Source organism: Microcoleus sp. T2B6 (assembly GCF_036700475.1).
Classification (GTDB): Bacteria; Cyanobacteriota; Cyanobacteriia; order Cyanobacteriales; family Microcoleaceae; genus Microcoleus.
Genome location: NZ_JAUBOZ010000027.1, coordinates 1 through 57,671, shown reverse-complemented (window position 1 = coordinate 57,671; position 57,671 = coordinate 1). Strand labels below are relative to the sequence as shown.

Sequence of the window (57,671 nt, the reverse complement as noted above, 5' to 3'; positions counted from 1 at the left end):
CCGACAATTCCTTGACCGATTTTTGCTTGTACGTCGGTAGCGGTTGACAATTGTAACTGTTGCTGCTGGGCGGCGCTGACAATTGCAGAGGCGATCGCGTGTTCGGAATGAGCTTCTAGGGCTGCTGCCAATTGCAGAACTTCTGTTTCAGTATATCCGGCTGCTGGTACAATTTGGATAACTTCTGGTTTTCCCGTGGTGAGTGTTCCGGTTTTGTCAAAGGCGATCGCCCTGACTTTACCAATCATCTCTAATTGCGCGCCACTTTTAAACAAAATCCCCTGTCTCGCCCCATTAGCAATTCCCGAAAGCAGCGCCGGCATAATCGAAGCCATCAGCGCGCAGGGGGATGCGACTACTAGGAAAATCAGCGCCCGATAGATTGTCTCTTCCCAATTCCAGCCCAAAACAAAGGGCGGCAAAGTTGCGAGAAGCAAGCCTAAACCGACAATTAATTTGGCATAACCGCGCTCGAATTTTTCCACAAACATTTGAGAAGGCGGCGCTGCTGTTTGCGCTTCTTGGACTAGCCGAATCACTCGCTGAATCAAGCTGCTTTCTGGAGTTTTATGAACTTCGAGTTTCAGCGCGCCGACACCGTTTATTGTACCTGCATAGACTTCATCGCCGCTGGTTTTTTCCACGGGCATCGATTCGCCGGTAATCGAGGCTTGATCGATCGCACTGTAGCCTTCTATAATTATCGCATCTGTGGGGATGATTTCTCCGGGCTTGACTAAAATGTAATCGCCAATTTCCAATTTGTCGATCGCAAATTCCCGTTCCCCGCCGTACATTACCACCCTAGCAGTATCCGCAGTCAAACTCATCAAACTGCGGATGCTGCGTTCAGTCCGCTGCATAGCATAACCTTCAAGCGCGCCGCTAATTGCAAAGATTAAAATCAACACCGCACCGTCAACAATTAAATGATATTCTTGCCGCCATAGCCCTAAACCGGCCGCGCCCAAAGCAGCGACAATCATTAACAAATCTACATCTAATTCGCGTTCTTGAAAAAGGGTTGTTAAGCCTTCGCGGGTACTGGAATAGCCGCCGATAACATAAGCTGCGGGTAAGATTAAGACGGCTACGCCCAGCCAGCCGAATTGCAGGGCTAGCGAACCCAAGATTACTAGAATTCCGCACAGGGCGGCAGTCACAGCATCTGGATGTTCTTCTGCGAGGCGCCAGAGGCGAGAATTGGGGAGGGAATTGGGAGTCATGGGGGAAATTTGATTTGGTAGATGACTCCTTTACCCTAAACCTTGACATTAGTGTCAATGTCAAGAGTGAAACCAAAATAAATCCAGCATCAACTCGCCCCTCGTTGAGTACCAGAGTCCGACAGTCCGACAGGGAATGAATTCCCTGTCTCATAGCGCAAGTCCTCTGAAAGAGGACTGAAGATAGCTGAGAATTGAATTTAATGTTTCAGTCGGTTTTAACCGACTTCTGCTATGAGACGGGGAATTCATTCACTCCTAGGACTGTGGGTGAATGCGTGGGATTTCAATCACTCCTAGGACTGTGGGTGAATCTCAAGGCCCTCGCCTTCAACTTGTCATTCGTTACATCCGACAGTCCGACAGGGAATGAATTCCCTGTCTCATAGCGTAAGTCCTCTGAAAGAGGACTGAAGATAGTTGAGAATTGAATTTAATGTTTCAGTCGGTTTTAACCGACTTCTGCTATGAGACGGGGATTTCAATCCCCGGCGGACTGTGGGTGAATGCGTGGGAATTGATTCACTCCTAGGATTGCGGGTGAATCAGAAAGCCACATATACAATCCCAAAATCCAAAAATCCAATGCAAGAATACCTGACAATCAAACAACTTACAGAAGCGGTAAAAGGCACAATTACCCCTCGGATGGTGCGACATTATCACGCTTTGGGGCTGCTATCTCCGGCGGTACGATCGACCTCTAACTACAGATTGTATACCCGCAGCGATGTGCAAAGGCTGCAAAGAATAGTGGCACTCAAGCAGCAAGGCTTTCAACTGTCTCACATTCGCAAACTGTTAGAAACTGATGCGGATGCTTCGCCTGACGCGCTGATGGCGACTCTGCAACGGCAATATCTGTCGGTTATTCAGCAAATTGTTCGCCTCAGAGAAACGGCTTCGGCGCTGGAAGGATTGCTGGGACGGGATATTTCCTGTCAAGCGGTGCAAGCGGACGCATTGGCGCAATTAAGGCTGTTGCAGGCGGAAAGTGAGGGGGGGTTGGATGAGTTGGAACAACTTTGGGAGGGTTGGGATGCGGGGGCGCACACTCACCCGGAGGATTTTGGGGAGTCGTTGCAGCTTTTGTTGCCGGATTTGGCCGATCGCTCGGAAATTGAGGTAGACTTGCTTTCTAAACTGGTGTTAGCCTGCGGAGATTGTTCGCTGCTGCCGTTTGTGAAGTTGAGCGCAACGGCGATTAAATCGGCGCGGGAAGCTTTGAAAAATCAGTGTCAAATTGTGGCTGATGTGCCGCCTGTTTTTGCGGCTTTGGATGGGACTAGATTGGCGCATTTGGGAACAAGTATTGCAACTTTAATTGATGACCCGCACATCAATGCTGCGGCGGAAGCGGAACAGGAATTCTGGCGGCAGGGTGAGTGGTTTGAAAAGTTGTTGAAACTCGAAAAGGGATGTATATTGGTGATAGGATATGCGCCGTCTGTGCTGATGGCGGTTTGCGATGCGATCGAGTGTGGGCAACTGCAACCGGCTTTGGTAGTTGGAATGCCGATCGGTTTTAGTCATTCTCCGGTGGCGAAACGGCGGTTAGTGCGATCGGGCGTTGCTTATATTACGACGGTTGGAACTTTTGGTGGCGGATTGTTGGCGGCGGTGGCTTTGAATGCTTTGGTTGAGTCTTTGATTGAAAAGCCGAATTGTCACTGTCATTTGAAGTGAAAATTAGTTATTTTGTAATTTCAATCCCTGATAGGGATTTAGTGTTATTGCGGCTTCAATTGAAATGCGCTCCCTTTTTTATTTACTAAACGTTACCTGGATTTCCCAGGTTTGCGTATTGAGGTGTATTGCCTCAATTCTGGCGATCGCCTTAACGATCGCATTGGTCAACCTTTTCACATCCTCCTTGGAGAATATGGACTGGGTTTTTTCCATGTCTATCATGGATCTTGCTTCGGTCAGCAGAGTTTGCTCGATCGCTAAAGCGATCTCAGTATTTGTATCATTAACTGGAATGCTGTTGATAGCCTCTGCAACCAAGTCGGCTACAGAGGCTATCTGCTTGATGGCATCTCCTGGAGAAATAGATTGAGTTTTTTCTGTATCCACCACGGATTGTAATTGTGTCACTAGAGCTTCCTCGATCTCCCGTTTTTTCGCTTTAACCTTTGTGTCAACTAGGTGATCGAGGACTTTTTCGGCAACTTTCGTTGCAGATTTCAGTTGCCCTATAGCTTCCTGCCGGGAAGCTGGTTCGGGAGATTCCCAAATCTCTAATTTTTCGACGGTCGAAACCGTCATCGTGACTTCCGAGTCGTACACCAGGATGGTGGCAGATTCGGACTCCAAAACCACTGGTTTTGGATTTGTGATTTCCGCTGTTGTCAGCGCTTTGACGGCGCTAACGACTGTCGGCAACAAGCAGCGAACTGCTGCTGCACTGACAGCGATGTACTGAAGCCCCACAGGGAGTGCTAAGGTGATCAACTTTGCAGTACCGATCAGCCGGATGGCTGACTCAATGGCATCTGCCATTATTTGAAAGGATGTTCGTGGAGGCACGTCAAAGCTTCCATTGATTTGAATCATTATCTGTTGACCGTTCGTATCTCTTAGTTGCACCATTCCTTTTTTATTGATGTTGATTTTGAGTTTTCCTCCTTTCTCAAGTAAAGGTTTTAACTCCTTTTGAGGAAACGCAATCTCGATCGTCCCTTCAGGGACTAACCCTGGGTAAAACGGAGGTTCGCTGACATCTATCGCCCATATGGCTGCGATGTCACTTGACTGGATTATTATTTTTTCTTGCCCTATTTCGACGCAGATCGAACGATCCGACTCGAATAGGGCTTCTTTGGGAGCTGAGAACTCCACAGACTCACCGTCTTGAAGCGGATGATCCAAGATAAGGGTTTGCATTGCGATCATCCCATCAGGCGCGATCGCGGATAAAGAAAGTACATTTCCACATACCTCGAAATGTACTTTCTTGTCGGCGAACGCGCCAAACTTTTTAATTATTTTCCACTCCTTAGTGGAAAAATAAATACTGTCGGCGATATCGCCGACATTGAAGTCTGGAACTTCAAACTTGTCTGAGACAATAAAAAGTTCATTCTTTGAACCTAGAACTATATTGGTTATAGGGTCAAACATTAGGTTGAGATTTCTGTCTATGTCTTGCTGTATTTCTTCAAGTATTCCTTTACTTGCCTCTCCAATCCACGAGATTTCTCCCGCTTCTACCAAAAACTTCACACGTACTGTTGTAGCACCGAGTTCGATAAAGACCGAAGCCTTTCCGAAACCGTTGTACGACAATATGTGTGAAGTTTTTGGTGAACTTGAGTTGGAAATTAGTTCAAGAATCATTGTGATAGACATAATCTAATCCTTTGTTTTGTTGTTTACTCTATCTCCAAACCTTATTGAAAGTGGAAGAGTTCGCAGAAGCAAATGCTTCCACTTTCGTTTCAATCCCTGATAGGGATTTAGTTTAATCGCGGCTTTAATATCTAGTCCCGATAAGGCGACATCAATATTGTTTCAATCCCTGATAGGGATTTAGTTTAATTGCGGCACTAACGTTCATTCGATCTCGTTCACCGTATGAGTTTCAATCCCTGATAGGGATTTAGTTTAATTGCGGCCTAACTCGATCACCCATTCCAGATTTTCAGTATAGGCGTTTCAATCCCTGATAGGGATTTAGTTTAATTGCGGCGGCAGTGCTACCGCATTTGTCAAGCGATTTACATTGTCTCGTTTCAATCCCTGATAGGGATTTAGTTTAATTGCGGCTTTGAGGGTGGGTGGTGGTGGCAAACGATTTATGTTTCAATCCCTGATAGGGATTTAGTTTAATTGCGCTGAAAGTTGTAGGTTCGTCATGTGCTTTTCAGGATGTTTCAATCCCTGATAGGGATTTAGTTTAATTGCGCCAAGATTGGACGATCGACGCAGAAGAGTTACTAAGGTTTCAATCCCTGATAGGGATTTAGTTTAATTGCGGCCAAACACGCCAACGAGGATATTATCGGCATTATGTTTCAATCCCTGATAGGGATTTAGTTTAATTGCGGCATGGCAATACTATCGGTGGCGGGAGGGCGACCGAAAGTGTTTCAATCCCTGATAGGGATTTAGTTTAATTGCGGCACGATGTAATCGCAAGATACAAAGCCAAATTAATGGTTTCAATCCCTGATAGGGATTTAGTTTAATTGCGGCGCAGTCTGACCGCCGCCGAATAGTCGCAGTTGTAGTTTCAATCCCTGATAGGGATTTAGTTTAATTGCGTCTGTGGAGCCAACTACTAATGATGCGTTTTTTGGTTTCAATCCCTGATAGGGAGTTTGGTTAATTGCGGCCCCATTCCTACTTCCTTTAGGTGGCGCCATTTTAATTGTTTCAATCCCTGATAGGGAGTTTGGTTAATTGCGGCCCAACTTTACGGCAGATTGCTAGGGAAGTAACTTGTTTCAATCCCTGATAGGGAGTTTGGTTAATTGCGGCAGCAATCTAGTTAATTCTTCGCCAGCGGTTCTTGAGTTTCAATCCCTGATAGGGAGTTTGGTTAATTGCGGCAGTCATGGTGATCGCCCAAAAATCCACGAATTAGTTTCAATCCCTGATAGGGAGTTTGGTTAATTGCGGCTCGATTTTTACCAGCCGGGGATTACTTTTTACTACGAGTTTCAATCCCTGATAGGGAGTTTGGTTAATTGCGGCTTTTCAACTTTTTAAGAACTGGGTAATTATTTTGAGTTTCAATCCCTGATAGGGAGTTTGGTTAATTGCGGCTGGCCTGTACTGTAGTAGTCAATCCGGCGTAACCGGTTTCAATCCCTGATAGGGAGTTTGGTTAATTGCGGCTCTCTTTCTCTGGCGTCCTTGATGATAAAAGCTTGTTTCAATCCCTGATAGGGAGTTTGGTTAATTGCGGCCAAAATAATCATGGCACAGAAACCGCCCCAACTTGTTTCAATCCCTGATAGGGAGTTTGGTTAATTGCGGCGGATCGCGTGCTTAGATTGGATCGTAGTGGGAGCTTCATGTTTCAATCCCTGATAGGGAGTTTGGTTAATTGCGGCTCGGCTACATCAATTTGCAGCTCGATCCATGTATTTGCTGCGTTTCAATCCCTGATAGGGAGTTTGGTTAATTGCGGCCTACTACTGTGTCGGGCGATCGCACTCCTTTTTCTGGGTTTCAATCCCTGATAGGGAGTTTGGTTAATTGCGGCACAGATGATTTTTGGATGCGATCGACAATTTCAGGGTTTCAATCCCTGATAGGGAGTTTGGTTAATTGCGGCTAAATGCGATCGACCGCTCAATATCCAAGTGAAGGGTTTCAATCCCTGATAGGGAGTTTGGTTAATTGCGGCTAGGATTAGGGAGGAAAGGAAAAAAGTGGGAAGAAAGGTTTCAATCCCTGATAGGGAGTTTGGTTAATTGCGGCTTTTGATCTTTGAGGATAGATTGCAATATTTTGTCTTGGTTTCAATCCCTGATAGGGAGTTTGGTTAATTGCGGCCATTACCCCGAGGAGATGCCCATAAAACCTGCAACCAGTTTCAATCCCTGATAGGGAGTTTGGTTAATTGCGGCTTAGAATAGCCAAAATTTTTAGCCCGCGAAACATCAAGTTTCAATCCCTGATAGGGAGTTTGGTTAATTGCGGCTGAAGCCTCTTATCGTAAGCCTGGGGCGGGTATGTGTTTCAATCCCTGATAGGGAGTTTGGTTAATTGCGGCCAGAGTATGGAGAGATTAGAGAGCAAATCTATTTCGTTTCAATCCCTGATAGGGAGTTTGGTTAATTGCGGCTTTTGAGCGTTGCAGCCCGGATTCTAGCTAATCGTTTCAATCCCTGATAGGGAGTTTGGTTAATTGCGGCGGCGGACTCGTGCGAATGGCAGTGGGGACGGTACAGAGGTTTCAATCCCTGATAGGGAGTTTGGTTAATTGCGGCTCCTGAGTCCATAGAAAGTTCAGCGCCATCACTGATCAAGCGTTTCAATCCCTGATAGGGAGTTTGGTTAATTGCGGCCGTACCCACCTATAAATGGAGCGGGAATTATGCAGGGTTTCAATCCCTGATAGGGAGTTTGGTTAATTGCGGCCTTGGGTTTTCCTCATCTGGCGATTTCTGGGCTTCCCGTTTCAATCCCTGATAGGGAGTTTGGTTAATTGCGGCTTCCTGCCATATTTGCAGACTGGGCAGATGCCGTTGTTTCAATCCCTGATAGGGAGTTTGGTTAATTGCGGCCGCAGGTGGTAAGCAAATTGGCTGGCTAATTCTTGTTTCAATCCCTGATAGGGAGTTTGGTTAATTGCGGCGTAGAAGCTGCGACGGCACCGGCCCCAGAATTGCAGGCAGGTTTCAATCCCTGATAGGGAGTTTGGTTAATTGCGGCGCACCCGAAACCAAGCGCAATCAATCTTTGGTCGCTGTTTCAATCCCTGATAGGGAGTTTGGTTAATTGCGGCTCAAAGCCAGCGACAGAGGAAACGTACCGCGATCGTTTCAATCCCTGATAGGGAGTTTGGTTAATTGCGGCTGCGTGGCAGTCTGCGAGCTGATATTGAAGGCAGAGTTTCAATCCCTGATAGGGAGTTTGGTTAATTGCGGCTTTAACAAGTAACACTAATGCTAGTAATGCAATTAACTTGGGGTTTCAATCCCTGATAGGGAGTTTGGTTAATTGCGGCACGAAGACGACGAAGACGAGGAAGAGGCTGCTCAATACGTTTCAATCCCTGATAGGGAGTTTGGTTAATTGCGGCCTGGGAAAAAAAGTATGGAGAGTGCGATCGAAGGTTTCAATCCCTGATAGGGAGTTTGGTTAATTGCGGCCTTAACTCTGAGCTTTTGCCGATGTACTTTTTATGTGTTTCAATCCCTGATAGGGAGTTTGGTTAATTGCGGCGCATTTTTCTCAGTTTTTCCGAGAGTAAATTCTCTCGTTTCAATCCCTGATAGGGAGTTTGGTTAATTGCGGCAAGTGTCTAGCAGTTGTCTAGCAGTCACCAGCGTTTCAATCCCTGATAGGGAGTTTGGTTAATTGCGGCAAAAATCAGTAGTGAGGAGAGGAGTAGAGGCTACGTTTCAATCCCTGATAGGGAGTTTGGTTAATTGCGGCTGGCATAACGGCGTTAAGAAATGGGGCAATAAAGGTTTCAATCCCTGATAGGGAGTTTGGTTAATTGCGGCTGCCCGTTCCAGAAGCCTTGCTGTATTTGGTTTTCAACGTTCATTTGCGTCTGCATAAAACAAAAGTACCATTTCAGCCTTCGACTTGTCAATACCCAACTTTTCAGACAGCCCTCAAACCCTTGTCCTGCATAGATTCCAGCGATTGCGTCTACCATTTTATTGCTTGAACTGCCTCAAACCCTTAGAGCATATACATTATAGCCCCAAAAATTAACCCCTCGATTTTTACACCTAGGCATAGACGCATTTTCCACCCAAAAACAGACATCAACCGAATCACCACTTACCCAAAGCCCCCCAAACAGTACCCGAAACCACGCCCCAAATCGCCCCCAAACCAGCCCCCACGATCGCCCCCGCCACAGGCCCCAACTCCACCGGCACCCCAGCGCTAACAGCCGGAAACATCGCAGACACCAGCGCCCCCAACACAGCACCCGCAAAAGTCCCCAAAAAACTGCCCCAAATCGCCCCCAAAGCCCCACCCCTCACCCCCGAAGGCTGAAACGAAATCGGCAGCTTCGGCGCAAACCCGCACAAACCTAACAAACCTCCAGAAACCACACCCCCAACAGAACCCACACCAGCAGCCACGATCGCCACACCCAGCAGCAAACGCGCAAACTCATCCACCGGCCGCATCTGGACACCGTATTGCTGCCAAACCACCAGCCCAGCCCCCAAAAAAACACCAGCCAGAGTCCCCACAAACGAGCCCCAGACCGCCCCCAAATACCCTCCCCGCCGGCCCCACACCCTCCCCGCCGGCAGCGCCAGAGGAGGCCGAAAACTCGCCCAAACACAGCCCCAGACAGTACCAACCCCCGCCCCAGCCAAAATCCTCTCCCCGATTCCCGGAGTGCTATTAATCGCCCCAAACACCGCACCGCCGATCGCCGCCAACAAAAAAGCCCCCCAAGCCGCCCCCACCAAAACTCCCCCCCACTTCCGCCAAATCTGATTCGGCGGCAAAGTAAAAACGCCCCACATCATCCCAAAAAAACAGCCCCAAATCGTACCAACAAAAATCGCCCCCAAAATAGCCCCGCCGCCCTCAGCTATTACCGAATAAATCCCCCCGATCGCCGCCAAACACAAACTCCCCCAAACACCACCCCAAGCAGCATCCTGAACAATGCGCTCAAACTTGCCCACGGGAAGCTGAGGCGCAGGAGTCCGACTCCGAGAAGACATCGGCATCGGTAGCAACGGCACTGCGTACTGGCCGATGGGGCGCGGCAGCCCCGTGGCGGGCTGTTGCCGGCGGACTGCGGGCTCCCTTACGACGGGCGGGGGTTGGGGCTTTTTACGCTTGATTTTCGCGGGCTGCAAGTGCAATCCGTTGCTGACTGCTTGCCGCGAAGGAAACGGATCGCGGCCTTTGAGGAGTTTTGCCCGATCGCACCAAGGGCAGCGACTGAGATGATTTCCGTACTTATGCTGACTGTTTTTGCTGCAAGTTACCAAAGCATCTTCGGCTTCCCGAATCGCATTCACCCAAGTTTTCGCATCCGGGCGCGCCGAAGGATTGCCGTGCCCTTCCTCAAAACAGCGGATAAACATCTGCCGCAGCCGCGGATGCAGCATCTCAAAAGGAGGCGCAGCGGGCATCGGGCGGTAGCGGGCGGGCACGGGGGCACCGCCCCTACTGCATCCGGGGACATGGCCCGATCGAATTCTTGCTTCCAAAGACGGCGGTTCATCGCTACCGAGATAAACTCCCGAAAACGGATGCGTACCTTCCATCAGCAATTGAAAAATTAATACGGCTAAACCGAACAAATCGTGCTCTGGAGATCGATCGATATCGCGGAAAGTCTGCCCCTGCAACTCCGGCGGCGTAAACTCCGGTTTCCCCACGGGACACCGATAAACGTAACCCGTATAAGGATCGCGCACTTGAAACGAATCGGTGTCTACCAGCGTTACCAACGCCGTATCCGTCACGAGAATGTTCGACTCGTTTACGTCGCCGATGACGTAACCCCTGACGTGGAGGGCGTTTACAGCCGAGGCGAGATTTCTGGCGGTACGGTGGAGGTAAAGATAGCTAAATAGCGGTTTTTGTTCGCGCCTGGTTTTGGGAGTGTAGAAAGTGTGTACCGGCATCACTTTGTTGACGCGCGGCATCACAAAACCGACGATTTTTTCTCGCCCGCCGACAGTATGCAGCAAATCGATCGGCCAAGCAATGGAAGCGTGTCCCGGTTCCGCGATCGGCGCATCCGGCGGCATACTGAACATGACTGTGAGTTTGTCGCCGTCTTCGTCTGTCGGTTTGTGGTAGATTTTTGCTACAAGGGACGAGTCTTGGGCGATCGGGTAGATGCGGCCTTCACCCCCGCTGGCGATCGCGGTTTTGGTGTCGATCGCAATCAGTTGTCCGCTAAATTGGCGCTGCAACTGCATAGAATTCGCTTAGGGTATGGGGGCATCAATCGATTTTAGATTTTAGATTTTGGATTTTAGATTAAAGAAAGCTACCCCACTGATAGATCCGTAATTCTATTTTATTGTGGGGAGTAGGGCTTGGGCAGGAGAGCCGGCCCTTGAAAATTCAGCAACAGGCTACGAGGGCCTGTTCCACGATAATTCTATTTTATTGTGGGTTGGGCAGGAGAGCCCGCCCTGGAAAACTCAGCAACAGGCTACGAGGGCCTGTTCCACAATAGTTCAATTTTGCAGTTTTGCTTACAATAGATTGGGATCGATGCCCATTTCTCGGAGTCTTGATTCCAAAGCTTGCGATCGCGATCGTTCTTGTTCCAGCAGCATTTCTGCCTGTTCGGCCCGCGCCTCGGCTTGCTGGATCTGTCGATCGAGTTCCACAAAACTCCTAAACGGTTCTCCAGATGGCCCGAACATTTCGAGTCCTGTTTCTGATAATTGAAACCGCACTCCCAGTCTGGGACTTACCCAACCGTCCATTTGTTCGATCGCTTCTAATTGTGACTCAACCCGCAACCATCCTGTCAGTTCTAATGTTTGCGGGTCGTACAAATAGTATTCTTCCACGCCGTAGCGTTCGTAGAATCTGAATTTTTCAATCATCGGAGTCAGACGATTTCCCGGCGACCAAATTTCAAACGCGACTTGCGGTGCAATATTATCTTCATGCCACTGTTGGTAGGAACCTCGATATCCTTTTGATCTGCCCAAAACTACCATCACATCTGGTGCTTGGCAAAGTTTATTATTTCCTTCCACCGGATACCAAAGCAAGTCACCTGCTACAAAAACATTTGGATCATCGGCAAACAGCAATTCTAAGTTTTCTTTAATCCAAACAATTAATCGAAACTGATCCGTATTGTTTGACATCGGTTCGCCGTTATCGTCGGGGTAGATGATATTTGATTTTTCGGGAGATTGCAGTTGTGTAACCATTGCTGTTTCCCCAATTTTTTTGACAAGTTGATTTTATTTTAGTCGATCGCCTGTTTCCTCTTCCAGTTCGTCAACGGCGGTTTGGATAAAGTTATCCACCAACCAGTCGCGGGTACGCGAGAAATTGCTTCTCAATTCCAGGTACTGACTGCCTAGTTTTGCCTTAAAGTCTTTGGGGAAAATCTCTTTGGCTACTAACATATTTTTCCAGCGAGTTAGCTGGCTGGCGTTGCGTTCGGGAAAGCGGTTGTACAAATAGTCGATCGCGATCGCATCTAGAATATCCGCACCGAGGATTTCCCGCCGTTTCACCTCGTTTTCGGGCCCTACTTGTCGCGGCTGAGTTAGATCCTCATGCTGGCTAACGTTGGGTTCAATCAAGTGCTGAATCAGCCAGTTTCCCCCACGGAAAAAATCGCGATTCAACTCCAAGTAAATCGCGCCAAACAAAGCTTCAAAAGCCTCCAAAAAATTCCTAGTGTGCTCGCTTTTGTCGGCTTCTTTCCCATTCCAGACGCGCCAACCGAGTTCGTTTAATTTCAGATTTTGTGCAAAATCCGCCAGTTTTTTCGGATCTGCTAAACGAGCTTTTAAGGTTGAGATAGCATCGGGATCGAGTTCTGGATATTCGCGGTAGAGGTAATCGGTAACAACAGCACCGAAAATCGCTGCGCCTAAAAGTGACAGCCGTTTGTACTTAACCTCTTGCCAAGCGGGAGACTCCAGGGGGCGATCGGAGTAATAGCTGGTAGAGTAACGGCAATTCAAGGCAATTTCCAGCAGTTTTGTCTGCTGAAAGCTGGAAAGGTCGATCGCTGCTTTGACTGCTTCAATATCTACCTTTTTATTTTTTATTAGCTCTAATTCTTCTTCACATTTTCCCCACTTTTCCAACCACTCCCCGCCAGCATCTTCCACATACAAATCCACAAAATCTACCCCGTAATTCATCCAGTCATCCTGCATTTTTCGGGCTGCTTCCAGTTCTTCCCAGACTTTTTGCAAGTTATTTTCAACGATGCTCGTACCTTGTACAGTCATAGTATTTGATTTTGATGTAATTTGATTTTTTTTTCCACAATTCCACGGCGATTAAATCAAATCTCAATTCAATTTATGCCGAGTTGCTAGTTATTTAACAAGATTGATTGCTGCGGTAAATCTTCCCTGCTTAGCCTTGGTATCAAGCACCTGTTGTCGCCGTCTGGCAGACCCCTCCCGGAACCAGAAAAGGGGAGGAAGAATCTTGCTCCGCCTTCCCTTTTGCGGGAAGCTGTCTGGGGACTAGGCTTTTGCCATTGTCGAGAATTGTGCAATATGTGAGTTAGTCAAATTTTTTTTTTCACGGAGTTTGGAGCAGTCGAACTATTCTCAGCAGCATATCTGCTTGATTTACGGGAACTTGAGGTAACGACCTGCGGGCAAATTATCACTATTATATAATGCAATGTTAACTAACTGGTTCAAGAAATTTGCATCATTTTTATCATAACTTAAGAATAATCCTCTGTCAATCCCCCAAGCTTGAAGAGTTTGTTGCCAATTTTGATATTTTAGTTCAGAAAACTCATCCGAAAGAGTAGTGACTTGAATGCAGAGGGGCTGCTGTTGGCGGTTGCTAACGATGGAATCGGTTGCCATAGAAAGGTCTGCAACATATCGATACAAAACAGTGCCTTGCCGATCGACAATTCGGGCTGCGATCGCACGAATCACGAGATCATCTCCCGGATCGAATTGGCCGGCCTTGAGTTTTTGTTTCCAGATGTAAAATTTGCGATCGTTTTCGCTCAGCCATTTAGGAAATAGATAGCTGTACCAATACCTTTCTCCCGGCGTCATTAACTCAAACGCGGCTTGCTGTTCTCTTTCCGAAGGTAGAGATTGAACTGCCAGCCAAACCTGAGAATCTCGGATAAGCTGCAGTAAAAAAGCCATCACAAATTTTTTAGCCGTTAGCGAACCGGGTTTAATATCTTTCACCCAGCGATTGATTTCATCCAATCTTCTCGCTAAACTCGGATCTATTAGATCTGCGTCGCTAATTAGGGAGTTGAGCTGATCCTTAATCTCTTGTGCTTGCAAATGACGACCTACTGTACAAACTAAAGCAAAATTGTTGACACCTCGATTTTATTATAGAACCGCGCCAAATTTTCACCGCTCGCGAGACAGCGCTAACAATTTTTGTGGGGTAGGTATCCTGACAGCCCTGGACTTGATTTTTCGGAGATGTCTATTGAATAGTTGCTGCCGATTCCCGCAGGCGCAGGTACAATAAAACCAAATAAACATTCATCAACGGCCCGGCTAAAAATCCGAGTAGATTACTTGTAAGCTGATATCCTACGGATTTGGCCGTCGGATCGATTAATAGGGAAATCAATATTATTGGCACAAAAACCAGCAAAACAATCAGAGAAATCGCTCGAAATAGCAACCACCAGCGCCCTTTAGTTAATTTCCAACTGCTGCTAAGACTGTCCACCGCCGAAGAGTTATCAATGACGGTAGCGTACAATGAAAATGTTAAGCGATATGATACATAAAGACCGGGAATTATTAGTGCAATGAAGCCTGCAAACACCACCCCCACAAACAAAATATAAGCCAAAATAAGGTGCAGCAATCTTCTGCTTGCTTGATTGAAAGCCTGACCCACAGTTACTTGATTTCGAGTCAAACTTCGGTAAGTGTAGAAAATCATGGCTCCCGAAAATAAAGGAACTGCCACGAACGAGTAGATAAAGAAAAGAACACCTGCTGAACCGAGATTGCCAAAACTATTGAGCGCGACCAATATAAAATTGGGAAAATTGATTGTCAACAGGGGAGCGTATATAGGTTTCGTAGTAGCAAATGTTTCTCGCAACAAGCTTCTGGCACTAATTCGTGGATTTGTCATAATTTTTTATCCGCTTTTTGTAAGTGGAGTTGAGATCACATCTTGCACCATTCTCAATAAGCCTTTTCTGAACAGGCAAGATGCCTGTTCCACAAGAAAATTTATCTTTTGTGGAACAGGCATCTTGCCTGTTCTTGAGAATGGTGCAATATCTCAAGTTGAACAGACTAGACATTGGTCGAAAAAGTTGCTAACAATAATGTTAAGTCATCATCGGTGCGTTCGGAAACGCGGGGCGATCGCAAAAATGACTCTAACTGCTGTTTTGCATCTTCCTCTTCTTTCCACTCGCCAGAAAACCGAAACAAAGGCGCAAAAAACGGCTTGTGCGGCGTGCCTTCTGGGATTTTGAGAGCTAGCATTTGCAAGCCGTCGGAAAAAACGGCTAAGTGCGGCAGTTTTTCCCGCAGTACCTGAAATTGGGCTGTTTCGATCGCATTCGGCGAAATCAAAAAGATAGTTTCGTTGATGTATTCGCCGCAGGGGGGTACTGTCAGGGCGATCGCATTTCCTGCACTATCACCTGCTACCGCCGCACCGTCGCCGATTTGAGCAACTGCGATTAATTCTGGTGTAGCAACAACCGCAATTAAAGTGCAGGCTAAATCTCTCGCAGCCACTTCCCGCACTGCCGCTTCTGCTTCCACCTGTGCCCGCGCAACTTGCAGTGATGCTGTCAAGAATACCTGCCATTCGTCGTCAGTTTCAGGCAGCCTTTCCTGTTGCTGGGAAATCGTTTCGACAACCGCTTCCACAGCAATTTTTGCCCCAACTTCTGCGAGTGCTGCCGAGCCCGCACCGTCGGCAACCGCTGCCGCTAAAACACCGTTTGGCAAGAGACGCCAGCAGTGGGCATCTTGACAAGGCTGCGCTCTTTTTTCGTGGCTCGTACCTATCACCGATGCCGCTACAACTTGCCAATTAAAGGATGAATTCTGCATTAATAACTCTTTAACTCAAAACTTCGTAAATTCACAACTATGCAAAGTCTGGACGGGTTTATTTATCCCTAATTACAGCACTTTTCTGGGTTCGTAGGTACTAGCCATTGTAGGGACACGACAGTGCCGTGTCCCTACGGCACTCTCACTAATGACCAATGACTAATGACTAATGACTAATGACTAATGACTAATGACCAATGACCAATGACTAATGACTAATGACTAATGACCAATGACCAATGACTAATGACCAATGACTAATGACTAATGACCAATGACTAAACAGTTCCCCATCCGGGTGGCGGCAGTGCTACTTGTTCGTCAATTTTTGAGTGAGAAACTCTCTGCATACTAGCCGACAGCCAGATGAACATCTCTCTAAAGTCTAATCCTTTCAATTTTACAGGCGTGCGATCGACAATTTGCGCGAGACGGGGAATATTAGCACCTTCCACTCCGACTGCAAAAAATGCCACCCGCTTGTTAGTTTCTTCCTCTTTAATCCGCTGTGCTGCTATTTCCACAACATCGTCGGATTCACCTTGAGGTTCACCGTCGGTAATCATAAATACCCACGGGCGGTAGTAGGTAATGCCGTTGTTGCGGTATTCGGATTTGCGGGCGGCAATGGTATCTAATGCTAGCTGAATGCCTGCGCCCATGTGGGTTTGTCCTTGAGCTGTCAGCAGTGGCGTCTCGAACTGGTCGGCGGTAACGAAGTCTTGCACGACTTTGATCTGATTGTCAAACGAAATAATCGCGACTTCGACTCGCTTTTTAGCTAGTTCGTCTTTAATTAGGTCATTCCTAAAAATTTCCAGCCCCTCATTCAAGGCATCTATCGGTGCGCCTTGCATGGAGCCGGAGGTGTCCAGCAGGAGGACGCAGGGACAGCGCGGCTCTGGGTTTTCGGCAAATTCTACGGCTTCGTCTAGTCTCATGGTTCGGGGTTGACCTGGGAGTGGCTCGATTTCTAGGTTTGTTACTTTCTACCCTAGCAACTAGGTGACATATTTAACTCAATCTGCCCGCTGGCGATCGTATTTTACCATTTACGTGAATCGATTTTTGATTTTTGATTGTATATTTTAGACTTGAGAATTGGATGTCTGCGGTCAAAAAAACAAATTTGTTCCTGCCTGTGGTAATATAGACTAATAGTATTACTGCAAAATAAGGATAAATCTTATGATTGCAACAGTCACGCAAAAATTAACCTTTGACCAATTCCTTGTAGAATGTCCAGAAGATGGACTATATGAACTGGTAAATGGAGAAATTGTAGAGATGAATGCCACAAGAAATCATGAGGATGTTGCTGATTTTACGTCTGACTCATTTAAAGATGAAATTAAACGGCTAAGTTTAAATTATGTAGTCAAAAATACCGCCGTTATCAGAACTGTAAGTAAAGCCGGCATCGAACAAGGGCGGAGACCGGATGTCAGCGTAATAGAGCGCGACTTGTGGCGATCGAACCGTTCTGCGTATGCTGCATTGCGGGAACCAATTCAACTGGCAGTGGAAGTAACATCAACTAATTGGGAGGACGATTATATAGACAAATTGGACGAATATCGGCGCCTCGGAATTCCTGAATATTGGATTGTAGATTATTTAGCAATTGGCAGCAGGGAATTTCTGGGAAATCCCAAAGTGCCAACTGTATTTGTTCACCTTTTGGATGCAGATGGCAACTATCAAAGAAGCGCGTTTAAAGGCAGTGAACGAATTGTGTCGCGAACTTTTCCCGAATTAACGCTGACAGCAGAAGAGGTGATGAATGTTTAACTTCGGTTAATCCAGCTAGCCCGACTATTCTCCATAAACAATCACTAAAAATATGAAATCTCTTTCTGATAAAAAACTTTCTAATCAAAAAGCTATTAGTCCTTGGAGTTACAAACCTTGGTGGTGTCAACCTTGGTCGATTCTTTTGACAGGTACTAGCCTGATTAGCGGTAGTTGGTTTTTATTAAAAACTGTTTGGATAACTGTTTTAGTCGCGATTCCTTTATTAGCTTGGATGGGTTTTTTCTTGTTAGTTTGGCCGAGGTTGATGCTGTCTAGCGGAGTTTTGGATTCCGATGCAGATTAGGTTTTGGTGGCGGCACCTTATGTTTACGGTAAGGTGCGCGACCATTGGTGTCAACTTAACGTTAAACCCTCAATCCGGCTCTTGTTGAAACCCGTGCCTCAAAGCGAAAGTCCTCGCTATCAGGACTAATGAGTTCTTCAGTCCTCTTCGAGAGGACTTTCGCTATAAGACAGGGAATTCATTCCCTGGCGGGCTGCCTGGTTAGCGAGAGGACTGTTTCATTCTCTTGTAGGGGCAATCCCCCCGTGGTTGCCCCGATGTCTGAAACCCCGACCCGCTCGTCTATGGGCTGGGCGGGCACGGCAGGGCGGTTTCATTCTCTTGTAGGGGCAATCCCACGCCCGGTTGCCCCGATAGTCTGAAACCCCGACCCGCTCGTCTATGGGCTGGGCGGGCACGGGGAGTAGGGGTCGCACCGCCCCTACAAAACCCTGCTTTTTCTGAGAATGAAACAGTTCTGGGGTCAGCCGGAGGACTGGCGGACTAAAAGCTTCAGTTGACACTAATAGTCCGCGCTGCACACCCTAAACATAGGGTGTTTCGCCCTCTAGGCTTGCGGGTAATAGTCTTGAATTGCTTTTACTTCCATCGGGTAGGATTTGAGCGATCGAATTCCCGCTGCTGTCGCTTTGGCACCGGCTATTGTGGTAATAATCGGGATTTTGTAAGTCAAAGCTGTGCGGCGGATAAAGATGCCGTCGGCGCGGGATTCTTCGCCGGAAGGCGTGGTGATAATTAGTTGAATTTTCTCATTCTTGATCGAATCCAACAAATTCGGCCGCCCTTCGTGCAGTTTCAATTCTAAATCTACCTGTAAACCTTGCTCTTGCAAAACTTTGCGTGTCCCGTGGGTTGCGACTACTCTGAAACCCAATTCTAAGAATTCCTTGACAACGGGTACAACTGCTAGTTTGTCCCGATCGCGCATCGAAACCAGCACAGTTCCAAACAGCGGCATCATTTGTCCAGCACCGAGTTGAGCTTTGGCAAATGCTTTGCCAAAATCGGTGTCAATTCCCATGACTTCGCCGGTCGATCGCATTTCTGGCCCTAACAAAGTATCAGTTCCCGGAAACTTAGCAAAGGGCAATACAGCTTCTTTTACCGAAACATGAGTGGGTATAATCTCTTCAGTAAAACCCAAAGCTTCTAGAGTTTTGCCCGACATGACTCGCGAGGCCATTTTTGCTAAGGGAACTCCGATCGCCTTGGAGACAAAAGGCACTGTTCGAGAAGCGCGCGGGTTAGCTTCCAAAATGAAAACTTCTTCCCCTTGAACGGCAAATTGAATATTCATCAACCCGATCACTTTCAGCGATTTTGCTAATTCTACAGTCCAGCGGCGGATTGTTGCCAAAGCTGCATCAGAAAGCGTTTGGTAAGGGATAGAACAAGCAGAGTCGCCGGAGTGGATTCCCGCTTCCTCGATGTGCTCCATAATACCGCCGATCGTCACATTGCCAGTAAGATCGGCGATCGCATCGACATCCACCTCGATCGCATTCTCCAAGAACTTATCAATTAAAATCGGATGCTCCGGTTCTACTAGCACGGCATAGGTCATGTAACGTTCCAATTCCGTATCGGAATAAACAATTTCCATTGCTCGCCCGCCTAACACGTAACTCGGTCGCACCACTACCGGATAACCGATGCGTTGAGCTACTATTAAAGCATCCTCAAAACTACGGGCTAAACCGTTAGCAGCTTGCTGAATATCCAATTTCCGCAGAATCTTTTCAAATCGCTCCCTGTCTTCAGCAGTATCAATGGAATCCGGCGAAGTTCCCCAGATTTTTGTTTGTACATCGGGGTGATTTTCGAGAGCTTTTTGTAAAGGCAGCGCTAATTTCAGCGGGGTTTGTCCGCCAAACTGAATAATTACTCCCTCTGGATTTTCGGCTTCGATGATGTTGAGAACATCTTCTTTTGTTAGCGGTTCAAAATACAGGCGATCGCTCGTATCGTAATCCGTCGAAACCGTTTCCGGGTTCGAGTTGACCATAATTGTCTCAAAGCCGTCTTCTCCTAGGGAATAGGAAGCGTGACAGCAGCAGTAATCAAACTCAATTCCCTGTCCGATCCGGTTCGGCCCGCCACCTAAAATCATCACTTTTCGTTTGGTAGAAGGCAAAACTTCCGACTCCGGCGCGAGACTGTGGCCCACAGGCGAAACTTTCTTTTCTTCATCGCCCAATTCCCAAATTGCCGCTCCCGCTTCGTAGGTGGAATAATAATACGGTGTAAACGCTTCAAATTCAGCGGCACAGGTATCGACGGTTTTGTAAATCGGAATTACGCCTAACTGTTTGCGGTAAGCGCGGACTTGATCTTCCGATGTTTTGGTGGCGTAAGCAATTTGGCGATCGCTAAAACCCAACTGCTTAACTTCAAACATTGTCTCTTTTGTGAACTGTTCCAACCGGGTTCGTTTCAAGAACTTCTCAGTTTCCAGCAATTCCTGCATTTTATCCAAAAACCAAGGATCGATTGCTGTGAACTCGAAGATATCTTCCACCGACATTCCCATCATCATCGCGTGGCGAACTGTAAAAATGCGATCGGGATTTGGCGTCCGCAATCCGGCGCGAATTTGTTCCAAACTCGGTAACTTTTCCGGTTTGTCGCACCCGAAACCCGCGCGGCCTGTTTCCAATCCCCGCAGGGCTTTTTGGAACGATTCGTTGAAGCTGCGCCCGATCGCCATTACCTCCCCAACTGACTTCATTTGCGTTGTCAGAGTCGGTTCGGAACCGGGGAACTTTTCAAAGGCAAATCGGGGAATCTTCGTCACCACGTAGTCAATTGTCGGCTCAAAAGACGCCGGAGTTTTCTTGGTAATATCGTTGGAAATTTCGTCTAGACTGTAACCTACCGCTAATTTTGCAGCCATTTTGGCAATAGGGAAACCAGTTGCTTTCGAGGCCAAGGCGGAGGAACGGGAAACCCTAGGGTTCATTTCAATAACGATGAAATCTCCGTTGACAGGATTGACGGCAAATTGAATATTGGAACCGCCGGTTTCAACTCCGATTTCGCGAATAATTTTCACCGAAGCATCCCGCAGGCGCTGATATTCTTTGTCTGTGAGAGTTTGCGCCGGGGCGACGGTGATAGAATCGCCGGTGTGGACGCCCATCGGGTCGAGATTCTCGATCGAACAAATAATCACCACATTATCTGCCAAATCCCGCATTACTTCGAGTTCGTACTCTTTCCAACCAATCAAAGATTGTTCGATCAAAATTTGCGATACTGGACTGGCATCAATCCCGCCTTGTGCCATTTCTTCAAATTCTTCTTGATTGTAAGAAATGCCGCCTCCCGTGCCGCCCATTGTAAAAGCAGGACGAATAATTAACGGATAACTGCCGATTTGGTGACCAATTGCTTTGGCTTCGTCGAGAGTGTTGGCAATTCCCGAAGGGCAAACTGCGACCCCAATTCGCGCCATCGCTTCCTTAAATAATAGTCGATCTTCTGCCATTTCAATTGCTGGCAACTTAGCACCAATCAACTCGACGTTGTATTTTTCTAAAACGCCATTTTTAGCGACTGCTACTGCTAAATTTAGCGCAGTTTGACCGCCCATAGTCGGTAAAACTGCTTGAGGTCTTTCTTTAGCGATGATTTGTTCGAGGATGGCTGGCGTTAGAGGTTCGATGTAAATGCGATCGGCAGTTTCCGGATCGGTCATAATCGTTGCCGGGTTGGAATTCACCAACACTACTTCAAAACCTTCTTCTCGCAAAGCTTTGCAAGCTTGTGTTCCTGAATAGTCAAATTCGCACGCTTGACCGATAACAATTGGGCCGGAACCAATAAGAAGAATCTTTTTTAAGTCTTGACGACGGGGCATAGGTTCGTAATTAGTAATTGGACAAGGTGGAGGATTAATTTGATATTTTGCATCAGTCTTAGAAACAGGCTTTCTAAGCTGTTCCCCCCAAAGCTTACTCAAAATAGTGCAAGTTTTGTTGTTAATTTGAAATTGTGCACCATTATCAGCCTTTTGGAAGCAGAACCTCGGAACTCCGGCCCACAGACACCCCCAGCTAACCAGAAATATTGATGAGAAAAGGGTGCAGTCGATCGGTAAATCAAGACTATTTTAAGTGTTGCGGTCAAATCGTGTTCTAAAATACACAATCCCTGTATTCCGCCACATTAATCATTGTAGAGACTTCGGCCAAGGCGTGTCCTGACTGTGGGGAACGGGTAGAATTAACCGGGTTGGATGATGAAATTTCCCGTATCTTGCGGGCCGGGACGCCATCGCCCTCGGAGGATGTGACAATCGTAGATATAGCCATGTAGCCACGGCGATGGAGGACACGGCAATACCTTGTGCAAAGCGTGTCAACTTAAGCCCATCGTCCGCCAGTCCTCCCACCCGCCCGTCAGTCCGCCAGGGAATGAATTCCCTGTCTAATAGCTAAAGTCCTCTCAAGAGGACTAATGAGTTTAAAAGTCTTCTTCTGAGTCCTCATAGCGAGGACTTGAGTTTTGAGGCAGGGGTTTCAACCCCTGTCGGACTGCGGGTTTAACGTGTTTGTTGACACGACGAAAGGCACGGTGTCGTGTCCCTAGCGTATTTCAGCCTATTTTTGGGCTTTGCGCGATCGGCGAATGAGTACGCTTATAACTTGTCCCGGCTGTGCGCCTCGCTGTGGCGGACTCCAATCGCCAACAGCCGCAAATCCCAGTCGGTACAAGGTGTGGATGGTTTCTAACACGGCTGCGCGGGAACCGACAACCGTTATCCGCACGACTTCCTGTTCCGATACTGCTGAGTCGTCATTTGGACGCGCGGATAAGTTATCGTCAGGCACGAATTCCTGTGACATAATATGGTCTCCTGGTTTTTGGTTTTCTAGGAAAACCCAAAAACCCAGCCGCCCCGCACGTTAACACAGAGCAGGGCGGCTACAGAGAATGTTAAAATTCTCAACTAGCCTCCATACTGCCGTAATCAGTTTGGCGGTTAGCTGTCCATTGCTGTTGGTAGCAGCTTTGGGCAGTGCAACTAGATTTTTGAGCGACGCGGGCTGCTTTCTCTTTGAGGAAAGCAGCCTTATTTTCACAGCGTAGCCGCAGATGGGGGCCGCCGTCAATTGATTTTAGATTTTAGATTTTAGATTTTAGATTGAGATTTTCCTGCAACAACTCAATCGATTTTAGATTTTAGATTTTAGATTGAGATTTTCCTGCAACAACTCTCTGGTCTCTCCCACCCTCCCCTTCTCCCCAGGGCTGTTTCATTCTCAAGAAAACGATGATTTTGACTCTTGTAGTGCTACCCCTACTCCCCGTGCCTACCCTCCCCATCCACGATTTGCTCGTGTTTTAGAGATTGGGGCAGCCACGGGGGGCTGCCCCTACAAGAGAATGAAACAGCCCTGCCCGTCTCCCCTTCTCCCCCTCTCCCCCTCTCCCCCTCTCCCGTCTCCCCCTCCCTCAACCCAACCTACTAGATGAGGGAATGCGCCGAGGAAGATGTAAAATATGGAATCGTTCCAAAAGCTTAAAATCAAAAATCAAAAATAAAGATATGCCTAGAACTCAAGTGCGAATATTCCATGCACCTGCTGCTTGAGGGCAACCACATCAATTTGAGATTTGAGATTTGAGATTTTAGATTGTCCTCCAACAACTCTCCCCATCTGCTATGCCTAGAACACCCAGCGAATATTCCGTGCACCTGCTGCTTGAAGGCGGCCACCGCGAAGAAGTGCGTTTCGCAACGCTGCAAGATTTTCAAAAGTGGTACAGCAGTACGCTGGTGCCGAAACAAGATTCAAGAGAATTTCTTAATGTCCCGATTAAAAATATTCAAGGCGAATACATGGTAGTTCGGCCTACCAGCGTTCTCGCAATTCGCGTAGAACCGATATTTACTTCTAGCGTCGAACGATTCGATGAATAAGGAAAATAATCAATTCAGTAGGGAAGATTGGAAATTGAGCAAGATTTTTCGCTATCAGCTATTAGCCATTGCCTGTTGCGTTTTGGCGATCGCTTTTTCGGTGCCCGCCGTTGCAGCCCCGCCCCTGCAACCAATGAGTGTAAATCAATTACAAGCGAGTGGGTTGGAGTCGATCGCCTTTGACGCTCAAATCTGGGGCGAAAATGGCAAACCGGGCGATAAAGAATTGCTGTTAAAGTCGATCGACCACAGCCTCCGCTATCTCAATACATCGGCCGCCGCCACTGCTTACAGCCGCTATCCAGTAGCAGGAGTTACGCGCGATCGAGTCCGCCGTTCCCTCGATCGATTCCGCCAATTAGTTGTCAGTTCCACAACCCCAGCACAACTTCAGGAATCTGTCAAGCGCGAGTTTGTATTTTACAAATCCACGGGCAAAGATGGCAAGGGAACAGTCGCATTTACAGGTTATTTCGAGCCGACTTACGCAGCATCTCGCACGCCGAATTCCGAATACCGTTATCCCCTGTACCGGATGCCGCCAAACATGGCATCTTGGCCGAAACCTCACCCGACAAGATTGCAATTAGAAGGCGCAGATGCTTTGCAGGCAAGTAAAGGATTGCTGCGAGGATTAGAATTAGTTTGGTTGCGGGATCGATTCCAAGCATTTCTCGTGCACGTCCAAGGTTCTGCGAGATTGCAACTAACAGATGGTAGCGAGATGACCGTCGGTTTTGCAGGCAAAACCAGTCACAGTTATACAGGAGTCGGGCGAGAATTAGTTAAAGACGGAAAGTTTACTTTAGAAGAGTTAACTTTGCCGAAACTAAGGGAATATTTTACCAACTTTCCCGCAGATATGAACAAATATTTGCCGAAAAATGAAAGCTTTGTATTCTTCCGGGATAGTAATGGAGCTCCAGCCACAGGAAGCATTGGAGTGCCAGTAACTGCCGAAAGGTCGATCGCCACCGACAAAGCTTTAATGCCACCCGGTGCACTAGCATTAATTAGTACAAAACTCCCTTATCCGAATGCGGCGGGACAACTCGAACAAAATGCCGTGAATCGGTACGTTTTGGATCAGGATACGGGCGGTGCAATTAAAGGGGCGGGGAGAGTTGATGTATTTATGGGAACGGGGGATTTAGCGGGCGATCGGGCCGGTTATATCAACTCAACTGGAGAACTGTATTATCCGCTTTTAAAGTAGATTAATTCTACTTCATCAGGACTTACGCACAGCCTCAATATATAGTGTTTTGTAGGGGCAAAACCCACGCCCGGTTGCCCCCATACCTGGGATGATTGCGTAAGTCCTATTCATGTGATTGTTTGCTGTGCGTCGCAATCCCGGACACAACAGTGCCGTCTCCCTACAGATATCGCGGACAATCTATATGCAATGCTACTTTTGATAATTGCTATAAAATAGAAAATACCCCACCTTCGCAACCTCACAAATGCTCAACAAAATTCTGCAATTCTTCAAACGGCTAATTCAGCGGCTGTTCGGAACCCCAAGCAAACCCTCCCCGCCTTCGGGAAATACCGCCATCCGCCCAACATTAACTGACGCGGAATACGAATCGAAATTCATGGAAATTCTCGAAGGGGTGAATGCCGGCTGGAGTCGAGGAGATGTAGCGGGATTCTTAATCGCAAAACGCCTTAAAGATGGTGAATTGGCTGCTTGGCTGCGACGGTTTGGGAAAAGATTGTTTGAGGAGGGCGGGCACGGGGGCACCGCCCCTACGGATGCGGTGGCATCGCTTCAGGAATTAGCGCAGCGGCTGGTATTGTTAGGTAGAATTGGCAGTGGGGAATTGTCAGAGGTGGCGCGGCAAATTGGGCGGGAGATATTGACACGGTTTCCGCTGCCGGAGGTTGAGGAAGAGGAGACAAAGGGGAGGGTGATTGAGGCGGTGTTTGTTGGGGATGGTTTGGGTTTTTCTGGGGAAGTGAACCGCAGAGGCGCTGAGGCTGCGGAGGCAGAATCGGAAGTTAATGTAGAGGCGAAAGCGTGGTGCGAGAGAGGGAATGAGCAGTATAATTTAGGAAGATTTGAAGAGGCGATCGCATCTTATACCCAGGCAATTGCTCTCCAACCAGATTATCACGATGCTTTGCACAACCGAGAGGTAGCGCAACGTAAGTTAGGCGAAATTAAATAGGCGAACTCGCTTGTCTCCCTAATTTTTGCTAGGTATTGCGATCTGTATGATACTATTGAGAATTAAGCGCAGTTTTCGTCGCTAATTATTATACACTAAAATAGGACTTTTAGGACTTCAGTCCTCACTAAACACTGAATTTGTAAGGTGCCAAGGCGGATAACACAAAATATTTATCCTATTAGGATTAATCGCAAATTCTTCCATCCCAAACCCAAATTGAATGACACAAGTAATCGGCATTGACTTAGGCGGAACCGCAATTAAACTCGGCAGATTTAGCGAAGACGGCATTTGTCACCAATCCTTAACTGTCCCCACCCCTCAACCCGCAACGCCAGAAGCCGTTTTAGCTACAATGACCGATGCTATTTTACAACTTAATCCGGTCGAAAATGGTGTAAGTGCGATCGGCATCGGTACTCCAGGCCCCGCAGACGCCGCCGGCCGCATAGCGAGAGTAGCAATTAACCTCAAAAACTGGCATAACGTCCCCCTAGCTGACTGGTTGGAAGCTAAAACCGGACTGCCGACAATATTAGCAAATGATGCCAACTGTGCCGGATTGGGAGAAGCTTGGTTGGGCGCAGGAAGGCAATTTAAAGACCTAATTTTAATAACTTTAGGTACAGGAGTCGGCGGCGCAGTTATCCTAGACGGCAAACTATTTGTAGGTCATCAAGGCGCGGCCGGAGAACTAGGATTGATTACTATAAATCCCGACGGCCCGGAGTGCAACAGCGGCAATCGCGGTTCTTTAGAACAGTACGTTTCGGTGCAAGCAATTCGCCGAGAAACGGGTTTGGAACCGCTAGAATTAGCAAATCTAGCTAAGTCGGCAGATGCCAAAGCTTTAGAATTCTGGCAAAATTACGGGCGCTATCTGGGTATCGGTTTGGCAAGTCTCATTTATATCTTGACGCCGGAAGCTATTATTATCGGCGGTGGAATTAGTGCAGGTGCAGAATTTTTCTTGCCGAAGGTTCGAGAAGAAATTGAGCAACGTGTACTGCCGAGTTCTCGCGAAGATTTGCAGTTATTGGTTGCTGAATTGGGCAATCAAGCAGGCATGGTAGGGGCAGCCAAATTAGCTTGGCAGCTTGTTCAATAGTTAAAATTTAAAAAAACAGCGCATTTTACTGCGCTTTTTTACTAAAATTAGAGTGCAACCTAAGCACTTTAGCTAAAAAAAAATAGAAGGAAGGTGAGGAGTTACTAAACATAGTCTCCTTCATTGTTCATGCTTCTAAACTAATGACTAATGACTAATGACTAATGACTAATGACTAATGACTCATGACTAATGACTAATGACTAATGACTACTGACTACTGACTACTGACTACTGACTAATGACTTCTTCATGGCAGAGATTGTCCAGTCGTATTTTTAATGTATTCCTGAATTTCTTGATAAGTTTCCGGGTTGCTTTGGCGCAGGATAATAATATTAGTTGCGCTGTCAGGCAGGCAAAAGCTTAGCCGACCGTTCTGTTCGCAAGCAAAAGAGCTAATTCGACTCATATCGATCGCAAATTCTTTGCGGTCATAATTAATTTTAATCCACGAACCTCTAGAATTGCGATCGATGGTTTTTTTTAGGTAATCGAGAACTTGCTTGTAAGCCTCAGAATTGCCTTGGGGATTGAGGATAATCGGCTGACTGCTATTAGGCAGCCAAAAGGTGATACGCTTGTTATCCAGTTCGCTAGAAAAAGCACTTATAGTGTCAAGGTCAATTATGTATGTACTTTTCTCATAAGTAATTTTGCTCCAATAAGCCACAAAGCCTCCTCAAACCGGTGTTTCCTGGTATTTTAGGATAATTTGACAACTCATACCATTTTAGATTTTAGATTTTAGATTTTAGATTGGGCATGACTGATGACTATCGGGGTTTGGAAGTTGCCTACAGTTGCATTTTTTTTTTGAAACTGGTATCACCCTTGAAATCCGTAAAAAGTTAAGTAAAAATATCAGCATTTTTACCCAATACGGTTCAGTTAAAACTATTTATTCCTCGGAGATCCCCCTAAATCCCCCTTAAGAAGGGGAGTAGGGGTTGACTTTGAGTAAGTTCTTGTCCCCCCCTTTTTAAGGGGGGTTAGGGGGGATCGAGCTTAACTGAACCGTATTGCATTTTTACCTTCTGCCTTCTGCCTTCTCCCTTGTGGTACTAGCCCCCCAGCCCTAGCATAGGGGTTGGGGGGGAGGTTTTTCACTCGTTGAGAATGCTGCCCGATATCTAGTCCGGTAAGTGCGACCCCTATCAAATCCTATTGGTCTGTTGGGTGGGTTTTGTAATGTCGATTGTCTGGGCGATTTGAATATTGTCTACTCGGAACCGCCCCTACAGACATCTAATATATCAGAACTAATCGATCGCACATGATATGAGATCAGTTTGCGACAACTTTCCCAGCCACCAAGTCGCGACCCTCATCTTCTAAAACATCCTGCTTTCCCTGGATGCTAGCGGCCTGGATAAACCCTTGAAACAATGGGTGGGGGGCGCTAGGTCGAGATTGGAATTCGGGGTGAAATTGGCAGGCTATGAAAAAGGGATGGTTGGGAAATTCGATCATTTCTACCAATCGGCCGTCTGGAGATGTACCGGAGACTGCATAACCTGATTCTAAGAAAAGATTGCGGTAGGCGTTGTTAAATTCGTACCGATGGCGGTGCCGCTCGTAAATCACTTCTTTCTGATAAAGTTTGAAAGCTAGCGTGTCTGGGTTGACACGGCACGGATACAAACCCAGTCGCATTGTACCGCCCAAATCGACTACATCTTGCTGTTCTGGCAATAAATTAATTACCGGATTTGCTGTATCTGGGTTAAATTCAGCGCTGTTGGCATCCTGTAGTTGGGCGATGTTGCGCGCCCATTCAATCACAGCACACTGCATCCCCAAACACAATCCCAAAAATGGAATTTTGTGGTGTTTAGCATATTCGATCGCCGCTATTTTGCCGTCAACTCCCCGAACCCCAAAACCTCCCGGTACAACAATGCCGTTGATACCTTTGAGATAATTATCGAGGTTTCCCGATTCTAAATCTTCTGAGTTAATCCAGTGTAAATTCAGGTCGCAGCCGATCGCAATTGCCGCGTGCCGCAAAGCTTCGACCACCGAAAGATAAGCATCGTTCAACCGCACGTATTTGCCAACTAAAGCAATATCAATTTTGTGATTGGGACTGTAAAGCCTGTTGACTAAAGTTTGCCACTGATGCAAATCTGGCTGGCGATGTTCGAGTTGCAGCAAATTGAGGGTTTGTTGGGCCAAACCTTCCTGTTCCATCATCAGCGGCACTTCGTAGATACTTTTAGCATCTTGAGCGGTGATGACACATTCTTCGGGGACGTTGCAGAATTCCGACAATTTCTGTTTCATGCCCAAAGACAGCGGGCGATCGCACCGACAGACTAAAATATCTGGTTGAATGCCGATCGATCGCAATTCCTTCACCGAATGCTGAGTCGGTTTAGTTTTCATCTCCCCAGCCGAAGGAATCCAAGGTATCAGCGTGACGTGCATATACACAACATTTTGCCGGCCGACATCCTTGCGAAACTGGCGAATTGCCTCCAAAAACGGCAAAGATTCAATATCTCCCACCGTTCCGCCAATTTCCGTAATCACCACATCGGGATTAGTATTTTTTGCTACCCGGTGAATTCGCTCTTTAATCTCGTTAGTGATGTGCGGAATCACCTGCACCGTGCTCCCCTGATACTCACCGCGGCGTTCTTTGTTGATCACCGCTTGATAAATGGAACCCGTGGTGACGCTATTGAGGCGAGACATGGAAGTATCGGTAAAACGCTCGTAGTGCCCCAAATCCAGGTCAGTTTCCGCACCGTCTTGCGTGACAAAGACTTCTCCGTGCTGAAACGGGCTCAGAGTGCCGGGGTCAACGTTAATATAGGGGTCTAGCTTCAAAATCGAGACAGAATAGTCCCGCGACTTTAATAGGCGGCCCAAGGAAGCACCGACAATTCCCTTGCCGATGCTGGAAACCACGCCGCCAGTCACAAACACAAATTTGCTCATAGGATTTTCGACTTTAGATGCTTCAATGTCAGGTCAGACTCAAATGTGACATAGGTAATCCATAAGGGCAACCACGGGGGATTGCCCCTACACCCATTTGACCAAATTATTGACGATTGTTATGTGCTTGCAACCAAGCTGTCAAATCTGACAAGGTGGCAAAGTCTAATACAGCCTCTCCTAAACTCTCTAATTCCTCAACGGATAACTGACTTATACAGGCTTGGATCTCCGGCGACAGTGCGCCTACACTACGTTCCAACTGGCGAGTAATTAATCGCAAATTCCCTTGTTTGATACCTTGCTCGATACCTTGTTCGATACCTTGCTCGATACCTTCTGCAAGGGCTATTTTGGTAGCTAGACTAATGGAGCCACGCTGGTCTTGAATGAAGATTTCTCGCTTCTCTAAATCATCTAGTTCCTGAGCATTTAGATTCGCTCTATTGGCAATTTTAAAAGCCTGTTTCAGTTCCTGTACATTTTCCAATTCTTCTGGAACAGACTGTAAAGCTTGAGCTGTTTTCATGAAGTATATCCACTTATCGGTCAAGGTTTCTAATTCATCTAGTCCCTTGTTGAATTTTGGTAACTCCACAAATACCAGCTCAAATTGATCCGCTAGATAATCTACTAAAAATGTCTTTTCTTTGAAGATGAAGTGCGAAATCACTGTGTCCATATTCTCAAACATTTTAAAATCTGTAATTGTCAGAGCAATCACAGGGTTTAAATTGCTGTAGCCACTTCCTGTGCTTAGCTGCATTGAATAAGTTTTAGTTGCATTATACAAAACCCGCTGCTGAAAGTATTCTACATTCAAAACCTGCATTTCAATAATCACAGTTTTGTCACCAGTAATCTTGGCTTTAACATCCAAGTAAGTATCTTTGATGCCTTTAATGTTTGGAGCTAAATAGGGGTCGATAATTTCTAAATCTTCGATAACGGGCTGTGCTTCGTAGAGGAGAGCATTTAAGAAACTAATCAAAATGTCTTTACTGTCATCCGAGCCGAATATTTTTTTAAAGGCAAAGTCGGTTTTGGGGTTGATAAAATTCATGGTAATTACAATTTATTAGGGTTTCAGGGGTTTCGGTTAGAGCTATTTAACTGTCGTCTAACTTAATTATACAATCTTGCAGGTTGGGCTCGATCGCCCGTTGGTGAAGCCCTCGAAGAGGATCGACCAAACCTGCTCGTTTGTGCAGCCCGTTTCTTCATTTTTCCCAAAAAGCTAACTCAGGAACGTTTTGCAAAGGGTAAAGTCATGGTAAACAAAGCACCTCAAGTCTGCTAAAAACAACAGCTATGAAGTTTGTCTGCGTTCTATCCCCTCAACGGTTGCTTTCTGCTGGTATCGCATTGATCGCGGCGATCCTCTTCGAGGGCTTCGCTAACGAGTGCGGCGCGTGGCTCGCTCCCAATGGGGCGCGGGCCAAGGCTCTTGGGGAAAATTATTCGTCTGTGTCGCCGAAAATCCTCGCTAGTAACGATGTTAATTGCAATGGCGGACGATCGCCACAAAATCGGTGTCCTGTCGGCGGTTTGTTCGTCAAAACTCCCAATACGACCTCAGAACAAGTCTTTCCTCTCAAGCAGACGGAAGTTAAAGCCAAAATAGCTGGCAATATCTCCCGCGTCGAAGTTGTTCAGAAGTTTGAAAATCCTTTTCCCGAATCTATAGAAGCTGTTTATGTATTTCCTTTGCCCGATGAAGCGGCGGTGGATGATATGGAAATTAAAATAGGCTCACGAATTATTAAAGCTGATATCAAACGCCGCGAGGAAGCTTTGGAAATGTACGAACAAGCCAGAAAGCAAGGCCGGAGTGCAGGTTTGTTGGAACAAGAACGCGATAATATTTTTACTCAGTCTCTGGCTAATATCAAACCGGGAGAAAAAATTGAAGTTACGATTCGCTACACCGAAAGTCTCAAGTTTGTCGGCGGCGATTACGAATTTGTGTTTCCAATGGTGGTAGGGCCGCGCTATATTTCGAGAAATTCGACCCCCCCCAACCCCCCCTTGCTAAGGGGGGGCGATCGTTCTGGTGCCGATCGCATTAACCCGCCTGTCTTGCCTCCGGGAACGCGATCGGGTCACAATATTGCTGTTTCGGTAGAAATAGATGCCGGAGTTGCGATCGGCGATGTCCGCTCTACTTCCCATCAAATTACAACTGACCGCAGGGGAAATATTGTGCAAGTACAATTAGCCAATTCTGACACAATTCCCAATAAAGATTTAATTTTGCGCTATCGAGTGGCGGGCGAAAATACGCGCTCAACTGTCTTGACTCAATCCGACCAGCGGGGCGGTCATTTTGCTACTTATTTGATTCCGGCATTAAACTACCAAACTAATGAAATTGTACCTAAAGATGTCGTGTTTCTGATGGATACTTCCGGTTCTCAAAAGGGCGAACCACTAGCAAAATCTAAGGAGTTGATGCGCCGCTTCATCCAAGGACTGAATCCCAACGATACTTTTACTATTATTGATTTTGCCAACACTACGCAAGCGCTTTCAACTACTCCTTTAGCGAATACGGCAGAAAATCGACAAAGCGCAATTAATTATATCGAAAAGTTGCAGGCTAACGGAGGAAGTGAACTGCTTAACGGGATTCAAGCAGTGATGAATTTTCCGGCGGCGGCTACGGGAAGGCTGCGGAGTATTGTATTAATTACGGATGGTTACATTGGTAATGAAAATGAAGTGCTGGCTCTGGTTCAGCAGAGTCTGAAACCGGGAAATCGACTTTATAGTTTTGGTGTTGGCGGTTCGGTGAATCGGTTTTTGCTCAACCGTTTGGCGGAAGTGGGAAGAGGCACGTCTCAAGTAATTCGTCAAGATGAACCGTCAGCAGAAGCAGCAGAAAAGTTTTTTAGTCAAATTAATCGTCCGGTATTGACTAATATTCAAATTAGTTGGGAAGGAATGGGGGAAAAACCGGAGATTTATCCGATCGCACCGCCAGACTTGTTTGCGAGTGGGCCGCTGGTTTTGTTTGGCAAAAAGACCGATCGAGCCGCCGGCCAACTTCGCATCCGCGGCACTCTTGCGGGCGGCAAAGCTTACGAGCAAGTTTTACCGGTTAATTTTGCTCAATCCGGCGGGCGGCAGCGGGAGTCTACTTCAGTCGCAGCAACCGCTACGGATTTTGGCAATCCGGCGGTAGCTCAACTTTGGGGGCGATCGCGCATTAAAGATTTAATGAATCAAATGTTTGGTGGCGAGACTAAATCTCTAGTGGAATCTGTGACTAATACTGCTCTGACTTATCGCTTGCTGTCGGAATACACGGCTTTTGTGGCTGTGAGCGAAGAAGTGCGAGTCGAAGCAGATGGAACTCGTCGTCGAGTGCAAGTGCCTGTAGAATTGCCGCAGGGTGTCAACTATGAGGGTATTTTCCAGTCGGAGGGGGCAGAGCCAACTAGAGGCGGCACTCGCAGCGTTACCTCGAATCGCAACTCGGCACCGGTGAGTCCAGCTCCTGCTATGGCGCCGCCGCGAGGTTACGGTGAGTTGCAACCATCGCAGCCAAAGGCTTCTCGCCTGCAAGTAGTTAGCGTCGAAGGGTTGGATGCAGGGGCGATCGCGGATTTGACTCAATACCTGCAATCTGTTAATCTCCCGGCGGGGGTTAGCGGTGAAACGGTATGGAAGTTATTGGTACAAGACGGCCGCGTTGCCCGATTGGCTATCGACACTAAAACCTCGACGCTGCAAGCAACAGACGCCGTAGAGGATCTCAAGAGGGCCTTGAGTTCCTGGCAACCTCCCGCAGGATTCAAGGGCACGCTGCGCCTGAAGTTGCGAATAATATCATTTCCGGTTACACCGGAATGATGTTGACGGTTGACGGTTCACTGTTGACAGTGAACAGTCAACAGTGAACAGTGAACTGGAATTTACTATTCCGATGCTAACGGATTTGATATAACGGTCGATCGTTAAGCAATGACTATCTATGTCAAGAAACATTAATTTTTAATTCAAAAATACCGAAAGCGGGATCGCTACCCCGTGGAAGATATAAAATCTTTATTAAGAGATTGCCTTTAAACAGAAAGTGATGTTATTGGGATTTATACCGTTTGAGGCAAACGCTGGAACAGTCTAATTTCTGAAACAGTCTAATTTCTGAAACAACCTTAAGATTAGAGATTTCTCGATCGAAACCCCCCCAATCATAGAAGGTATCACGCCCTATGGAAGTTAGCGAACTGCTCAACAATTACGAAAAAGGAGAAAGAGACTTTACTGGAGCCGACCTCAGCGGGAAAGACCTCAGCGGAGCAATCTTAATCGGAGTCAACCTTTCGCGAGCTAATCTTTCCGGGGCCAACCTCAGTAGAGCGTTTCTCACCAAAGCAACACTCAAAGGTGCACTGCTGCACAGAACTAATCTGAGTTTTGCCAAAATGGGTGAAACCCAACTCTCAGGTGCAGATTTGACAAAAGCCAATCTCAGCGGTGCTTTTTTGGTAAAAGCAAAAATGCCGAGAGCAAAGTTAAGCGGCGCAACTTTAACTGGCGCCAACCTGCGGGGTGCTGTGTTGTGGAATGCGAATTTGTGCAGCGCCGACTTGCAATTAGTTAACTTGCTGGGCGCGAATCTGACTGCTGCTAATTTTAAGTGGGCAAACCTTTACGGTGCAAGGCTCAATAGTGCAAAACTTTTTGGAGCTCAATTAACAGGAGTCAGTTTGCGGCGAGCGCAGTTGGCAGGGGTGAATCTCTGCGGTGCAGATTTAAGCGGCGTTAACGTGAGCGAAGCTAAACTAATGGGAGCTAATTTGGAAGGCTCGAATTTGGCGGGGGCGAATTTCAGCGCGGCTCAGTTGCGGGGGGTGAAGTTGGCGGGTGCAAACTTAACCGGGGCTAAGTTGAGGGGAAGTTGTTTGAGAGGGGCAAATCTGAATTGGGCAAAGCTGTGTCAAGCAGATTTGATGGCGGCAGATTTGAGCGAGGCGACGTTAATAGGAGCTAATTTAGATAATGCTTTGTTGGCTGGAGCTATTTTGCCGGAATCTACTAGGCGCTATTTTTCTTTAGCTGGGGCGGGCAGAGTCAATTCTTGGGAAGTTACGGAAATTAAAAATGGGTAATGGGGAATGGGGAATTGGTAATTGGGAATATCAAATCTGGTAACTACGCAATTATAGGTGAGTGTCAGCGTCCCGCTCGCACTGCTTTAAAATCAATCGACGCTCTCGCGCACAAAGAAACCGGGTTTTTTTACCGAGATTTAGGGTTTAAACTTACATCTTGCACATTTCTCAAGAACAGGCAAGATGCCTGTTCCACAAAGAGTGAATTTTCTTGTGGGGTGGGCATCCTGCCCGCCCATAAAAGGCTTATTGAGAATAGTGCAATATCTCAGTTTAAACCAAGTATTTTGGTTGAAAAACCCGGTTTCTCGGCATCGGTGCGTAAGTCCTATAATTATTAAACGTGGCAGATATCCGCGCCGGAGGTAGCCTGGGCCGTTTCCCTACAAGTGACTAAGCTCAAGGTTTTCTGTTGAAAATGATATCTTGCACCATTGTCAGCAACAGGCAAGATGCCTGTTCCACAAAATATAAATTTTCTTGTGGAACAGGCATCTTGCCTGTTCATAAAAAGCTAATTGAGAATGGTGCAACATATGAGTTGAAATCAATTCTTTAATCTAAAATCTAAAATCGTTATGACAATTAATTTTGGGGTGGTGCTGGTAACTGCTGCATCGGAGGCGGAGGCGGAGAATCTCGCGAAATCTCTAGTTGAACACAAGCTGGCTGCTTGTGTGAGTTTGTCGCCAATTCGCTCTATTTATACTTGGCAAGGCGAGATTCATGCCGAGTCAGAATGGCAGTTGCTGATTAAAACTGATTTGGCTAAATTTGAGGCTTTAAAAACAAAAGTTCAGGAACTCCATTCCTATGAAGTTCCCGAAATTATTGCTATTCCTATTATCGCTGGCAGCGATGCTTATCTCAATTGGCTGGGACAATCTTTAAGTTTGTAGTCAAGACTTTAGTCCTAAATTATCCAATGAAGAGGGAGTGAAGTCCCTACTAGAAATGGTCAGACACCTAGGAATTATGACTCGTAGGGCCGATGACGCCGATTTTGTGGCGAAAACTTAGTTCGCCGCCGAACCAGCCTGTAATGCCCAGCAAGGCTGCCACGACGATCGATATTGCTAAACCTGTATATACGATCGGCTCAGCCGGATTTCCTTGTCGCAACACCAGGTTAATCAGGGTAAGTACCATAACCGCCACATTGCCGCCCATGTGCAACCAACCGGCACTGCGATCGCGCACTCTTTTAACTTTGAAAAAATCTAAAAAGCCTGTGATTGCGGCCAAAATCCCCGCAGCAAAACCGACACCCATCAGCCAAACCGAAGCTCTCGCCCAAAACGGATCGCTTGTCAGCCAATAACCGATGTCCGTGCCCGCTGCTCCTACTAAAAAGGCTACCGGAAAGATGACGATGATGGGGTGGATGGGATGGCCTGCAATTGAAAGCGTACTCGTAATGCCGGCGTCGCGGTACTCTGCGTCGTCACTTTCGAGAATCGGCGGAAGATTGGGATAGGGCGTACTATTTCTGGGATTTGTTTCCATGATTTCTCTGATAACTTTTGTACAACAAAGCCGTTTTTATTGGATTGAACTTAATCCCAAACCCGCTCACCATTTTCGTCAACGCGGGCCTGCCGAATTACGTCGGAAATTTCGTCGGCGTCTTTGACGTGGTGCAAAGCTTTCTTTTCCCCATCCGGTTCTTCTACGATCACATAAGTTGGAACTGTAACAACATCTCCCGTGATGTCGGGTACGTGGTCTACCGCCAGTTGCTGGGCTTTTTCTTCGATGGTTTGCGGTTTGTCGGAAATGCGATCGCCCGGATTGACCGTGCGCTCCATATCTTTGCCTGGTTTGTCGATACTCATAAAAACCTCTCTGGTATTTCTAATTTTTTGCTGACTCTAATTCCTACTATTGAACGAAAAATATCTCTACCTAAACATCTCCCGACGGGTGGAAGTTTCAGTTAGGGCGATCGCAGGCAGCCTCTTCCTGTAGGTAGAGGTTTTTCGAGTGGTGCCGAAAAAACGTAAGCTAAAATCTAAGCATGATATTTTCATTCCCTTTGAGTTGCCCATGAAAAGTTACGATTGGATTGTTGTCGGCGGTGGCATTACGGGTGCGGCACTGAGTTACGAACTGGCAAAAAAAGGTTTTGCTGTGCTGCTTTTGGAACGAGATGCTACCATGCAAAATGCTACTCGTTTTAGTTATGGCGGCTTGGCTTATTGGTCGGGAACGACTGATTTAACTCGGCAATTGTGTCGGGAAGGTATCGAACGCCACCGCAATTTATCAGCGGAATTAGCTGGTGATACTGAGTTTCGCGAGTTGGATTTGTTGCTGACAATTGATGCGGGTTCCGATGCCGAAAAAGTGGCGGCTAATTACGCGCAATTTGCGATCGTTCCGCAGCTTTTGAGTGTTGCAGAATCGGGCGATTTGGAACCTTTGCTGAATAAAAGTGCGATCGCCGGAGCTCTGACTGTGCGTCACGGTCACATTTCGCCGACTTCCACAAATAAAGCTTATTGTCAAGGGTTTATAAGGTTGGGAGGCACTATAGAATTTGCTGAAGTAATTGGGTTTATAGAAGAGGGAAATCGGATTTCGGGAGTCAAGACGGTACAGGAAAGTTATGCCTGCGAAAATACGGTTATTTGTGCTGGAGGTTGGAGTCGGAGTTTACTGAAAGCCGCGGGTGTTTCTGTGGGAGTTTATTTTACTCGCACCGAGATTTTGGAAACTGCACCTGTGGATTTGAAACTCAGGACTTTGGTGATGCCTGCGGTATTAAAACGTTTTGAATTGGAAGCAAAATCGAGTAGAAATGAGGTAGATTTTCTTTGGGATGAACCTGGTAAAGAGTTGCTGTCGCCGATTTTAGATTCGGGTGCAATTCAGTTTAATGATGGGAGTTTGCGGATCGGGCAATTGTCTCGCACTTTGAGCGATTTGAATGCTAAAGTCGATCGCGAAACCAGCGAAACGGCAATTCGTACAGGAATCGGCAAGGTTTTGCCTGATTTGGCAGGTTTATCGGCAACTTGGCACGAGTGTAGTGTGGCATTCAGCGCTGATAATTTGCCTGTAGTGGGGCCGATTGCCGATCGCCCTGGATTGCACGTTTTTTCGGGTCTCAGCAATCCTTTGACTATTGTACCTGCTTTGGCTGAGCGATTTGCTAATGTGGCGGGGGGAGAAGAAGATAGGGCGATCGAGCTTTTGTCTCCCGATCGATTTGCTTAAAAATGATATCATGTCCGGCCTGATTGAGACTTGTATGAATTTTGTAGGGGCGGGTTCACTAACAATAATTGCCTGTAATCTACAATCTCATAAACCCGCCCCCCCGATACTTTTATCTCCTCTCCGTTGAATTGTCCGCGATGAAATTCTGTCGCGTGGTGGGGGCGGGTTTATGTAGATTGTTAGTCTGGATGATAGATTGTTGGTGAAACCCGCCCCTACAAGTATTGTGCTTATTTTACCGGACATGACTAATGACTACTGACGACTGACTACGGACTACTGACTACTAACTAACAAAGGCAGCGTGACAATAAATGTAGTACCTTTGCCGATCGCACTTTCCACACTTATTGTACCGCCGTGCAGGTCAACTATGTGTTTGACAATGCAGAGTCCCAAACCCGATCCTTTAATCTTGCCTACATTAGCACCCCGTTCAAACTGCTGAAATAGTTTTCCTTGATATTCCGCTGTCATCCCAATTCCCTCATCTCGAACGCACAAAATTATTTGCTGGTTTTCGCAGCTTAATTCTAAACTGACATTGCCGCCGTTTGGAGAATATTTAATGGCGTTTGAAAGCAAATTAGTCAGGAGGTGGTGCAGTAGTTTTGCATCGAGATTGGCGTGCAGCGGATTTGTTTGGCTGCGGAAAGTTACGAGGTGTTTTTCGGTGACTATCGGTTGCAGTTCTTCTAAAATAGAATTGCATAAATCCGTCGCATTAATCTGATTTAAATTTAATGAGATTTTGCCTGATTCTGCTTTGCTAAGCATTAAAAAATCTTCCAGCAACCCACTCATATTACTGACGGCTTTTTTAATGCGAGCGACATTTTTATTGGTAGTTCCGGGGGTTGTATGCAAGTCGCTATCTTCTAGCATTTCAGCCGATAACTGTATAGTAGTTAAAGGAGTGTTTAAATCGTGGTAAGCCATTGAGATAAAGCGCGATCTATTTTCGCTTTTTTCTGCTGCTAACGCCATTATTTTTTTCAGATTAACTGCTTCTTGATGTTTGCTCAGTGCTATCTTGATAGTGGCGTGCATTTCTCTTTCTTTAAAAGGTTTGAGCAGGTAGCCGTAAGAACCAGTATTTTCGGCTCGCTGCAAAGTTTCGTCGTCGGCATAGGCAGTTGTATAGATAATTGGTATATCTAATTCTTGATTAATTATTGCTGCTGTTTCTATGCCGTCAATGTCGCCCTTGATAACTATATCCATTAAAATTAAATCGGGTCTTAGTTCGCGGGCGCGCTGGATGGCATCCGATCCTGAAGAAACGATATCGGCGATTTGATATCCCAATTTTTCTAATTTAGGGGATAAGTTTTTAGCAATTAACAGTTCGTCTTCGACAATCAAAATATTAATTTCTTGTTCTGTCAAACTCATATCATTACAATCTTTGAAAGTAGTTTAACTCGTTGAATTTCAAGTGAAAAGATGTACCAAATTCTCTGGAGATTTCGATGGTTCCTTCTAACTGCTCGGTTAAAGTGCAGACAACTTGAAAGCCCATCGACTGAGTTTTCCGAAAATCTAAGTTTTCAGGAAAGCCAATGCCGTTGTCCTTAACTAAGAGGTTGATTTCTCGATCGCCCGTTTGATAGCATTCTACACTAACTGTACCAGTTCTGCCATCAGGAAAGGCGTGTTTCAGGGTATTTGAAACCAATTCATTGGCAATTAAACCGCAGGGAGTAGCGGTTTCAAGATTTAAGGAAATTGGCTCAGCTAATACCTGCAACTGAATTCGGTTGTTGCTAATATTGTAAGAGTGAAACAAGTTACTTACCAAATCTTCTAGATATTCGCCAAAATTAATTTGCGCTAGGTTAGTCGAACGGTACAGTTTTTCGTGAATCAGAGCCATAGAATAAAGGCGATTCTGACTTTCTTCAAACATTTTGCTTACTTGCGGGTCGGCAACTGTGTTCGATTGCAATTCTAACAGACTGGCAACTACGCAGAGGTTGTTTTTGACGCGGTGGTGAATTTCTTTGAGCAAAATTTCTTTTTCTTTGAGGGAGTTTTTCAAATTTGCTTCTGCTTGTTTGCGATCGCTCAGTTCAGCTTGCAGTTGCTGGTAAAGTAGAGATTGCTGAATGGCGATCGCCAATTGATTCACCAACTGCTGAAATAAATTAATTTCCCATTCTTTCCAATCACGAGGGCGATCGCATTGGTGGGCAATTAGCAATCCCCAAAGTTGGCTGTGCTGAAGAATCGGCACTACTAACTTTGCCCTAACTTGAATCTCTTTCATAAACTGGGCCACACAAGGTTTCAGGGACGGCTCATCTAGTTCGGAGATCGCACAAATTCGCCCTCGTAAATAAAGCTGATAACTTTCAGCCGGAAAAGCCTCTTGGTCAAAACATCTATCCACAAGTTGGCTGCATCCTTCTGCCACGGCTTCAGCAATTACTCGCCCGCCGCTTTTGGGTAAAATTTGATAAATCAAAACTCGATCGGCTAATAATACTTGCTGGAGTTCGGCAACGGTAGTGTTGAGAATTTCCTCTAATTGCAAAGACTGGCGCACACGACGGGCGATCGCCTCCACAAGCCGTTCTTGCTCGAACTGCTGCCCCCTAGCGAGTTCGGCGTATTTAGAATTGCTGATATCAGCGGCATAACCAATAATTTCGATCGGAATACCCCTGCTGTTAACCAATAGTTTTAGTTCCGTCCTTAGCCAGCGGTAAATTCCGTCTTGGTGTAGAAAACGGTACTCGCAAATGCAATTGTTTTCCTCGGACAAATCGGAAAAATTTAATAGAAATTGTGGCCGATCTTCCGGGTGAATTCGGATCGACCAAAATTTAGAATCAGCTAACACTTCTTGCGGCTCGTAGCCAACGATTGTCTGAACGTTGTCGCTGATGTAAGTAGTACAAAATTCCCCGGTCGGTGCGGCGGTAAAAATTACCGCCGGATTAGAACCCAATAAAAATTGCAGGCGTTCTTTTAACTGCTGAAATTCGATTTCTGCCCGCTTACGATAACTGATATCTTCGATCGCCCCCATGCTGTAGAGAGGAATGCCCTCGCGATCGCGGATCAGCGTCACCGTCAAGTTTGCCCACATCAGCTCGCCATTCTTCTTAATCAAGCGTTTTTCCCTTTGGAAGCGAGAAATATTGCCACACATTAACTGCTTGACTTCCTCTACATCTGCTTGTAAATCTTCTGGATGCGTGAGTTCACTAAAAGTCATGCTAGCCAACTCCGAATCGCTGTAGCCCAACATCTGGCGGTGAGCTTCATTCACTTTGATGGTGCGGTAGTCGCGCACGCTTGCCAAACCAAGCGCGATGGGAGCATCGTCAAATAAGTTGCGAAACTTTTCCTCGCTCTTTTGCAGTGCAGCTTCTGCGTGTTTGCGAGCGGTAATGTCTCTGGCGACCCACATCACCCGATCGATCTCCAGTGGCGAAATACTGGCATCAAACCAAAACAACTTGCAGCCAATTTCCATCCTGTATTCAATTCTGTGGGTTTCCCCAGATGCCAATGTTTGGCGAATGTGGCCGAGGGCAAAATTAGCTTCCGCTTCTGGGAAGATTTCGGCGAGGGTTTTGCCGATCACTTCAGGAGCCGGTTTGTACAGCAGTTCGGGAGCCGTGGGGGCGATTTTGAGGTAGCGGCCGCTTGCGTCGAAAACCAGCACGATATCCGTCATGGCATTAAACAGCGCTACCAGTTCGGCTTCGGATTTTTGGAGTTTTTCTTCGGTCAATTTGCGATCGGTAATGTCGGTGTCAGTGCCAGTCAGGCGCAAGGCCTTGCCAGAAGCCGATCGGATCGCGCTGCCGCGGGCAAGTATCCAGCAGATGCTGCCGTCTTTACGCACCATCCGGTGTTCTACTTCATAAATTTCTGTCAAACCCTCTAGATAAGCATTTACTGCGTCGGCGACTGCAACTCGATCGTCGGGATGAACGTGAGATGCCCAATTTTCCATGCGGTTGGGAATCTCTGCGTCCTGATAGCCCAACAAAGCTTTCAAAGAGGGAGCAATGTAGATTTCATCGGTTTCCAAATTCCAGTCCCAAACCCCCACTTTGCCGGCCGATACTGCCATTTCGTACCATTGTGTCCGCTGCTGCACTCTCCGTTCTAACTCTGCATTGAGCTGCTGCAAAGCGATTTCTGCTTGTTTGCGATCCGTGACATCCCGGCCTGCTGCTTGATACTCGACGATTTGTCCGCTGTCGTTGAATATAGCCCGATCGATCCACTGCTGCCAGCGAATTTCCCCGCTCGGCAAAATTACTCGGTGTTCGCAGGTAAAAATAGGGTTTTCGGGAGACACAGAAGTATATTGCTGTTGAAAAATTTCTCGGTCTGCTTCTGGCAGCAGCGACATGAAGCATTTGCCGAGTAAGTCGAACTGCTGCAGGCCGAAATAACGGCAGTAAGCTTGATTGACAAAAGTTATTTTACCGTTGGGGAGGTAGCGGCAAATCAGTTCGGTTTGGTCTTCCACAATCGCCAGGTAGCGCGCCTCGCTCTGCCGCATGGCATTTTCGGCATTTTTGCGATCGCTGACTCGTTTTTCTAGTTCACAATTTCCGTCTAACAGTTCGCATTGTTCCTGGAGTTTTGCCGCTTCTTGGTGCAGTGCCTCCATCCAGCTATACATTGCTGGGCGAATCCTTTTTTCACTGATTAAACCTACTGGCTGACCCCGTTCATCTACAATTGGCAAACAATCGATCGAGTATTGACAAAATAGCTTGTATGCGGTAGTAATATCCCTAAATTCTGATTCTTGTAAGACAATTAAATTCCGCGTCATTGCGTCGGCAACTTTCATGCCTTGCCATCCGTATTCGGCCGCGGCTAAGTTCAGCACATCTTCCGGGCTTAGCAGTCCCACTAGCTGATTTTCATCGACAACTAAGAGGCAACTAATCGGTGCTTTTACAGTTTCGTTTGAGTCGGGAAGTGCAGGTGAATTAGGCAGTGGGCAAGGGTTGCTCGCCCGACGCATCAGGGCGATCGCATCACCGAGGCAAGTTGAGGGCGCAACCGTGGCAGGATGCCGATCGACAGCTTCGTCGGGCGATCGTAAATTGGCCGACAAATTAGCAAGTTCCATTAGTCTTGGTCAAAAAGTATTGCTAATTAACTTTAGCAACACTTGTAGTCATCAGCCAGATGACTGATGACTGATGACCGGCCTTATATTTTGCCAATGAGCAGATAAGTTTTCATGGCCCCTTTGCCTTTAACTTGAATAGTTCCCCGCTCCTGAAATACATATTTGTGTTCTAATAACTTATAAGTAGTTTCGCTGACTTGAATCCGCCAAGGCAAACCGTGAGATTCCATGCGGGAAGCAATATTTACTGTGTCGCCCCACAAATCGTAAATAAACTTTTTGATGCCAATTACTCCGGCAACAACCGGGCCGCTGTGAATGCCGATGCGGATGCTAAAATATTTATTATGGCTAGCATTAAATCTGGCTATTTCTGCTTGCATATCTAGTGCCATTTGGGCGATCGCCTCTGCGTGGTCTGGCCTGGGTTCAGGCAGTCCTCCTACTGCCATGTATGCGTCGCCGATGGTCTTGATTTTCTCTAGGCCGTGCCGTTCGCACAAAAGGTCGAATCCTGAGAAAATCTTATTGAGGAGCTCCACGAGGTCGATCGGATTCATGACTGCAGACAAAGCAGTAAACCCCACAATGTCGGCGAACAAAACAGTCACTTCAGGAAAGTATTCGGCAATAGTAGTTTCGTTTTGCTTGAGGCGTTCTGCTATTGCCTTGGGCAAGATATTTAACAGCAGCTTTTCGGATTTTTCTTGTTCTTCCCGCAGGGCATCTTCTGCTTGTTTTCGTTCCGTAATGTCGTGGTAACTCCAGACTCTGCCGATAATTGTATCTCCCAGCCGCTGCGGTTGCGAATAGCGTTCAAAAAATCTGCCGTCTTGAAATTCCAACAAGTCGTAACTTTCGGCTTCGGGCTGCTCGTAAAGCGATTGTATTCTTTCTTCAAATGCTAGGGAGTCTTTGAGTTGGTTCAGCACAAAGGCGATCGTTGTGGCGTCGTCTCGCAGTGCCATCACTTCATCAGTTATGCCCCACATTTCCACAAATTGTCGATTGAAAGTGACTATTTTTCCGTTCCTGTCATTGGCTAAAATACCGTCCGCAGTAGAATCAAAAGTTGCTAGCAGCAGGGACACAGATTTTGCTAGGGCGTCTTCGGCTATTTTTCGTGCAGTAATGTCTCGCAAGATAGCGCGAATCGCTACTAGCGAACCTGTCGCAAATTTACAGCTTATGCTGCCTTCCAGCAAAATATTTTCATGATATTTAGTAATAAATGTTAGTTCAATAGAGTCGGGATACAGTGTAGTTTCATTGACCGTTTTTTGGATAATAGCTTGATATAATATATCCAGATAATCTGGCGAACTGTTCGGATGAATGATATCAAAAACCGTCATTTGAGCAATTTCTGCTTCGCTGTAGCCCAGAGTTTCCCGCCAAGCCCGATTTACATACAAAAAATGACCGTCCGCTCCTATACTTTGGATTAAGTCAGTAGCATTTTCAAATAAGTCTCGCAGTTGTTCTTCGCTTTCCCGCAAAGCTATTTCCGCTTGCTTGCGCTTGATAAATTGACCGATTTGGCTACCGATTGTCGCCATTGTCTGGAGCAATTCTTCATCAAAACACTGCACTTCGCGGCTGAAAAAGGTCATCACCCCCAACACATATCTTGCAGAATTTTCCTGCTCGTAGCCACCCAAAATTGGGAAACCAAAAGCTCCGTGCAGTCCTTCTTCAGCAGCGATTTCTCGGCGCAGACAACTGTCACTTTTTGTGACATCTGCAATCCACTGAGCTGAACCGCTAGCCCAAACGAAACCGGGCAATCCTTCGCCCAACGCACAAGTCATTTGTTTGGTAAATTCGGCAAATTTGGGGATAGAAACTGAGCGTTTTGTCCAACTGGCGACGCACCGAAGCAAATTGGGATCGGAAACCGCAGTTATTCTCTTAGTTTCTGACAGCAGTTTTTCCCCGGATTCTGGCATCCAAAGTTCGACGGTATCCCATCCCAAGCTGTCACAAATTACGGGGAGAATTGCTGCTATAGCTTTTTTGATTGTTTCGGATGCCGACAGGATGCGAGTGGCGACGTACTGAGTTATTTGTCGCTTGCGGGCGCGCTGTCTATCTGTGACATCGCGGCCGATGTACACGAAATCTTGAAGGGCGGGCCCAGAGCCAGAAAAACCTTTAATATCAGTCGAAATCGCCGTACAGGAAAACGAAACTGTTAGCTTTTCTCCGCTTTTTGCCCTGCAAATTACTTCGGCGTGAGTTTGCAATTGTTGAGACTCCTCTTGGCTGACTGCTTGCAAAGAGGAGCCAAAAGCAGCAATAGCGTCTATTTGCTGCCCTACTAATTCTGATTCGCTGTAACCGAACAAATCTTGAGCAGCTTGATTGATTTTTTTAATTTTTCCCGATGCTGTTGTTACCAACAAAACTTCCGCCATTGAAGTAATAATTTTTTCAACATAATTATTAGTAGCAGCTAAGGTACTCAATAAAATATCCATTTCATTGGTAGCTTGGACGAGAGTTTGTTCTAAAGCCATCCTGTCGGTTACGTCTTGAAAAAATATAATTAATCTCTGATAATTCTCGTCATTGGTGAACTCCACGATATACATATCAAAATAAAGCCGCGAACCATTTTCTAATAGTCGCGTCATCGCTTTTAATTCAAAATTTGGCAAACGTTTTTCAAAAATATCGATTAAAATTTCTTCAGTTCCCACCAATTCTGGAAAGGGAATGCGAACATCGTTGCCGGCGACTACTTCGTCGGGACAGTCGGCAAACCGCTGCACTTGCAGAGAGATTTCTTGGATTAAAAAGTCTTTATCCAGTGCTAGGTATTCCAAGTGGTGGGGAACTAACAGTTTTTTTAACAAGGTTTTCATTTGAGATTCTTAGTAGTGAATGCGCCCTGTGTATCGAATTATCGAAAATCAATCTATAGCGGTTCTCCATCTTGGTGAGGTATGCCCACGGAGGCCTATGCCCTATGCCCAGGGAGGCCTATGCCCTATGCCCGCGAGAGCACCTCATGTTACTGAGAAAGGCTATATTTATCTCTGTTTCTCAAAGGGAATTCTGACTATAAAGGTAGTGCCTAACCCTATCTCGCTGGAAAATTCGATTTGACCTCCGTGCAAATCTACACACTGCTTGACTATGGATAAACCCAGTCCTGTACCGGGTATTTTTCCGACATTTTTCGCTCGATAATAAGATTCAAAGAGTTGTTCCTGGTCTTCGAGAGGAATGCCAATGCCTGCATCTTTAATTTTAAATATAGCTTCTTCATTATTCTGACAATTTAATTCCAAATAAATATGGCTGTCGAGGGGCGAATATTTGACAGCATTTGACAGCAAATTTGTCAATATGTGCCGCAGCAATTTTGGATCTAGTGCGGGCAACTGTTGCGTTTCCTGCGAGTCGCTATCATCTTTTTTCGCTGGCGTAACTAATTCTTGATAAATAAAGTTAATTGTATGATTTTTTCCATAACTAATTGTAATTGATTCTACTAACTCGCTGCAAAATTGTTTTAAGTCAACTGGTGCGGGATAGAATTCGAGTTTTCCTGCTTCGGCGCTGCTGAGCAACCGCACGTCATCTAATAGCTGAGCCATGTGTTTAGATGCGGATTTAACGTGTGCGAGGTATTCTTGTTTTTCCTCGTGGGTGATTTCGTCGCCGTAGTCTTGGAGGATTTTAGTAGCAAATAATATTGTATTTAAAGGATTGCCAAATTCGTGAGCAATCATCGAGAAAAAACGAGATTTTACCTGTCTGAGTTCTTGCTCTTTTGCCAAAGAGCGGCGAATTTCTATTTCTTGTTGTTTGCGTTCTGTGATGTCCCTGCCTATATAAATTAAATCGTAAAGTCCCTCTAATTCTGTCTGAATTGCCGAACAGGAAAATTCTACCCAAATTTCTTCTCCTGCTTTAGTAGTGCAGACTATTTCTAGTTCTCTACGCAGCTCTTTATGAGACAAAATATAGCGGTGGCGAGCTTGGGAGATTAAGGTTTCTTCTAGTAATATTAAAGACAGGGGCTGACCGATTAATTCTGCTTCGCTATACCCAAATAACCATTGGGACGATTGATTGATTCTTTTGATATTTCCTAATGTTGTTGTCACCAACAAAGCATCGCCCATCGAACGAATAACTTTATCTATATAATCTTTAGAAGCGGCTAAGGCACTAACCAAAAGATTAGCTTCATTCGCCCTCTGAATCAAGGATTGCTTCATTACCATCTTTTCGGTGGTATCTTCAATCAAAATTAGCAATTTACTTGGCACATATTCTTGTTCTTCTTCATATTTGATAGCCAACATATCAAAGTATAAAGGGCGGTTCGGGTCGGCAAACCGAGCGATACCTTTGATTTCAAAACCAGGGAGCCGTCCCATAATGATAGACATGAGGATATTTTCAATGCCAATCAGTTCAGGAAAACTCAGGCGAGCATCTGCACCTGGTATCGCGTCGCCCGGAGTATCGGCATAATTCTGCACTTCGGCGGAGGTTTCCTGAATGATGAAATGGTGATTTACTAGAAAATACTGTGTTTGTCGCGGGCCTAACAGCTTTCTTAACAGGGGGTTCATACTTGTTCTACCATTGTGTAAGCTAGTTTGTAGAAAATTTCGTCAACGTCTTTGCCGGTTTTAGCAGATGTCGTGCAAACTGCTATTACTTTGTCTTGACCTATCGCATGGGACATTTCCACTAGCAGCGCCAATTTTTCCTCGTCAATTAAGTCTACTTTGTTCAAAGCGACGATAATTGACCCTTTAGGATTGACGGAAGAATAAAGCTGAATGTGTTCGGAGATTCGCTCAACTGTTTCGGATCGGCTGACATCGGCAACGATTAAAGCGCCACTAGCTCCCTGCAAGTAAGTCGGTGCTATTCCTTTGAATTTTGTATGCCCTTCTAAGTCCCAAATCAGCAACTGTGCAGTCACGTTTTCCCGCTGTTTTACGTTTTCTAATTCTACGTTTTTGCGAGAAATTTTTACTCCCACGGTGGAGAGGTATTGGTCGGTGAATTGCCGATCGACAAAACGGCGGATCAGGCTGGTTTTGCCCACGCCAAAATCGCCGATCATACACATTTTTTTAGATATAGTAACTGACATAATTATTTACTGTTTATGGTGTTAGTTATTGGTTCAAATACCACGCATCTGCTTAAAAGTCGTGGTTGATTGGGTTCCACGTCGGCAGGAGGATGGGGGATGCCAACCGTTTGGAGGCGCTTTGGGTCAGCACCCTGCCGCACTAAAGCATCTCGCACTGCTGCGGCACGCCTCAGCGACAACTGTTGATTTGTAGAAATTTCCCCAGTTCGATCGCTGTGCCCAATTATCTTAATCTGTTTTTGAGGATATTGATCCATGAATTTTTTGACACTGGCGATGATTTCTTCATGTGTAGAGTCTAATTTTGTGGTTCCTGGCTCGAAGTAGATGCGGGTTGTAATTTTCAGGGGTTCTAATTTAACTGTGCTTATTACCGACTGAACACCGGGAATTTGCTTCAGGGACTTAGCTATTTTCTGTCCGTCTGCACCCTCTCTAACTGTGCCCTCTACAGTAACTTTACGATCGCCATACCGCGTAGAAATAGAAACGCCCTCTTTCTGATTCAAAACGGCGGTAATCCGCTGCACCTCGGCCGCAGTCAAAACTGGATCTGGGGGGACATCTACAGCTAGAATTCTATTATCTAATTGCAATTTCGGTGCAGTTGATGCGGCTATTTTTTCGGCTTGTGCCCGCAATTCTTGATTTGGCAACTTGCCGGTTAGCTTTAAAGTTTTGCCATCAACTGCAACATCTAAGCGGTAAACTGCTAATTCGGGAGTGGATGCTAAAGCTGCGATGGCATTTGCTTCGAGGCGGCGCTCAACGCTGCTGCGGTACTGATAAATTCCCCAAGGTACTAAGATTAAGCTCAAGGCGGCTAAACCGATCGCCGCTAGGGCGATCGGGGGTTTTGTTGATTTTTCCGTTTGTAGCGGATCGAATAAACTTTTTATGTACGGGTGCAGCGACTCCGGTATAGTACCGGGGTCGCCGTTAAACTCGTGAATTACTTTAGCATAATTAAGGATGAGATTAGTAACGGTTTGTCGTATTTTTTTGATGAATAAGTGGGGCGGTTCTCCTTTAATCACGACGGCCATGTAGCAATATCCCGCTACTTCTAGGATAATTTTTGAGTCGCCGTATTCAATTTGATTGAGTTCGGAAGATTCTCCCGGCTGCACGATGCACTCGTTAACAAAGCTGCGAATAGCTGTGAGCATTCCGGCTACCATTTCTGATTCTAACTGGTAGCTTTCTGAGTTTTGATCTTCGGAAATAATCAAGCCTGATGCTTTATGAATTAAGAATGCTGCTTGGACGGTAAAGGGTATTGATTCTTTGAGGATTAATTCAGCTTCGGAGACTCCTTGTACTTTGGAGCGAATTTTTCTTTTGAATCCTTCGACGCTGATGGCATTTGACACTTTTTCATTGATTGTCTTGATAGCTTCTGCCATGTATCGGGAAATTGTACTGCCAATTACGGGATAGAGCGCATCCACCATAGAGTCGCGTTCGAGTTTTATTTGGGCTGTAATCGCTTTGCCCATTTCCGGTGCGAGGGCTTGAGCGATCGACTCTTGGTCAAGGCGAATTTGCTCTTTAATGGCCAGACCGATTTCTGGGGCGATCGCCTTAGCAATATCCGCTGGGGAATTCACTATTTGTTGAGCAAGTGCGTCGGGAAGCAGCTCAGCTATTGCCGCACTCATTGCCGACTTGTTTTCCTGAGTTTTTGCCCTAATCACTTCGTCAATAATGGGCACGATCGCCTTAACAACTTCTTCCCTGGAATCGGCCACTTTGCGGCTGAGAATTTCTGCGATCCAAGGCAGCATCAACTCAATCAACTCTTGGGGCTCGTAGATTTGGTGCTCCAATTTTCCTAATTTATCGTCGATTGTGGCCATCAGGTGGCGCACCCCCGGCAAATCGTTTTCTGCCAGCAGATTTTTGACTTGCTCGATATCCGACATTTTTGAGCCGAACATCAGATTTTGCAGCCTTTCCATCGCGGTGTCGGCTTCATTTAAATCCTGTTTAATTTGTCCTAATATTTCTGCTGGCTGTTCTCGTAAGTTTGGGATTTCTAGATCCGAAGCCACTGCAGCATCTAAATATCCCTTTTCTGGTGGCTTTGAGACTGTGGAAACTATGGGATTATCGGGAATTTCCGATGGTTTTGACTCGGTTTCGGGAGCGGAAAAATCCTGTAAATGCCGATCGAACCCGTGGGATTCTTGAGCCTGTACTTCCTGTATAGAATCTTTCATTGTCAAGTTAGACAATTCCTCGACAGGCTGTGATCCCTTCTCCAAATCCGGCTGGGCGATCGCTGAAACATCTATAGTTTTAGCTGAGGAATAGTCTTTTTCCAGTTCTGAAGTGTTGAGTTTGTGAGTAGCCCACAGCAAACTTTTGAACTCGTCTGCAACAGCCGGCGTATCGCCAGACTCCGGTTTGCGATCGCCCGTTTCCGGCACACCCGCTGCAACTTCCCCTGGCGCTTGCTCAGAAATACCTAACAAATCCATCAACCCGCCGAGGGCCCCAGCTTGATTTTTTTCGTCGCTGCTGTCATCTTCGGGATCTGCATTTTGCTGGTTTGAACCCGCAATAATTTTGAGATCGACTAACAGATTCAGCAAGGGTTCTAGCTGGGTTGCTGCAGATGCAGCAGACTCGTCAGGTTGAGAAACAAAACCCTCTAACTCATTTTCGTCAGCCGGATTTTCTTTCGGTAAAGCCATGCGTTATTATCCGTTATGGTGGCGCTCCGGCAACAGAAATTCGGTATTTAACTTATTATCCGCAACGCCTTTAAGTTCGGGTACAAATTCTGTTCCTTTGAGCCTCATGCCGAGTTCAAACAGAATTTCTGCCATGTCGTCTCTAGAAACTTTAACATCTCTGAGCATAGAAAAGCGACGATCGAGTTCTTCAAACACTTGTGTTTTCAAAGTGCGGCTTTCTTCAGATAGTCGATCTCTGGTTTTGGAGAGTTCGTCGCGAAGCGAACTGGTTTGATTGTCTATAGCCTCGTCGAGGGCTTCCACGCTGCTGGAGAATTTGCGGTTAATGCGATCGACTTGCTGACGGATATCTGCGCTTTCTTCTTGGGTGTTTGAGGTGAGCGATTTAACTTTCTTTTCTAACGAATCAACTGCAGCCCTCATTTCTCCTGAAAGAACTGTTCTTACTTGTTCGATGCGAGTTTGCATATCTTGCTGCATCATCGACAAGTCGGAATCTATTTTATCGAAGCGATTGTCGTATTCTCTAAGCTGCGCTCCAAAAATGATATCGCGGATCTGGTCGATATTTCCCAGCCGTTCGCGCATTTCTTCTTTAGTTATTTCGGGCATACTTTTACCTGGAATCTCTGGACATTGTGAGTTTAAGAACTGTGCTAGTGATTTACTACCGTTGTGGGTGGCACTAGCTTTTTTGAGTGGGCGGGCTTTTATTGTTTGAACTCTCACTCCTGCGTCGGGGATGGGATTTTTTAGAGTTTTGACTCTAAATATCCTGAGATTCAAATTTTTGAGCCTGGTCTTGTCACCAAAAATGGCGGTTGGCTATCCTTGGCTTGCAGCAAGCTAATAGAAGCGTAGATTTTGCTGCTATACAGCACAGCGGGGAAGGTTTTAAGGTCTTGAGTGACATCCTCAATGATATCCCATCTTGACAGTGCCTCATACCACAGCGCTGGAGTCCCGGCAAAAAGCGGGTGGGCTTGCTCCACGTCCCATTATATATAATATATAACTCAAAAGCTGCACAGATCGCTCGCCGATCGCCTCACAGGGAAGTTTTCTTTCAGCAGAAACCACTTATACAGCCGAACTCGGCCCCTCTCTCCCCCTCGAAGCCTCTTCTCCTGCGAGGCCCTATAAAAATTCATAGGGCCCGATCGACAGCGACCAGACCCAATAATATGAGAGCTTTGTTTTTTCTAACAAACGAGATGTGTTTCCGATTGAGAACTGTTACTTACTAGGGTTTACAACTTGTGCAGCTTTACTTTTAATCCGCTACCACAATAAGTCTGACTCGACTGCGGTTTGGCTTGACTGCTCGATCGGCAGTTCGCCACTATTCCAAGTTGTGTTCGGTTAATTTCTGCTGCGCCTCGGAATCTAGACCGGAGACACCATGCCTATATCCTCGAACTTTCTTTCTAAATATAGCGACATCCTTTCTCTTTCTGTCCCGGTGTCTATTATTAAGTTAGCATGGCCTTTCGGAGGAGTAAAGCACTATTTGCAAAACTTGATAGGTCTTTACATTACTAAGTATAATGATATGAATATCCAAATAGATGTAAGTTAGCACTCACGCACTCCGAACAAAGAAACCGGGTTTTTTCACCGAGATTGAGGATTTTAAGCAAGTATTTTGGTTGAAAAACCCGGTTTCTGGACACCCGTGCAAAAGTCCTATAAATTCTATTGTTGCTACATCTTTACATTCTTAACAGTTCTTGTCATGACTATTTCTCCTAAGTTTCTCAGTGGCAGCCAAATCCGCCAAACATTCCTCGACTTTTATGCTCAGCGGGGACATAAGATGTTGCCGAGTGCTTCTTTGGTGCCCGAAGATCCGACGGTGTTGCTGACGATCGCCGGAATGCTGCAATTCAAGCCGATATTTCTCGGACAGCGCACCGCCGAATCACCGCGCGCCACGACTTCTCAAAAGTGCATCCGCACCAACGACATCGAAAATGTCGGCCGCACCGCCCGCCACCACACGTTTTTTGAGATGTTGGGTAACTTCAGTTTCGGGGATTATTTCAAGAAACAGGCGATCGCCTGGGCGTGGGAACTTTCCACCGAAGTTTTCGGTTTACCAGCGTCGAATTTGGTTGTTAGTGTTTTCCGAGAAGATGACGAAGCTTTTGCGATTTGGCGCGATGAAATTGGCATTCCGGGCGATCGCATTCAGCGCATGGGAGAAGAGGACAATTTCTGGCAATCCGGCCCGACTGGCCCCTGCGGCCCGTGTTCGGAGATTTACTATGATTTTCACCCAGAAAGAGGCGACCATATTGACCTCGAAGATGATAGCAGGTTTATCGAATTCTACAACCTGGTTTTCATGCAGTACAATAAGGATGCAGAGGGCAATTTAACACCGCTGCAAAATCAAAATATTGATACTGGCATGGGACTGGAACGGATGGCGCAAATCCTCCAGAAAGTCCCCAATAATTACGAAACAGATTTGATTTTTCCGATCATTCAATCGGCGGCGGAAATTGCCGGGATTGATTACCACAATAGCGATGAAAAAGTCAAGGTTTCGCTGAAAGTAATTGGCGACCATATTCGGGCTGTGGTGCACATGATTGCGGACGAAATTCGCGCGTCGAATGTGGGTCGGGGTTACATTTTGCGCCGGTTGATTCGCCGGGTGGTGCGCCACGGGCGACTGATTGGAATTCAGGGCGAATTTACGGTGCGGGTGGCTGAAAGTGCGATCGCCCTTTCGGAAGCTGCTTATCCGAACGTGCGACTGCGGGAAGCTCAAATTAAGGCGGAATTGGCAAGGGAAGAAGCGCAGTTTCTCAAGACTTTGGAACGCGGAGAGAAGCTGCTGGAGGAAATTGTCGATCGCACAAAACAGCAAACCAACCAACAAATCAGCGGTAAAGATGCTTTCACTCTTTACGATACCTACGGTTTCCCCTTAGAACTGACTCAAGAAATTGCTGAGGAACAGGGAATTACTGTGGATTTGGACGGCTTTGAAGCGGCGATGAAGGAACAGCAAATTCGCGCTAAAGATGCTCGCCAAACAATCGATTTGACCGTGCAGGGTTCTTTGGATAAGTTGGCTGAAACAATCCAGGGAACGGAGTTTGTTGGTTATGCTGAATTGTCGAGTTTAGCTGAGGTGGAAGTTATCTTGGTTGACGGCAAATCTGTGGAGGAAGCAGCCGCCGATACTGAGGTACAAGTTGTTTTGAACCAAACGCCGTTTTATGCTGAATCCGGCGGACAAATAGGGGATAAAGGTTATTTGAACGGCAGCATTCAGGGAGAGAATGGAGAGGGTTTGTTGGTAAGAGTTGATGATGTGAAGAAGGAATCGGATTTCTTCGTGCATTTCGGCTTTGTGGAACGGGGAACCCTGAGAGTTGGCGATAGTATTACTGCGAAAATTGACAATAGCGGTCGCCGCAGAATTCAGGCTAACCACACAGCAACTCACTTATTACAATCTGCTTTGCGGAAAATTGTGGACGATTCGATTTCGCAAGCTGGTTCGCTGGTATCGTCTGAGAGATTGCGATTTGATTTCAATTCTCCGCGCGCTGTCACAGCAGAAGAGTTGCAGAAAATTGAGGATTTAGTTAATAGTTGGATTGCTGAGGCGCACGCTGCTGAGGTTGCAGAAATGCCGATCGCCCTTGCGAGAGAAAAAGGCGCGACTGCGATGTTTGGCGAGAAGTACGGCGATGTGGTGCGGGTTATCGATTTTCCCGGCGTTTCGATGGAATTGTGCGGCGGAACTCACGTCAGCAATACCGCAGAAATCGGGCTGTTTAAGATTGTTTCGGAAGCGGGGGTAGCGGCGGGAACTCGCAGGATTGAAGCGGTTTCCGGTCAAGCTGTTTTGGACTATTTGAACGTGCGCGATAAGGTGGTGCGTGATTTGGGCGATCGATTTAAGGCGAAGCCTGAAGAATTGCCGAACCGGATTACTAATTTGCAGAATGAGTTGAAGGATACTCAGAAACATTTGGCTGCTGTCAAGTCGGAATTGGCGATCGCGAAATCCGACCAGTTGCTGAGTGCGGCTGAGGATCTCGGCGAATTCAAAATCATTGTAGCTCAATTGGGAGATGTGGATACAGAAGCGCTGAAAACTGCGGCGGAAAGATTGCAGCAAAAGTTAGGAAATGCTGCGGTTGTTTTGGCATCAATTCCTGAACCGGATAAGGTAAGTTTGGTGGCAGCTTTTAGTCCTGAAGTCAATAAAAAAGGATTGCAAGCTGGCAAGTTTATCGGGGGAATTGCTCAAATTTGCGGCGGAAAAGGCGGCGGGCGGCCGAATTTGGCGCAAGCTGGGGGACGCGATGCAAGTAAGTTGCAGGAAGCGTTGGAAAGTGCTCGCAATCTGTTAGTTGAAGGGTTGGGGTAATTCATCCCCGCGCCGAGTCCAGAAACCGGGTTTTTTCGACAATCATCGCCCAACACCCAAAAACTCCCAAAAACCCGGTTTCTTCATCCCCGCGCCGAGCCCAGAAACCGGGTTTTTTCGACAATCATCGCCCAACACCCGAAAACTCCCAAAAACCCGGTTTCTTCATCCCCGCGCCGAGCCCAGAAACCGGGTTTTTTCGACAATCATTGCCCAACACCCGAAAACTCCCAAAAACCCGGTTTCTTCATCTCCGGGCCGAGCCCAGAAAAAATGTATAGTATTTCAAACATGGGTAGTGCAATGAAAAGCAAAAAACCAACCTATTTCGACCTGATAGAATCCCTGATCAACTCCCCCAACGAGGAAGCACAAATCGCCATCCTGAAAGCCAAGGAAAAACGGATAGATGATGACTTTGCGGATTTTTTGCGTAAATGGGCAACTAAAATCATAGCAGAAAATAACTTCCGCCAAGCTAGAAAAATTATTATTAATATTTTCAACTTCAGTAACTTGATTCAAGAGTTTCCACTGGGTAGCAAAAGCAGCAATATGGAAATTGCCATTGCAGGATATGAGGTGGCACTGAAAATTTTTAACCCATATAATGATAGCGAAAAATGGGCGATGACTCAAAATAATTTGGCAAATGCTTACAGTGACAGAATCAAAGGAGAACGGGGTGAGAATATCGAAAGGGCGATCGCATTTTTTGAAGCAGCTTTACAAGTTCGTACCCGCGATGCTTTTCCCCAAGATTGGGCGATGACTCAAAATAATTTGGCTGCTACTTACAGTGACAGAATCAAGGGAGAACGGGGTGAGAATATCGAAAGGGCTATCGCCTTTTATGAAGCTGCTTTACAAGTTTACACCCGCGATGCTTTTCCCCAAGATTGGGCGATGACTCAAAATAATTTGGCAAATGCTTACAGTGACAGAATCAAAGGAGAACGGGGTGAGAATATAGAAAGGGCGATCGCATTTTATGAAGCTGCTTTACAAGTTTATACCCGCGATGCTTTTCCCCAACAATGGGCGATGACTCAAAATAATTTAGCAAATGCTTACAGTGACAGAATCAAAGGAGAACGGGGTGAGAATATAGAAAGGGCGATCGCATTTTATGAAGCAACTTTACAAGTTCGCACCCGCGATGCTTTTCCCCAACAATGGGGGACGACTCAAAATAATTTGGCAAATGCTTACAGTAAAAGAATCAAAGGAGAACGGGGTGAGAATATCGAAAGGGCGATCGCATTTTATGAAGCTGCTTTACAAGTTTATACCCGCGATGCTTTTCCCCAACAATGGGCGACGACTCAAAATAATTTGGCAAATGCTTACCGTAACCGAATCAAGGGAGAACGGGGTGAGAATATCGAAAAGGCGATCGCATTTTATGAAGCTGCTTTACAAGTTTACACCCGCGATGCTTTTCCCCAATATTGGGCGATGACTCAAAATAATTTGGCAAATGCTTACCGTAACCGAATCAAGGGAGAACGGGGTGAGAATATCGAAAAGGCGATCCAACTTTTTCAAGCAGCTTTAGAAGTTGACACTCCCACCGCTTTGCCAATTGATTGTCTGAGAACAGGCAGAAATCTAGGCAATTTAGGATTTGCAGAAAATTTGTGGGAAACAGCCATATTCGGCTACGAAAAAGCCATCGAAGCAGTCGAACAAAGCCGCGAGTGGATAACATCCGACAACCGCAAACGAGAAATCATCGAACAAAATCTCGATGTGTACGAAAAAATGATGCAATCCTGCATCAATCACCAACAATATGACAAAGCCCTGCAAACAATCGAACGCAGCAAATCCCGCTACCTAATCGAACTTTTCACCAACAGCGAAATCTACCCCAAAACAGCCACCGAAACCGAGAAACAGCAACTCCAAAACCTGCGCCGCCAAATCGCCGCCTCCCAACAACTCCTAGAAACAGAAACCCCATCTCCTCCCCCTCTTTCTCCCCCCCTTACCAAGGGGGGGCCGGCTTTCAGGGGTAGGTTTTTAATGATGACACCGGATTGGATAGTATAGAAACAGTGAGTTTTACACAGCTCCGGAG

Annotated in this window: 39 protein-coding genes and 1 CRISPR repeat array (1 of these 40 running past the window's edge); of the genes, 14 read left to right on the top strand and 25 right to left on the bottom strand. The window is 46.4% G+C overall.

What is annotated here, in order from left to right; genetic code table 11:
* Window positions 1-1,226 carry the 5' portion of a heavy metal translocating P-type ATPase gene (locus QUA00_RS14525; RefSeq protein ID WP_333410058.1) on the bottom strand. The gene continues 688 nt to the left of window position 1, outside the view, so only the first 1,226 of its 1,914 coding nucleotides appear in the window; it begins with the start codon at window positions 1,224-1,226; its stop codon lies off the left edge, out of view.
* A gap of 585 nt (window positions 1,227-1,811) precedes the next feature.
* On the opposite strand from QUA00_RS14525, the gene QUA00_RS14520 reads away from it, so the two are divergent.
* Complete coding sequence (locus QUA00_RS14520) at window positions 1,812-2,912, top strand: precorrin-8X methylmutase (RefSeq protein ID WP_333410057.1); 1,101 nt, start codon at window positions 1,812-1,814, stop codon at window positions 2,910-2,912.
* A 78-nt stretch (window positions 2,913-2,990) separates the two neighbouring features.
* Here QUA00_RS14520 and QUA00_RS14515 read toward each other — a convergent pair whose 3' ends face one another.
* From QUA00_RS14515 to QUA00_RS14480, 8 genes are all read right to left on the bottom strand, one after another.
* The gene (locus QUA00_RS14515) at window positions 2,991-4,577 is read right to left on the bottom strand and encodes a hypothetical protein (RefSeq protein ID WP_333410056.1); all 1,587 of its coding nucleotides are present in this window, start codon (window positions 4,575-4,577) and stop codon (window positions 2,991-2,993) included.
* Window positions 4,578-4,663: 86 nt separating this feature from the next.
* Window positions 4,664-8,410: a CRISPR direct-repeat array (repeat unit 37 nt; unit sequence GTTTCAATCCCTGATAGGGAGTTTGGTTAATTGCGGC).
* A 279-nt stretch (window positions 8,411-8,689) separates the two neighbouring features.
* Entirely contained in the window at window positions 8,690-10,822 is a 2,133-nt protein-coding gene (locus tag QUA00_RS14510) for a DNA-binding protein (protein WP_333143198.1), read from the bottom strand.
* A gap of 282 nt (window positions 10,823-11,104) precedes the next feature.
* On the bottom strand, window positions 11,105-11,800 hold the full coding sequence (locus QUA00_RS14505; protein WP_333410055.1) for a Uma2 family endonuclease: 696 nt from the start codon (window positions 11,798-11,800) through the stop codon (window positions 11,105-11,107).
* A 33-nt stretch (window positions 11,801-11,833) separates the two neighbouring features.
* Window positions 11,834-12,841, bottom strand: coding sequence for a ribonuclease III domain-containing protein (locus QUA00_RS14500; RefSeq protein ID WP_333410054.1), 1,008 nt, complete (start codon window positions 12,839-12,841; stop codon window positions 11,834-11,836).
* Window positions 12,842-13,192: 351 nt separating this feature from the next.
* Entirely contained in the window at window positions 13,193-13,885 is a 693-nt protein-coding gene (locus QUA00_RS14495) for a hypothetical protein (protein WP_333143201.1), read from the bottom strand.
* Between the two features lie 151 nt (window positions 13,886-14,036).
* On the bottom strand, window positions 14,037-14,705 hold the full coding sequence (locus tag QUA00_RS14490; RefSeq protein ID WP_333410053.1) for a hypothetical protein: 669 nt from the start codon (window positions 14,703-14,705) through the stop codon (window positions 14,037-14,039).
* Between the two features lie 167 nt (window positions 14,706-14,872).
* On the bottom strand, window positions 14,873-15,646 hold the full coding sequence (locus QUA00_RS14485; RefSeq protein ID WP_333308488.1) for a PP2C family serine/threonine-protein phosphatase: 774 nt from the start codon (window positions 15,644-15,646) through the stop codon (window positions 14,873-14,875).
* Between the two features lie 281 nt (window positions 15,647-15,927).
* The gene (locus QUA00_RS14480; RefSeq protein WP_333143204.1) at window positions 15,928-16,590 is read right to left on the bottom strand and encodes a VWA domain-containing protein; all 663 of its coding nucleotides are present in this window, start codon (window positions 16,588-16,590) and stop codon (window positions 15,928-15,930) included.
* A gap of 247 nt (window positions 16,591-16,837) precedes the next feature.
* On the opposite strand from QUA00_RS14480, the gene QUA00_RS14475 reads away from it, so the two are divergent.
* Window positions 16,838-17,440: a Uma2 family endonuclease gene (locus tag QUA00_RS14475; protein WP_333410052.1), complete on the top strand. Its 603-nt coding sequence runs from the start codon at window positions 16,838-16,840 to the stop codon at window positions 17,438-17,440.
* A gap of 52 nt (window positions 17,441-17,492) precedes the next feature.
* The gene (locus QUA00_RS14470) at window positions 17,493-17,747 is read left to right on the top strand and encodes a DUF6737 family protein (RefSeq protein WP_333244344.1); all 255 of its coding nucleotides are present in this window, start codon (window positions 17,493-17,495) and stop codon (window positions 17,745-17,747) included.
* A gap of 547 nt (window positions 17,748-18,294) precedes the next feature.
* Here the strand turns inward: QUA00_RS14470 and carB are convergent.
* The 3 genes from carB to QUA00_RS14455 all read right to left on the bottom strand — a co-directional run bounded on the left by carB (window position 18,295) and on the right by QUA00_RS14455 (window position 22,861).
* A complete protein-coding gene (gene carB / locus QUA00_RS14465) occupies window positions 18,295-21,606 on the bottom strand; it encodes a carbamoyl-phosphate synthase large subunit (protein ID WP_333410071.1) in 3,312 nt (1,103 codons plus the stop codon).
* Between the two features lie 742 nt (window positions 21,607-22,348).
* Window positions 22,349-22,594 (bottom strand): hypothetical protein, encoded by a 246-nt coding sequence (locus QUA00_RS14460; RefSeq protein WP_333410051.1) that lies wholly within the window; start codon window positions 22,592-22,594, stop codon window positions 22,349-22,351.
* A gap of 60 nt (window positions 22,595-22,654) precedes the next feature.
* On the bottom strand, window positions 22,655-22,861 hold the full coding sequence (locus QUA00_RS14455) for a hypothetical protein (RefSeq protein ID WP_333410050.1): 207 nt from the start codon (window positions 22,859-22,861) through the stop codon (window positions 22,655-22,657).
* A gap of 554 nt (window positions 22,862-23,415) precedes the next feature.
* Between QUA00_RS14455 and QUA00_RS14450 the strand changes: the two genes are divergently transcribed.
* The 4 genes from QUA00_RS14450 to QUA00_RS14435 all read left to right on the top strand — a co-directional run bounded on the left by QUA00_RS14450 (window position 23,416) and on the right by QUA00_RS14435 (window position 26,961).
* A complete protein-coding gene (locus tag QUA00_RS14450; protein ID WP_333040861.1) occupies window positions 23,416-23,673 on the top strand; it encodes a hypothetical protein in 258 nt (85 codons plus the stop codon).
* A complete protein-coding gene (locus tag QUA00_RS14445) occupies window positions 23,666-24,889 on the top strand; it encodes a murein transglycosylase A (RefSeq protein WP_333410049.1) in 1,224 nt (407 codons plus the stop codon). Before QUA00_RS14450 ends, QUA00_RS14445 begins: the two co-directional genes overlap by 8 nt.
* Window positions 24,890-25,139: 250 nt before the next feature.
* The gene (locus QUA00_RS14440) at window positions 25,140-25,850 is read left to right on the top strand and encodes a tetratricopeptide repeat protein (RefSeq protein WP_333410048.1); all 711 of its coding nucleotides are present in this window, start codon (window positions 25,140-25,142) and stop codon (window positions 25,848-25,850) included.
* Between the two features lie 223 nt (window positions 25,851-26,073).
* Window positions 26,074-26,961 (top strand): ROK family protein, encoded by an 888-nt coding sequence (locus tag QUA00_RS14435; RefSeq protein WP_333286050.1) that lies wholly within the window; start codon window positions 26,074-26,076, stop codon window positions 26,959-26,961.
* Window positions 26,962-27,211: 250 nt separating this feature from the next.
* On the opposite strand, the gene QUA00_RS14430 is transcribed toward QUA00_RS14435, so the two are convergent.
* The 3 genes from QUA00_RS14430 to QUA00_RS14420 form a co-directional block, all read right to left on the bottom strand.
* Window positions 27,212-27,634 (bottom strand): hypothetical protein, encoded by a 423-nt coding sequence (locus QUA00_RS14430; RefSeq protein WP_333104639.1) that lies wholly within the window; start codon window positions 27,632-27,634, stop codon window positions 27,212-27,214.
* 614 nt (window positions 27,635-28,248) lie between these two features.
* On the bottom strand, window positions 28,249-29,907 hold the full coding sequence (locus tag QUA00_RS14425; RefSeq protein ID WP_333143212.1) for a CTP synthase: 1,659 nt from the start codon (window positions 29,905-29,907) through the stop codon (window positions 28,249-28,251).
* A gap of 106 nt (window positions 29,908-30,013) precedes the next feature.
* A complete protein-coding gene (locus tag QUA00_RS14420; RefSeq protein WP_333410047.1) occupies window positions 30,014-30,970 on the bottom strand; it encodes an Rpn family recombination-promoting nuclease/putative transposase in 957 nt (318 codons plus the stop codon).
* A 248-nt stretch (window positions 30,971-31,218) separates the two neighbouring features.
* Here QUA00_RS14420 and QUA00_RS14415 point away from each other — a divergent pair, with 248 nt between their 5' ends.
* The 4 genes from QUA00_RS14415 (at window position 31,219) to cutA (ending at window position 35,926) form a co-directional block, all read left to right on the top strand.
* Window positions 31,219-33,762 (top strand): VIT domain-containing protein, encoded by a 2,544-nt coding sequence (locus QUA00_RS14415; RefSeq protein WP_333410046.1) that lies wholly within the window; start codon window positions 31,219-31,221, stop codon window positions 33,760-33,762.
* A gap of 362 nt (window positions 33,763-34,124) precedes the next feature.
* Window positions 34,125-35,024 carry a pentapeptide repeat-containing protein gene (locus QUA00_RS14410; RefSeq protein WP_333410045.1) on the top strand — a complete coding sequence of 300 codons (900 nt, stop codon included), beginning with the start codon at window positions 34,125-34,127 and terminating at the stop codon, window positions 35,022-35,024.
* A gap of 186 nt (window positions 35,025-35,210) precedes the next feature.
* The gene (locus QUA00_RS14405; protein ID WP_333410044.1) at window positions 35,211-35,396 is read left to right on the top strand and encodes a hypothetical protein; all 186 of its coding nucleotides are present in this window, start codon (window positions 35,211-35,213) and stop codon (window positions 35,394-35,396) included.
* Window positions 35,397-35,605: 209 nt separating this feature from the next.
* Complete coding sequence (cutA, locus tag QUA00_RS14400) at window positions 35,606-35,926, top strand: divalent-cation tolerance protein CutA (RefSeq protein WP_333286054.1); 321 nt, start codon at window positions 35,606-35,608, stop codon at window positions 35,924-35,926.
* A 67-nt stretch (window positions 35,927-35,993) separates the two neighbouring features.
* On the opposite strand, the gene QUA00_RS14395 is transcribed toward cutA, so the two are convergent.
* Complete coding sequence (locus QUA00_RS14395) at window positions 35,994-36,533, bottom strand: DUF2231 domain-containing protein (RefSeq protein ID WP_333286056.1); 540 nt, start codon at window positions 36,531-36,533, stop codon at window positions 35,994-35,996.
* A 50-nt stretch (window positions 36,534-36,583) separates the two neighbouring features.
* Window positions 36,584-36,862, bottom strand: coding sequence for a hypothetical protein (locus QUA00_RS14390; protein ID WP_333143218.1), 279 nt, complete (start codon window positions 36,860-36,862; stop codon window positions 36,584-36,586).
* Between the two features lie 211 nt (window positions 36,863-37,073).
* Here QUA00_RS14390 and QUA00_RS14385 point away from each other — a divergent pair, with 211 nt between their 5' ends.
* On the top strand, window positions 37,074-38,246 hold the full coding sequence (locus QUA00_RS14385; RefSeq protein WP_333410043.1) for an FAD-binding oxidoreductase: 1,173 nt from the start codon (window positions 37,074-37,076) through the stop codon (window positions 38,244-38,246).
* A gap of 279 nt (window positions 38,247-38,525) precedes the next feature.
* Here the strand turns inward: QUA00_RS14385 and QUA00_RS14380 are convergent, their stop codons facing one another.
* From QUA00_RS14380 to QUA00_RS14345, 8 genes are all read right to left on the bottom strand, one after another.
* The gene (locus tag QUA00_RS14380; protein WP_333410042.1) at window positions 38,526-39,644 is read right to left on the bottom strand and encodes an ATP-binding protein; all 1,119 of its coding nucleotides are present in this window, start codon (window positions 39,642-39,644) and stop codon (window positions 38,526-38,528) included.
* Between the two features lie 4 nt (window positions 39,645-39,648).
* Window positions 39,649-43,359 (bottom strand): PAS domain S-box protein, encoded by a 3,711-nt coding sequence (locus tag QUA00_RS14375; protein WP_333410041.1) that lies wholly within the window; start codon window positions 43,357-43,359, stop codon window positions 39,649-39,651.
* Between the two features lie 83 nt (window positions 43,360-43,442).
* On the bottom strand, window positions 43,443-46,229 hold the full coding sequence (locus QUA00_RS14370) for an adenylate/guanylate cyclase domain-containing protein (RefSeq protein WP_333410040.1): 2,787 nt from the start codon (window positions 46,227-46,229) through the stop codon (window positions 43,443-43,445).
* Window positions 46,230-46,397: 168 nt separating this feature from the next.
* Window positions 46,398-47,954: a PAS domain-containing sensor histidine kinase gene (locus tag QUA00_RS14365; protein WP_333410039.1), complete on the bottom strand. Its 1,557-nt coding sequence runs from the start codon at window positions 47,952-47,954 to the stop codon at window positions 46,398-46,400.
* Window positions 47,951-48,487 (bottom strand): Rab family GTPase, encoded by a 537-nt coding sequence (locus QUA00_RS14360; RefSeq protein ID WP_333305700.1) that lies wholly within the window; start codon window positions 48,485-48,487, stop codon window positions 47,951-47,953. Before QUA00_RS14360 ends, QUA00_RS14365 begins: the two co-directional genes overlap by 4 nt.
* 2 nt (window positions 48,488-48,489) lie before the next feature.
* Window positions 48,490-51,189: an OmpA family protein gene (locus tag QUA00_RS14355; protein WP_333410038.1), complete on the bottom strand. Its 2,700-nt coding sequence runs from the start codon at window positions 51,187-51,189 to the stop codon at window positions 48,490-48,492.
* Window positions 51,190-51,195: 6 nt separating this feature from the next.
* On the bottom strand, window positions 51,196-51,804 hold the full coding sequence (locus tag QUA00_RS14350; RefSeq protein ID WP_333143226.1) for a hypothetical protein: 609 nt from the start codon (window positions 51,802-51,804) through the stop codon (window positions 51,196-51,198).
* Between the two features lie 170 nt (window positions 51,805-51,974).
* A complete protein-coding gene (locus QUA00_RS14345) occupies window positions 51,975-52,184 on the bottom strand; it encodes a hypothetical protein (protein ID WP_333410037.1) in 210 nt (69 codons plus the stop codon).
* 743 nt (window positions 52,185-52,927) lie between these two features.
* Here QUA00_RS14345 and alaS point away from each other — a divergent pair.
* Together alaS and QUA00_RS14335 are read left to right on the top strand one after the other, a co-directional pair.
* Entirely contained in the window at window positions 52,928-55,588 is a 2,661-nt protein-coding gene (alaS, locus tag QUA00_RS14340; RefSeq protein WP_333410036.1) for an alanine--tRNA ligase, read from the top strand.
* Window positions 55,589-55,891: 303 nt separating this feature from the next.
* Window positions 55,892-57,643, top strand: a complete 1,752-nt coding sequence (locus QUA00_RS14335; protein WP_333410035.1) for a tetratricopeptide repeat-containing protein — start codon at window positions 55,892-55,894, stop codon at window positions 57,641-57,643.
* The last annotated feature ends 28 nt before the right edge of the window (window positions 57,644-57,671 follow it).

Bases quoted from the DNA above. Each gene is read 5' to 3' on its own strand.
- QUA00_RS14520 (WP_333410057.1), top strand. From the start codon at position 1,812: ATGCAAGAATACCTGACAATCAAACAACTTACAGAAGCGGTAAAAGGC.
- QUA00_RS14515 (WP_333410056.1), bottom strand. From the start codon at position 4,577: ATGTCTATCACAATGATTCTTGAACTAATTTCCAACTCAAGTTCACCA.
- QUA00_RS14510 (WP_333143198.1), bottom strand. From the start codon at position 10,822: ATGCAGTTGCAGCGCCAATTTAGCGGACAACTGATTGCGATCGACACC.
- QUA00_RS14505 (WP_333410055.1), bottom strand. From the start codon at position 11,800: ATGGTTACACAACTGCAATCTCCCGAAAAATCAAATATCATCTACCCC.
- QUA00_RS14500 (WP_333410054.1), bottom strand. From the start codon at position 12,841: ATGACTGTACAAGGTACGAGCATCGTTGAAAATAACTTGCAAAAAGTC.
- QUA00_RS14490 (WP_333410053.1), bottom strand. From the start codon at position 14,705: ATGACAAATCCACGAATTAGTGCCAGAAGCTTGTTGCGAGAAACATTT.
- QUA00_RS14485 (WP_333308488.1), bottom strand. From the start codon at position 15,646: ATGCAGAATTCATCCTTTAATTGGCAAGTTGTAGCGGCATCGGTGATA.
- QUA00_RS14480 (WP_333143204.1), bottom strand. From the start codon at position 16,590: ATGAGACTAGACGAAGCCGTAGAATTTGCCGAAAACCCAGAGCCGCGC.
- QUA00_RS14475 (WP_333410052.1), top strand. From the start codon at position 16,838: ATGATTGCAACAGTCACGCAAAAATTAACCTTTGACCAATTCCTTGTA.
- QUA00_RS14470 (WP_333244344.1), top strand. From the start codon at position 17,493: ATGAAATCTCTTTCTGATAAAAAACTTTCTAATCAAAAAGCTATTAGT.
- carB (WP_333410071.1), bottom strand. From the start codon at position 21,606: ATGCCCCGTCGTCAAGACTTAAAAAAGATTCTTCTTATTGGTTCCGGC.
- QUA00_RS14460 (WP_333410051.1), bottom strand. From the start codon at position 22,594: ATGTCACAGGAATTCGTGCCTGACGATAACTTATCCGCGCGTCCAAAT.
- QUA00_RS14450 (WP_333040861.1), top strand. From the start codon at position 23,416: ATGCCTAGAACACCCAGCGAATATTCCGTGCACCTGCTGCTTGAAGGC.
- QUA00_RS14445 (WP_333410049.1), top strand. From the start codon at position 23,666: ATGAATAAGGAAAATAATCAATTCAGTAGGGAAGATTGGAAATTGAGC.
- QUA00_RS14440 (WP_333410048.1), top strand. From the start codon at position 25,140: ATGCTCAACAAAATTCTGCAATTCTTCAAACGGCTAATTCAGCGGCTG.
- QUA00_RS14435 (WP_333286050.1), top strand. From the start codon at position 26,074: ATGACACAAGTAATCGGCATTGACTTAGGCGGAACCGCAATTAAACTC.
- QUA00_RS14425 (WP_333143212.1), bottom strand. From the start codon at position 29,907: ATGAGCAAATTTGTGTTTGTGACTGGCGGCGTGGTTTCCAGCATCGGC.
- QUA00_RS14420 (WP_333410047.1), bottom strand. From the start codon at position 30,970: ATGAATTTTATCAACCCCAAAACCGACTTTGCCTTTAAAAAAATATTC.
- QUA00_RS14415 (WP_333410046.1), top strand. From the start codon at position 31,219: ATGAAGTTTGTCTGCGTTCTATCCCCTCAACGGTTGCTTTCTGCTGGT.
- QUA00_RS14410 (WP_333410045.1), top strand. From the start codon at position 34,125: ATGGAAGTTAGCGAACTGCTCAACAATTACGAAAAAGGAGAAAGAGAC.
- QUA00_RS14405 (WP_333410044.1), top strand. From the start codon at position 35,211: ATGCCTGTTCCACAAAGAGTGAATTTTCTTGTGGGGTGGGCATCCTGC.
- cutA (WP_333286054.1), top strand. From the start codon at position 35,606: ATGACAATTAATTTTGGGGTGGTGCTGGTAACTGCTGCATCGGAGGCG.
- QUA00_RS14395 (WP_333286056.1), bottom strand. From the start codon at position 36,533: ATGGAAACAAATCCCAGAAATAGTACGCCCTATCCCAATCTTCCGCCG.
- QUA00_RS14390 (WP_333143218.1), bottom strand. From the start codon at position 36,862: ATGAGTATCGACAAACCAGGCAAAGATATGGAGCGCACGGTCAATCCG.
- QUA00_RS14385 (WP_333410043.1), top strand. From the start codon at position 37,074: ATGAAAAGTTACGATTGGATTGTTGTCGGCGGTGGCATTACGGGTGCG.
- QUA00_RS14380 (WP_333410042.1), bottom strand. From the start codon at position 39,644: ATGAGTTTGACAGAACAAGAAATTAATATTTTGATTGTCGAAGACGAA.
- QUA00_RS14375 (WP_333410041.1), bottom strand. From the start codon at position 43,359: ATGGAACTTGCTAATTTGTCGGCCAATTTACGATCGCCCGACGAAGCT.
- QUA00_RS14370 (WP_333410040.1), bottom strand. From the start codon at position 46,229: ATGAAAACCTTGTTAAAAAAACTGTTAGTTCCCCACCACTTGGAATAC.
- QUA00_RS14365 (WP_333410039.1), bottom strand. From the start codon at position 47,954: ATGAACCCCCTGTTAAGAAAGCTGTTAGGCCCGCGACAAACACAGTAT.
- QUA00_RS14360 (WP_333305700.1), bottom strand. From the start codon at position 48,487: ATGTCAGTTACTATATCTAAAAAAATGTGTATGATCGGCGATTTTGGC.
- QUA00_RS14355 (WP_333410038.1), bottom strand. From the start codon at position 51,189: ATGGCTTTACCGAAAGAAAATCCGGCTGACGAAAATGAGTTAGAGGGT.
- QUA00_RS14350 (WP_333143226.1), bottom strand. From the start codon at position 51,804: ATGCCCGAAATAACTAAAGAAGAAATGCGCGAACGGCTGGGAAATATC.
- alaS (WP_333410036.1), top strand. From the start codon at position 52,928: ATGACTATTTCTCCTAAGTTTCTCAGTGGCAGCCAAATCCGCCAAACA.
- QUA00_RS14335 (WP_333410035.1), top strand. From the start codon at position 55,892: ATGAAAAGCAAAAAACCAACCTATTTCGACCTGATAGAATCCCTGATC.